This window comes from Seongchinamella sediminis (assembly GCF_003457605.1).
Classification (GTDB): Bacteria; Pseudomonadota; Gammaproteobacteria; order Pseudomonadales; family Halieaceae; genus Halioglobus; species Halioglobus sediminis.
In genome coordinates this window covers 1-57,671 of the sequence record NZ_QRAN01000012.1, presented here as the reverse complement: position 1 = coordinate 57,671, position 57,671 = coordinate 1, and the positions used below count along the sequence as shown (strand labels likewise).

Annotated in this window: 52 protein-coding genes (1 of these 52 running past the window's edge); 27 read left to right on the top strand and 25 right to left on the bottom strand. The window is 61.3% G+C overall.

What is annotated here, in order from left to right; genetic code table 11:
• The 5 genes from DWB85_RS12105 to rpoE all read right to left on the bottom strand — a co-directional run.
• On the bottom strand, nucleotides 1–111 hold the 5' portion of the coding sequence (locus DWB85_RS12105) for a DegQ family serine endoprotease (protein WP_117954954.1). Its footprint begins 1,299 nt before the window's first position; the window shows 111 of its 1,410 coding nt (coding positions 1–111); the start codon lies at nucleotides 109–111; the stop codon falls past the left edge of the window.
• 61 nt (nucleotides 112–172) lie between these two features.
• A complete protein-coding gene (locus DWB85_RS12100) occupies nucleotides 173–649 on the bottom strand; it encodes a SoxR reducing system RseC family protein (protein ID WP_117954952.1) in 477 nt (158 codons plus the stop codon).
• Between the two features lies 1 nt (nucleotide 650).
• Complete coding sequence (locus tag DWB85_RS12095; RefSeq protein ID WP_117954950.1) at nucleotides 651–1,652, bottom strand: MucB/RseB C-terminal domain-containing protein; 1,002 nt, start codon at nucleotides 1,650–1,652, stop codon at nucleotides 651–653.
• 5 nt (nucleotides 1,653–1,657) lie between these two features.
• Nucleotides 1,658–2,254, bottom strand: coding sequence for a sigma-E factor negative regulatory protein (locus tag DWB85_RS12090; RefSeq protein WP_117954948.1), 597 nt, complete (start codon nucleotides 2,252–2,254; stop codon nucleotides 1,658–1,660).
• Nucleotides 2,255–2,330: 76 nt separating this feature from the next.
• A complete protein-coding gene (gene rpoE, locus DWB85_RS12085; protein ID WP_117954946.1) occupies nucleotides 2,331–2,909 on the bottom strand; it encodes an RNA polymerase sigma factor RpoE in 579 nt (192 codons plus the stop codon).
• A 264-nt stretch (nucleotides 2,910–3,173) separates the two neighbouring features.
• On the opposite strand from rpoE, the gene nadB reads away from it, so the two are divergent.
• The gene (nadB, locus tag DWB85_RS12080; protein WP_117954944.1) at nucleotides 3,174–4,769 is read left to right on the top strand and encodes an L-aspartate oxidase; all 1,596 of its coding nucleotides are present in this window, start codon (nucleotides 3,174–3,176) and stop codon (nucleotides 4,767–4,769) included.
• Here the strand turns inward: nadB and DWB85_RS19410 are convergent.
• Together DWB85_RS19410 and DWB85_RS12070 are read right to left on the bottom strand one after the other, a co-directional pair.
• Nucleotides 4,746–5,168, bottom strand: coding sequence for a protein YgfX (locus tag DWB85_RS19410; RefSeq protein ID WP_133300611.1), 423 nt, complete (start codon nucleotides 5,166–5,168; stop codon nucleotides 4,746–4,748). The genes nadB and DWB85_RS19410 overlap by 24 nt on opposite strands.
• On the bottom strand, nucleotides 5,119–5,412 hold the full coding sequence (locus DWB85_RS12070; protein WP_420820271.1) for an FAD assembly factor SdhE: 294 nt from the start codon (nucleotides 5,410–5,412) through the stop codon (nucleotides 5,119–5,121). The genes DWB85_RS19410 and DWB85_RS12070 overlap by 50 nt, the downstream gene beginning before the upstream one ends.
• 106 nt (nucleotides 5,413–5,518) lie before the next feature.
• Between DWB85_RS12070 and ygfZ the strand changes: the two genes are divergently transcribed.
• Nucleotides 5,519–6,454, top strand: coding sequence for a CAF17-like 4Fe-4S cluster assembly/insertion protein YgfZ (ygfZ, locus tag DWB85_RS12065; RefSeq protein ID WP_162846106.1), 936 nt, complete (start codon nucleotides 5,519–5,521; stop codon nucleotides 6,452–6,454).
• Here the strand turns inward: ygfZ and DWB85_RS12060 are convergent.
• The gene (locus DWB85_RS12060; RefSeq protein ID WP_117954937.1) at nucleotides 6,451–8,184 is read right to left on the bottom strand and encodes an isocitrate/isopropylmalate family dehydrogenase; all 1,734 of its coding nucleotides are present in this window, start codon (nucleotides 8,182–8,184) and stop codon (nucleotides 6,451–6,453) included. The two genes, ygfZ and DWB85_RS12060, sit on opposite strands and share 4 nt — an antisense overlap.
• 119 nt (nucleotides 8,185–8,303) lie before the next feature.
• Between DWB85_RS12060 and DWB85_RS12055 the strand changes: the two genes are divergently transcribed.
• Nucleotides 8,304–9,533 carry an MFS transporter gene (locus tag DWB85_RS12055; protein ID WP_117954935.1) on the top strand — a complete coding sequence of 410 codons (1,230 nt, stop codon included), beginning with the start codon at nucleotides 8,304–8,306 and terminating at the stop codon, nucleotides 9,531–9,533.
• A 1-nt stretch (nucleotide 9,534) separates the two neighbouring features.
• On the opposite strand, the gene DWB85_RS12050 is transcribed toward DWB85_RS12055, so the two are convergent.
• Complete coding sequence (locus tag DWB85_RS12050) at nucleotides 9,535–10,089, bottom strand: NAD/FAD-utilizing enzyme (RefSeq protein ID WP_117954933.1); 555 nt, start codon at nucleotides 10,087–10,089, stop codon at nucleotides 9,535–9,537.
• Between the two features lie 153 nt (nucleotides 10,090–10,242).
• Nucleotides 10,243–10,932 (bottom strand): response regulator, encoded by a 690-nt coding sequence (locus DWB85_RS12045; protein ID WP_117954931.1) that lies wholly within the window; start codon nucleotides 10,930–10,932, stop codon nucleotides 10,243–10,245.
• 195 nt (nucleotides 10,933–11,127) lie between these two features.
• Here DWB85_RS12045 and DWB85_RS12040 point away from each other — a divergent pair, with 195 nt between their 5' ends.
• Nucleotides 11,128–11,457 (top strand): hypothetical protein, encoded by a 330-nt coding sequence (locus tag DWB85_RS12040; RefSeq protein WP_117954929.1) that lies wholly within the window; start codon nucleotides 11,128–11,130, stop codon nucleotides 11,455–11,457.
• A 145-nt stretch (nucleotides 11,458–11,602) separates the two neighbouring features.
• Nucleotides 11,603–12,172, top strand: a complete 570-nt coding sequence (locus DWB85_RS12035; RefSeq protein WP_117955102.1) for a phosphoribosyltransferase — start codon at nucleotides 11,603–11,605, stop codon at nucleotides 12,170–12,172.
• A 6-nt stretch (nucleotides 12,173–12,178) separates the two neighbouring features.
• Here the strand turns inward: DWB85_RS12035 and ung are convergent, their stop codons facing one another.
• The 5 genes from ung to npdG (DWB85_RS12010) are packed head-to-tail and all read right to left on the bottom strand — an operon-like array spanning nucleotide 12,179 to nucleotide 18,460.
• Nucleotides 12,179–12,871 (bottom strand): uracil-DNA glycosylase, encoded by a 693-nt coding sequence (gene ung, locus DWB85_RS12030; protein ID WP_205422728.1) that lies wholly within the window; start codon nucleotides 12,869–12,871, stop codon nucleotides 12,179–12,181.
• Entirely contained in the window at nucleotides 12,864–16,037 is a 3,174-nt protein-coding gene (gene cofH, locus DWB85_RS12025; protein ID WP_239017312.1) for a 5-amino-6-(D-ribitylamino)uracil--L-tyrosine 4-hydroxyphenyl transferase CofH, read from the bottom strand. The genes ung and cofH overlap by 8 nt, the downstream gene beginning before the upstream one ends.
• Complete coding sequence (gene cofD / locus DWB85_RS12020) at nucleotides 16,034–16,996, bottom strand: 2-phospho-L-lactate transferase (RefSeq protein WP_117954927.1); 963 nt, start codon at nucleotides 16,994–16,996, stop codon at nucleotides 16,034–16,036. Before cofD ends, cofH begins: the two co-directional genes overlap by 4 nt.
• A complete protein-coding gene (gene cofE, locus DWB85_RS12015) occupies nucleotides 16,996–17,769 on the bottom strand; it encodes a coenzyme F420-0:L-glutamate ligase (protein WP_117954925.1) in 774 nt (257 codons plus the stop codon). Before cofE ends, cofD begins: the two co-directional genes overlap by 1 nt.
• A gap of 10 nt (nucleotides 17,770–17,779) precedes the next feature.
• The gene (gene npdG / locus DWB85_RS12010; protein ID WP_117954922.1) at nucleotides 17,780–18,460 is read right to left on the bottom strand and encodes an NADPH-dependent F420 reductase; all 681 of its coding nucleotides are present in this window, start codon (nucleotides 18,458–18,460) and stop codon (nucleotides 17,780–17,782) included.
• Between the two features lie 207 nt (nucleotides 18,461–18,667).
• Between npdG (DWB85_RS12010) and DWB85_RS12005 the strand changes: the two genes are divergently transcribed.
• The 16 genes from DWB85_RS12005 to DWB85_RS11930 all read left to right on the top strand — a co-directional run bounded on the left by DWB85_RS12005 (nucleotide 18,668) and on the right by DWB85_RS11930 (nucleotide 38,608).
• Nucleotides 18,668–19,468, top strand: coding sequence for an SDR family oxidoreductase (locus DWB85_RS12005; RefSeq protein ID WP_239017311.1), 801 nt, complete (start codon nucleotides 18,668–18,670; stop codon nucleotides 19,466–19,468).
• A gap of 64 nt (nucleotides 19,469–19,532) precedes the next feature.
• Nucleotides 19,533–21,776 (top strand): lipopolysaccharide kinase InaA family protein, encoded by a 2,244-nt coding sequence (locus DWB85_RS12000; RefSeq protein WP_117954918.1) that lies wholly within the window; start codon nucleotides 19,533–19,535, stop codon nucleotides 21,774–21,776.
• Nucleotides 21,777–21,854: 78 nt separating this feature from the next.
• Nucleotides 21,855–25,796, top strand: a complete 3,942-nt coding sequence (locus tag DWB85_RS11995; protein WP_117954915.1) for a DUF1631 family protein — start codon at nucleotides 21,855–21,857, stop codon at nucleotides 25,794–25,796.
• Nucleotides 25,797–25,801: 5 nt separating this feature from the next.
• Entirely contained in the window at nucleotides 25,802–26,968 is a 1,167-nt protein-coding gene (locus tag DWB85_RS11990; protein ID WP_117954913.1) for a helix-turn-helix transcriptional regulator, read from the top strand.
• A gap of 90 nt (nucleotides 26,969–27,058) precedes the next feature.
• Nucleotides 27,059–28,501, top strand: coding sequence for an oxygen-independent coproporphyrinogen III oxidase (gene hemN, locus DWB85_RS11985; RefSeq protein ID WP_117954911.1), 1,443 nt, complete (start codon nucleotides 27,059–27,061; stop codon nucleotides 28,499–28,501).
• Nucleotides 28,502–28,579: 78 nt separating this feature from the next.
• Nucleotides 28,580–29,335: a fumarate/nitrate reduction transcriptional regulator Fnr gene (fnr, locus tag DWB85_RS11980; RefSeq protein WP_117954909.1), complete on the top strand. Its 756-nt coding sequence runs from the start codon at nucleotides 28,580–28,582 to the stop codon at nucleotides 29,333–29,335.
• 139 nt (nucleotides 29,336–29,474) lie between these two features.
• On the top strand, nucleotides 29,475–30,074 hold the full coding sequence (locus tag DWB85_RS11975; protein WP_117954907.1) for a Yip1 family protein: 600 nt from the start codon (nucleotides 29,475–29,477) through the stop codon (nucleotides 30,072–30,074).
• A 55-nt stretch (nucleotides 30,075–30,129) separates the two neighbouring features.
• Nucleotides 30,130–31,569, top strand: coding sequence for a cytochrome-c oxidase, cbb3-type subunit I (gene ccoN / locus DWB85_RS11970; RefSeq protein WP_117954905.1), 1,440 nt, complete (start codon nucleotides 30,130–30,132; stop codon nucleotides 31,567–31,569).
• A 14-nt stretch (nucleotides 31,570–31,583) separates the two neighbouring features.
• Entirely contained in the window at nucleotides 31,584–32,192 is a 609-nt protein-coding gene (gene ccoO / locus DWB85_RS11965) for a cytochrome-c oxidase, cbb3-type subunit II (RefSeq protein ID WP_117954903.1), read from the top strand.
• A 9-nt stretch (nucleotides 32,193–32,201) separates the two neighbouring features.
• The gene (locus tag DWB85_RS11960) at nucleotides 32,202–32,381 is read left to right on the top strand and encodes a cbb3-type cytochrome oxidase subunit 3 (protein WP_117954901.1); all 180 of its coding nucleotides are present in this window, start codon (nucleotides 32,202–32,204) and stop codon (nucleotides 32,379–32,381) included.
• Nucleotides 32,374–33,249 carry a cytochrome-c oxidase, cbb3-type subunit III gene (gene ccoP, locus DWB85_RS11955; RefSeq protein ID WP_117954899.1) on the top strand — a complete coding sequence of 292 codons (876 nt, stop codon included), beginning with the start codon at nucleotides 32,374–32,376 and terminating at the stop codon, nucleotides 33,247–33,249. The genes DWB85_RS11960 and ccoP overlap by 8 nt, the downstream gene beginning before the upstream one ends.
• Before the next feature lie 88 nt (nucleotides 33,250–33,337).
• Nucleotides 33,338–34,753, top strand: a complete 1,416-nt coding sequence (gene ccoG / locus DWB85_RS11950) for a cytochrome c oxidase accessory protein CcoG (protein WP_117954897.1) — start codon at nucleotides 33,338–33,340, stop codon at nucleotides 34,751–34,753.
• A gap of 8 nt (nucleotides 34,754–34,761) precedes the next feature.
• Entirely contained in the window at nucleotides 34,762–35,259 is a 498-nt protein-coding gene (locus tag DWB85_RS11945; RefSeq protein WP_117954895.1) for a FixH family protein, read from the top strand.
• The gene (locus tag DWB85_RS11940) at nucleotides 35,240–37,699 is read left to right on the top strand and encodes a heavy metal translocating P-type ATPase (RefSeq protein ID WP_239017310.1); all 2,460 of its coding nucleotides are present in this window, start codon (nucleotides 35,240–35,242) and stop codon (nucleotides 37,697–37,699) included. The genes DWB85_RS11945 and DWB85_RS11940 overlap by 20 nt, the downstream gene beginning before the upstream one ends.
• Nucleotides 37,699–37,884, top strand: coding sequence for a cbb3-type cytochrome oxidase assembly protein CcoS (ccoS, locus tag DWB85_RS11935; protein WP_117954893.1), 186 nt, complete (start codon nucleotides 37,699–37,701; stop codon nucleotides 37,882–37,884). Before DWB85_RS11940 ends, ccoS begins: the two co-directional genes overlap by 1 nt.
• Nucleotides 37,877–38,608: a sulfite exporter TauE/SafE family protein gene (locus DWB85_RS11930; RefSeq protein WP_117954891.1), complete on the top strand. Its 732-nt coding sequence runs from the start codon at nucleotides 37,877–37,879 to the stop codon at nucleotides 38,606–38,608. Before ccoS ends, DWB85_RS11930 begins: the two co-directional genes overlap by 8 nt.
• Before the next feature lie 275 nt (nucleotides 38,609–38,883).
• On the opposite strand, the gene DWB85_RS11925 is transcribed toward DWB85_RS11930, so the two are convergent.
• The 10 genes from DWB85_RS11925 to DWB85_RS11875 all read right to left on the bottom strand — a co-directional run bounded on the left by DWB85_RS11925 (nucleotide 38,884) and on the right by DWB85_RS11875 (nucleotide 49,009).
• Entirely contained in the window at nucleotides 38,884–40,092 is a 1,209-nt protein-coding gene (locus DWB85_RS11925) for an NAD(P)/FAD-dependent oxidoreductase (RefSeq protein WP_117954889.1), read from the bottom strand.
• Nucleotides 40,092–40,640 (bottom strand): RrF2 family transcriptional regulator, encoded by a 549-nt coding sequence (locus DWB85_RS11920; RefSeq protein WP_117954887.1) that lies wholly within the window; start codon nucleotides 40,638–40,640, stop codon nucleotides 40,092–40,094. Before DWB85_RS11920 ends, DWB85_RS11925 begins: the two co-directional genes overlap by 1 nt.
• 295 nt (nucleotides 40,641–40,935) lie before the next feature.
• Nucleotides 40,936–41,544 (bottom strand): TetR/AcrR family transcriptional regulator, encoded by a 609-nt coding sequence (locus tag DWB85_RS11915; protein WP_117954885.1) that lies wholly within the window; start codon nucleotides 41,542–41,544, stop codon nucleotides 40,936–40,938.
• A gap of 587 nt (nucleotides 41,545–42,131) precedes the next feature.
• A complete protein-coding gene (locus DWB85_RS11905; RefSeq protein WP_117954881.1) occupies nucleotides 42,132–42,971 on the bottom strand; it encodes a MaoC/PaaZ C-terminal domain-containing protein in 840 nt (279 codons plus the stop codon).
• A 30-nt stretch (nucleotides 42,972–43,001) separates the two neighbouring features.
• A complete protein-coding gene (locus DWB85_RS11900; protein WP_162846105.1) occupies nucleotides 43,002–43,739 on the bottom strand; it encodes an enoyl-CoA hydratase/isomerase family protein in 738 nt (245 codons plus the stop codon).
• Between the two features lie 11 nt (nucleotides 43,740–43,750).
• Nucleotides 43,751–45,154, bottom strand: a complete 1,404-nt coding sequence (locus tag DWB85_RS11895; protein ID WP_205422724.1) for an amidase — start codon at nucleotides 45,152–45,154, stop codon at nucleotides 43,751–43,753.
• A complete protein-coding gene (locus tag DWB85_RS11890) occupies nucleotides 45,147–45,908 on the bottom strand; it encodes an SDR family NAD(P)-dependent oxidoreductase (RefSeq protein WP_117954877.1) in 762 nt (253 codons plus the stop codon). Before DWB85_RS11890 ends, DWB85_RS11895 begins: the two co-directional genes overlap by 8 nt.
• Before the next feature lie 58 nt (nucleotides 45,909–45,966).
• Nucleotides 45,967–46,755, bottom strand: a complete 789-nt coding sequence (locus DWB85_RS11885) for an alpha/beta fold hydrolase (protein ID WP_117954875.1) — start codon at nucleotides 46,753–46,755, stop codon at nucleotides 45,967–45,969.
• 18 nt (nucleotides 46,756–46,773) lie between these two features.
• Nucleotides 46,774–48,417 (bottom strand): AMP-binding protein, encoded by a 1,644-nt coding sequence (locus DWB85_RS11880; RefSeq protein ID WP_117954873.1) that lies wholly within the window; start codon nucleotides 48,415–48,417, stop codon nucleotides 46,774–46,776.
• A gap of 142 nt (nucleotides 48,418–48,559) precedes the next feature.
• On the bottom strand, nucleotides 48,560–49,009 hold the full coding sequence (locus DWB85_RS11875) for an acyl-CoA thioesterase (RefSeq protein ID WP_117954871.1): 450 nt from the start codon (nucleotides 49,007–49,009) through the stop codon (nucleotides 48,560–48,562).
• Nucleotides 49,010–49,200: 191 nt separating this feature from the next.
• Here DWB85_RS11875 and DWB85_RS11870 point away from each other — a divergent pair, with 191 nt between their 5' ends.
• From DWB85_RS11870 to cofG, 6 genes are all read left to right on the top strand, one after another.
• The gene (locus tag DWB85_RS11870) at nucleotides 49,201–50,202 is read left to right on the top strand and encodes an LLM class flavin-dependent oxidoreductase (protein ID WP_117954869.1); all 1,002 of its coding nucleotides are present in this window, start codon (nucleotides 49,201–49,203) and stop codon (nucleotides 50,200–50,202) included.
• A gap of 170 nt (nucleotides 50,203–50,372) precedes the next feature.
• Nucleotides 50,373–52,580 (top strand): TonB-dependent receptor, encoded by a 2,208-nt coding sequence (locus DWB85_RS11865; protein WP_117954867.1) that lies wholly within the window; start codon nucleotides 50,373–50,375, stop codon nucleotides 52,578–52,580.
• Between the two features lie 356 nt (nucleotides 52,581–52,936).
• The gene (locus DWB85_RS11860) at nucleotides 52,937–54,376 is read left to right on the top strand and encodes a sodium:solute symporter family protein (protein ID WP_117954865.1); all 1,440 of its coding nucleotides are present in this window, start codon (nucleotides 52,937–52,939) and stop codon (nucleotides 54,374–54,376) included.
• Nucleotides 54,377–54,502: 126 nt separating this feature from the next.
• Nucleotides 54,503–55,177: an NADPH-dependent F420 reductase gene (gene npdG / locus DWB85_RS11855; RefSeq protein ID WP_117954864.1), complete on the top strand. Its 675-nt coding sequence runs from the start codon at nucleotides 54,503–54,505 to the stop codon at nucleotides 55,175–55,177.
• A gap of 8 nt (nucleotides 55,178–55,185) precedes the next feature.
• Nucleotides 55,186–55,923 (top strand): 2-phospho-L-lactate guanylyltransferase, encoded by a 738-nt coding sequence (gene cofC / locus DWB85_RS11850; protein WP_117954862.1) that lies wholly within the window; start codon nucleotides 55,186–55,188, stop codon nucleotides 55,921–55,923.
• Between the two features lie 41 nt (nucleotides 55,924–55,964).
• A complete protein-coding gene (gene cofG, locus DWB85_RS11845; protein WP_239017316.1) occupies nucleotides 55,965–57,644 on the top strand; it encodes a 7,8-didemethyl-8-hydroxy-5-deazariboflavin synthase CofG in 1,680 nt (559 codons plus the stop codon).
• The last annotated feature ends 27 nt before the right edge of the window (nucleotides 57,645–57,671 follow it).

Genomic DNA, 57,671 nt, shown 5'->3' with positions numbered 1-57,671 from the left:
CTGCTTGACGATGTCACGGAACTCGGGCAGCTGCGCCGCGCTCGCGGCGCGGCCGGCCAGCAACAGCGCGGCCAGCAGGAGGAAGGAGGCAAGTCGGGTCATTACAGTCATTCGCTTGGTCCACTTAAGATCAGGTTTCAGGTTGACAAAGGATTGCCGCCGGGGGCGACATTCATCCGGGCCCTACCGGGATCTGGCGGCGGTGCAGCACCTCCACCAGGGTTGGCTGCAGGCTGCGGTCGTCGCGGTGGCGATGGGCATGCAGGCGCACCAGGGCAAAACCGAGAAAAAAACCGCCTGTCGCGCCCAGTGCCGCTGCCAGGTCACCACTATCCGGGAACAGCGCACTGCCGCCGGCAGCGCCCCCCAGCATCACCAGCAGGGGCAGGATATAGACCAACAGCGAGCCTCGCAATATGACCGCTTCCGGGATGGAAATGCGGACCTGGTCATCGACCTGGCAATCCGCCGCGGCGAGTTTACCCGGCAGAGCGCGAATCAGGGAGCGGCGGCCATCGCCAATCCGGTTCATCAGGCCGTGGCCGCAGCCTTTCTGGGCCGCACAGCTGCCGCAGGTGGACTGGCGAATGGTTTCGACCCACACCCCGTCGGACTCCACTGCCACCACGCGACCGGTCTCGGTTACCATTTCAGCGCGCCCACTTGACCGAGTCGGCCACCATTCTGGCGGTGTTGACCGGGACCTCACCCACCACCGTCACCAGCACGGGATTGTCGGCCAGCGACATGCCGCGGCTGTAGGAGGTCGTGCTGCCTTCGTTGACCACGCCTTCCCCGGGACGGATCTCACGATCCAGCTCCTCGAGAAAAACGGAGAACACCGCCAGGCCATCGGTAAAGGTCTTGCGACCGGCCGTCTGTGGCTGGGAATCGGTGGCAGTAAAGCCGCGGGGCAACCAGTTCACCGCCCAACCCTGCTGCAGGACCCTGGTGCCGGGCCCGATGGCCGGCTTGTGCTCTGCCATGGGGGGTTGGCCCAGCGACAGCATCTGGGGCAGGGGATGGCTGGCCTCATGCACCAGGTTGACCTCGGCGCCCTCGGGGTTGCGCCCCCGGTAGGAGAGATCGGCGAACTGGAACTTCTCCAGCACCTTGTTGCCGCGGCCAATGGTTTCGGTCTTCAGCAGCAGCCCGGTGCGCTTGTCGAGCTCGAGCACGTAACCGTAACGATACATATCGGCGGGAGACACCACGATCCGCACCGCCTTGCGCCCGGCAACACGCTCACCGTCGCTGACGGTAAAACGGTAATGGGCGGCAACGCCGCAATTCCCTGCCCGGATCTCCTCGCTCACCCGCAACAGCTTGTGACCCGGGTGCAGACATTCCAGGGGATGTTCGGAGCGGACGACCTTCGCGCCCTGCCCGGTGAGCTGGATCAGGCTTTCCGATGCGCTGCCGTCCTCAACCGAGTGCGACACCTGCATTACCTGCATGTCGTCGCCTCCACGCTGGAAGGTCACCACCCCGTGGTAGCTGACCTCGTGGACGCTGCGTGCCATTTTATCCAGCCACCTGATGGCCTCGTCGTCTGCCCCGGGGCAGCCCGCGGCAAACCCCGGCGAGCCGTTGAGCAGCGCCAGCGCCAGCACGCCAAGGCCGATTTTGTTTCTATACCGCAGTGACCGCACCGGCGTTACTCGCGAATTTCCGGCACGCGGGCGAAGGGAATCAAGCCGTGGGGGGAATTGAGCGCCGCGTGTTCGGCATGCTCCTGCATATACATTTCCATGCGCTGGCGAGCGAGTTCCTTGTAGGCGGTGCGCGCTGCGGGCTGCAATACCGGCACCGCCTCGGTGCCATAACTGGCCCGCACCGTGGTCGCGCCGAGGCTGTTGACCAAACCTACCGGCGACGCGCCGGAAGCGACAGTGCCGGCGCCGTAGGGGTCATTGCCGCTGACCTGGGCCAGTTGCTGGCCGCCGATAACCACCGTGGCCGCCACCGAGGCGGCCACGGCGAAACTTGCCAGCGGCCGGAACAGACGCCGGCGCAACGGTTCCTGCTGTTCCGCTGGCGAGTTATCGATGACCTCTCTTACCCGGGAAGAAATATCCAGCTGCAGGTGGCTGACATCGTGGCCGGCGATCGCGGAACGCGCCGCGTTGTAGCGAACCCAGGTCGCCCGCAGTTCGCTGTCATCGCCAACCTGTTTCAACAGGCGCTGCAACTCCAGTTCGTTGGCCTCGTCGTCCATCAGCGCGGACAATGATTCCCGCAGTTGTTCACTCATCAGTTTTTCCTCCGCACCAGGTGCGATTCCCTGTTATGCGCGGGCATTGGCCTGCCCCGCAACTGGTTGCCCGGCCCTAGCCGTCAACCTGTTCTCTTACCTTGCTGTCGATAGCCTCTCGCGCCCGGAATATGCGTGAGCGCACGGTACCGACCGGACAATCCATGATGTCGGCAATGTCCTCGTAACTGAGACCATCAAACTCCCGTAAAGTTACCGCAGTTCGCAAATCGTCCGGCAAATCGCTGATGGCGGTCTCCACCACCTGCTTCAACTCGGCGCCGAACAGGGCGTTCTCCGGGGTCTCGATGTCCCGCAGGGCGGCACCGCCCTCGTAATACTCTGCGTCCTCCACTTCCACGTCCGAGCCGGGGGGCCGGCGGGAACGGGAAACCAGATGGTTCTTGGCAGTGTTGACCGCGATCCGGTACAGCCAGGTATAGAACTGGCTGTCGCCGCGAAATTTCGGCAGCGCCCGGTAGGCCTTGACGAAGGCCTCCTGGGCGACGTCCTGCACCTCGTCGGCGTCGTGCACATAACGCCCGATCAGGCTGAAGATCTTGTGCTGGTACTTCAGCACCAGCAGATCAAACGCCCTTGAATCGCCCTTTTGCACTCTGGCAACGAGCTGCTGGTCCGACTCGGCAGCCGTCACGCCCCTAACCCCTCCGTGGCCAGGCGCTGACTGCCCTGACGCTGATTTCTGTTGTGCCCAGATAGACCGCACAACTGCCCGGTAGTTCACTCCCCGGGAGGTCGCCGTGCAAAAATGCGAAAAATTGCCTGATAGCCAATCCCACCGGCGGATTTCCTTATATTGGCGGAGGTCGTATATACTCGCCCCGAGGTGGTGCCTGAGCGCTAAGTTGTTGCGGCACATAATATAATTCACTCCCAGGCGCGGCAAGCGAACAACCAGGTGCCCAGAACTTACCAACACGACGTACTCGTTATCGGCAGCGGTGCCGCCGGGCTCAGCCTGGCCCTGCACCTGCCGGCGGATTGCCGGGTTGCCCTGCTGTCCAAGGCTGACCTCAACCAGGGATCCACCTACTGGGCCCAGGGCGGCATGGCGGCGGTGCTCCACGACCGCGATACCGTTGCCGCCCACGTGGAGGACACCCTGAGCGCAGGAGCCGGGCTGTGCCAGCGGGAAGCCGTGGAATTCACCGTCAGCAACAGCCGCCGCTGCGTCGAGTGGCTGGTGTCCCAGGGCGTGGACTTTGACCTGCGTGAGGACCAGTCGGAAAACCGCGAGTTTCATCTCACCATGGAGGGCGGCCACAGTCACCGGCGCATCATCCACTCCGCCGACCGCACCGGGCGTGCGATCTCTGAAGTACTGACGGAAAAAGCCCAGGCCGCGGCCAACATCGAAATCTTCACCCACCGGGTCGCCGTCGACCTGATACATGCCGACGGGCGCTGCCAGGGCGCCTACATTCTCGACCAGAAGCGTGAGCATGTGGACCTGTTCCAGGCCCGCGCGGTGGTACTCGCCACCGGCGGCGCCAGCAAGGCCTACCTGTATACCAGTAACCCGGACGGCGCCAGCGGCGACGGTATCGCCATGGCATGGCGCGCCGGTTGCCGGGTGGCGAACCTGGAGTTCAACCAGTTCCACCCCACCTGCCTGTACCACCCCAAGGCCAAGTCATTCCTGGTCACCGAGGCGGTACGCGGCGAGGGCGGCAAACTGCTGTTGCCCGACGGCACTCGCTTTATGCACGGTTTCGACCCGCGCGGCGAGCTGGCGCCACGGGATGTTGTCGCCCGGGCGATAGACCACGAAATGAAGCGTCTCGGCGCCGACTGCCTGTACCTGGACATCTCCCACCAGCCCAGGGATTTCCTCGAGAGTCATTTCCCAACGGTGATGCAACGCTGCCGGGAGCTGGGGATGGACATGGCGGCGGAACCCATTCCCGTGGTCCCGGCGGCGCACTATACCTGCGGCGGCATCATCGTCGACACTGCCGGCCGCACCGACCTGCCCGGCCTGTACGCCATTGGCGAGACCTCCTGCACCGGCCTGCACGGCGCCAACCGCATGGCCTCGAACTCGCTGCTGGAGTGCCTCGTGTACGCGGAATCCGCAGCGGCTGACATCGCCGCCAAACTGGCCAGCCTGCCCCTGCCGTCAGCGGTACGCCCCTGGGACGAGAGTCAGGTGACCGACTCCGACGAGGACGTGGTGATCTCCCACAACTGGGACGAACTGCGCCGTTTCATGTGGGACTACGTCGGTATCGTGCGCACTAACAAGCGGCTGGAGCGGGCCCTGCACCGGGTCACCCTGCTGCAGTCGGAGATCGCCGAATACTACGGCAACTACAAGGTCAGCAACGACCTGCTGGAGCTGCGCAACCTGGCCATGGTGGCGGAGTTGATGATTCGCTGCGCCATGGAGCGCAAGGAGAGCCGCGGGCTGCACTACACCCTGGACTACCCGCAGCAGCTTGCCGCGGCCAGGGACACGGTCCTGACCCCCTCAAACCCCGCCCTGCAGCCGTAAGCGGACCCGCAAGCGGCGTAATTCCTGGCGGCTGGCGCTGTCGCCAAACAACAGCAATATGCCGCTACCGCCCGCCCGGGACCGCCAGCCGAGGCAGGTCAGCCAGGGCAGGCAATGCCCCCGCACCACCTCGATCGGGCGCTCGACACCGCCCTGGCGCAGGGACCACTGCCCCATGTTCCAGACCAGCACCGCCCCCGTCATGGGCTGGCGGCGATACCGGTAGCAGGACAGCGGCAACAGCGGCAGGACCAGCCAGCAAGCGGGGTAGCCCCCGGTGGCCAGTGCCTGCGCCGCCAGGCCCAGCAGCAGGTGCCAGCCCCACTGGCAGTAGCGATAGCGGGGCGAATCAGCGATCCTCAGCTGGAGCGAGGGCGAAGTCGAGTATCTTGCGGACAATGACAGCCAACTCCCCGTCCGCTGGCTGCTCGCGGCGCAGGAACCAGGCGAACAGGTCCTGGTCCTCGCACAGCATCAATTCCTGGAACCGCGCCCGGTCAGCCTCGTCCAGGTCGCGGTAGCAGGCCTGCACAAAGGGTTCCAGCACCAGGTCAAGTTCCAGCATGCCGCGACGGGCAGCCCAGCGCATGCGATTGAGTTCTTCGTCCGATACCATGCCAGCCTCGTCTTCAGGGATAAACATCAGGGGCCGGCATTATAACGTCATAAGCAGCCAGCGGGTGGATAGCTGACAGCGCCGGCCCCAGGCCCTATCATTAGCCACCCCCACATCGTCCAAGGAGTTTGTGTTGAGCGCCTGTTACGCCCCCCTGCAAGCGGAAGCAATTCTGCACATCACCGGCCCGGATAGTCTGACCTTTCTCCAGGGACAGACCACCTGCGACACCCGCAAGATCAGCTCCACACAGGCCCTGCCCGGCGCCTACTGCAATGTCCAGGGGCGCATGGTCTGCGATTTCCTGCTGCTGCAGCTGGCGCAAGAACACTACGCCCTGCGGCTGAAAGCCGACACCCTGGATAACGCCGCTGCCACCTTCGGCAAATACATTGTTTTTTCCAAAGCCGAGCTCGCCGGCGGCAGCGGTGACTGGCAGCTGTACGGCTGCTGGGGCGAAGCGGTCGCCGACGCGCTGCGCTCGCTGGGCATGAGCACGCCGACGGCGCGCTATGGAGCAGCCACTGGCGACGGCCATGTGCTGGTGCAAATGGATGACGCGGGCTGCCAGTTCGAGCTGTACATTGACGGCGCCGCCACCCCGGAACTGGCGGGCGCCCTGGAAGCAGCGCTGGAACGCTGCCCGGAAACACAGTGGCAGGCGCTGCAGATGCGCGCCGGTATCGGCCGGGTGGAAGGCCCCAATGTGGCGGAAATGCTGCCGCAAATGCTCAACTATGACGTCACCGGCCACGTCAGCTTCAGCAAGGGCTGCTATACCGGCCAGGAGATCGTCGCCCGCCTGCACTACCGCGGCAAGGCCAAGCGCCGCATGTACCTGGGCGAACTGCCCGGCGGTGCCGCAAGCCAGGCCGGAGACAGCCTGTTCAGCCCCGGTTCCGGGCAGGGGGCGGGCACGGTGATCAACGCGGCACAGCTGGATGACCGCACCGTCTGCCTGGTAACAGCAACGGAACAGGGCGCAGCCGGGGGGCTGCGGCTGGCGAGCCCCGACGGACCGGCGATCGAGTTACAGCCGCTGCCCTATACGGTGGACGAGGCCGGCTAGAGATTGGCCTCCACCGCGTCGAGGAAGCCATACATGTCAACGATCTGCTCCGCGTCGGGCCGGGTGGTCTTGCCCTTGAGGTCGCCGGTGATAATTCCCTGGCCGACGGTGTCGATCAGGGCCCGCTTGAGCCGTCCGGCGTAATCGGACAGGGGCTCATTGCCTTCCCGGCGGGCCATTTCTTCCAGCGCGTTGGCAACCGCAAAGATCAGCGCGGAGGAATTGAAGTTCGCCTCCTTGCCGTCGGTTTCCAGGTAGCGCAGGTACAGGTCGTGGGCGGTGCCGTGGGGCGCTTCGTAGAGCATGGTGCCATCTTTACTTTCAATCACTGAGCTGGCGGTCGCCAGGCTGCCGCCGAGGGCGGCGGAGATGTCGGAGAAAATATCGCCGTCCAGGTTCTGCGCCGGGTACAGGCCCCAGCGCGGGGGATCGCTGATCATTTTCGACAGCTGTCGTGAGGGACGCATGATCATGAACGAGGGCGGTGGCGTATCCAGGGCCGCCAGCTCCTTGCGGATTTCCAGGATAATAGAGCTGTACACCTCGTCGTAGGGCACAAACTCGCGCTTGAGGCCGAAGTACACCTCTTTCTTGTTGAGTGAGGCGTCGCGGAACACCTGCTTGACCCAGTCCTTGATCGCCTCGCGGTCGTTGGACATGAACAGGATGGGGTCGCTGGCCTTGACCTCCCGCGCGTGTTTCTCTTCACCGTCCATGATGACCTTGATGATGCCGTCTTCCGGCGCCGGGGTGTTGTAGCTGCCGTACTGGTCACCGCCGCCGGCGCTCATCCTCGATATCGAGACGTGGGCCTTGCGCTCGGGCAGGCCATAGCGCTTGAGCTGCTGGACCAGCTTGAACAGCTTGTTGCCGCTGACATTGTCCGGCACGCCCCAGAGGGCCCGCTGCGGCGGGTTGGAAACAATGCGTGCGGCCTGGGCGTCGATCAGTTCGTAGTGGTAGCCGAGGCCGGCGGCAGCGACCTTGTCCTTGTAGTCGCGCTCGTAAATCTCCTCGATGGCGGCGCGCATGACGCCGTCGTAACCCGGCACCACGGTGTCCTTGAGTCCCAGGTAGATATCGCGCTTTTCGTCCAGCGCCCGCTGGAAGAACCGATGGGCCCAGGCCTTGACCTCATCCAGGCAATTGGTCGCCAGCATCCAGGGGTCGCCCTTTTTCAGGGTCCGGCGGTGCAGTTCCACCGGGTCGCCACTGCTGCCGACGAACATGACCTTGGCCACGCCCGTGGCGTTGGACAGCTCGCTGAAGCTGAAATCCAGGCCGCCGCTGTCCATGGTGTCGACCTCGATATCGCGGTCCACCCAGTCCGGGCGCACGCTCTTGAGGTTGTGAAACTCGATGTCCTCACGGGTGATGTTGCCGCCTATACCCTTGCGAATGGCGCCGTTGGGTGACTTGGTGGCGAGCTTGTCGAGCTCGGCCTCGACAATGTCCGGGTACTTCGCCAGCAACTCGTCCAGCTGCGACCGGTTAACGGTCATGCCGGCATTCTTGATGCCGATGCCGTATTCCTTGAGGGCCTCGATCGCCTCCAGCACCACCTGGCCATTCGTGGTCAAGCGTTTCTCTGCCGACAGGTCGACCTCTACCAGGTCCACCTCCAGCCGCGAGGTGACAAATTGCTCCAGTATCCGCTGGAAGGCGATCTGCGCCATTTCATCACCGTGCAGAATGACCAGCGGCTTGCCGACTTTTATCTTCTCACCCACTTAAGAACTCCCAGTTAGCCCAAAACGCGCGCACCATATACCCAAACGGCGGATTATCCTAGTCGATTTTAGTCGAAGCACGGCTACACGCCATCTCACCGGGCTGCGATAATACCCCGATGCGATCTTTCCTCCCCCTCATTCGCGAAGAATGGCGCCTGCTGCTGTTTGGTTTCGCCATGACCTTTGGCTCCAGCCTGGGCCAGACCTACTTCATCGGCCTGTTCAGCGCCGGGATCCGGGCTGACCTGGGCCTCAGTCATGGCGATTTTGGCGGACTGTACTCCGCCGCCACGCTCGCCAGCGCAGTACTGCTGCTGTGGAGCGGTTCGCTGATCGACCGCATGCCGCTGCGTCACTTTGCCTATCTGGTCACCGCCGGACTCGCACTGGCCTGCGCCCTGGCGGCCATCAGCAATGGGCCGCTGCTGCTGTTCTGCGCCCTGCTGGCCCTGCGCCATATGGGCCAGGGCCTGATGAGCATGGCCGGGGGAACGACCGTGGTACGTTACCTGGATCACCACAAGGGCAAGGCCAACGCCCTGGGGGGCATGGGTTACTCCGTGTCCGAAGCCCTGCTGCCCTCGCTGGTGATCGCCTCCATCGCCCTGGTTGGCTGGCGCCAGTCCTGGCTGCTGTGGGGCGCTGGCCTGATCCTGCTGCTGCCGCTGCTGACCCGCTGGCTGCTGGCCGGTCACGAGCAGCGCCACCAGCACTACCTCGACGGACTGGCCAGCCAGGCCACCGACCCGGCAGCCAGTGCCCGCCGGCAGTGGACCCGTGACGAGGTGGTACGGGACCCCTACTTTTACCTGTTCCTGCCGGTATTGCTGGCCCAGCCCCTGCTGTTTACCGGCTTCATGTTCCATCAGGTACACCTGGTGGTGGAAAAAGGCTGGTCGCTGGCGGCCTGGGGCGGGCTGTTCCTGTTCTACGCGCTGGTGAACACCGGCTGCAAACTGCTCGCCGGGCTGCTGGTGGACCGCTTCGGCGCCATCCGCCTGGCGCCGCTGATCTGCCTGCCCATGGGCGCGGGCCTGCTGGCCCTGGCGGCCGGCGACGCATTCTCCATTGCGGTGATTTACATGGGCCTGCTGGCGGTCTCGGTGGGCATCTACTCGACCCTGTCATCACCGTTCTTTTCGGAGATGTACGGCACCCTGCACCTGGGCGCCATCAAGTCGCTGACTACCGCCGCCATGGTGTTCGCGACCGCCATCGCCCCGGTCGTGATGGGCTGGCTGATCGATGCCGGTGTGAGCATGGGCGCGATGGCCCTGGGCGGGACCGCCTACACGCTGGTCGCCAGCGCCCTGGCCTGGGTGGCCCGGGCCCGCTGCGGGCGCTGACTCAGGGCGCCAGTTGCAGGAACCGGTGCCACTTGTCGCGGAAGCGAATAACCGGGGTCGGTGTCGCACTGCCGCTGCCGGCGTCTTCCATGCCCGGGTACCTGGCCACGATACGCTGCAGTACGGGCACCTGTTCGCGGTCACAATCGACGAACAGGACATGCCTGCCCGCCGCCAGGTCCTGGCGAAAGCGGCGAAAATCGGCGTTCTGCTGGCTGATACCGATCAGACCACCCTCCCAGGTGGCAAAGCCCAGTGTCACCAGCGCCAGGAATACCGTCGGCGCCCAGCCCAGACTGGCGGCGAGGCCCGTCACCCAGCCCAGCAACAACACCACCGCGGCCAGCCCCAGGCCAACAGCCGCACCGCGTTCGGTGCCTCGCACCACATCCTTTTTCAGTACCGCCTCGACCGGGTTGAGCTGGAGCCGCTCGAGAGCGGCCTCATCCTCGCTCAACACGTGGAACTGCGGCGCTGTCAGGCCGGCGGATAGCAGATCCAGCTCGGCGTGCTTGAGCTCATCGAGGTTATCATTGATGAAATAATGGCGTTTCATGCGGCTGCCTCCCTGGTAGACCGCTGGGCAGGCGGACGGGAACACCCGCTGGCCAACGCAGCGAAGAAGCCAGTCATACCGGGTGTGCAGCAGGCACGACTGGCCCGGTACAGGACTGAGTATAGCAGCGGCTCGGGCGACTGCCAGTTGCGCTCAGCGCGGCACCCAGCGGTAGCCGCGGCCGCGTTCGGTACGAATACACTGGAAGTCCGGATCCAGGCGAGCAAATGCCTGGCGGATGGCCTTGACGTGGGCGGCGATGGTGTTCGGCTCCACCACAATACTGGCAGCTTTCATTAATTCTCGATGGCTGCGGACCTCGCCGGGATGTCGGCACAGTTCCCGCAGGATCCAGAAATGGGTGAGGGGCAGGTCAACCCGGCTGCCCTGCCAGACCACGGTGGAGTAGGTGTCGTCCAGCACCAGCTCACCACTGTCAGCGCTGCCTGGCTGCACGCCGGCATCGCGCACCGCCTCCAGGCGCCTGATCAGGGTTTCTATGCGGATCACAATATACTCCAGTGACGCATCCTTGCTGATGTAGTCATCGGCGCCGAGGCGCAGGCCGGAGATCCGGTCGATCTCCCCGTGCCGGCGGGTCAGGAAAATAATTGGCACTTCACTGGATATCCGCCGCAGTTCAGCACAGACCTGGTAGCCCGCATCGCGATCGCCTTCGTGGGCCACATCCAGCAGTGCCAGGTCGGGCAGGGAGCGGCGGAAACCGGCGATGGCCTCATCCTTGCTGGCATAAGCCACCACATCGAAACCCTCGCGGCGGAGGCTCTCGGCGTAAGACTGGCGGGTCTGGTCCTCGTCTTCAACGTAGGCAATGGTTGTCATCACGGCTCCCCGGTGGGCAGTTCACTGCCACTGGCCCCATGGTATTACAGAGCGCTACCGGCTGGCAGCCCGCGTTTTCATAGTTCTTCATAAAAGCCCACACCCGCTCATAGACAGCGCACTAGAATCGGTAGTCGAGGACAGGGGCTCACTGCCCCGACCGGTTAAGGACAACAACTTACAGGGAACACAACAATGATTAGTAGCAAGACACTGGCAATTGGCACCAGCCTCACCCTGCTCGCGGTGGGCAGTTCTTTCGGCTTCGCGGCGGATCACAACCAGGCTTACATCGAGGCCTGCCGCCAGGAAATACAGCAATACTACGGCGAGGACAGATCGCTGGCAGTTGTCAACAAACGCCGGGTGGCAGAAGGTACCAGGGTTACCCTGGCGGCGCGCAGCGACAAGGACAACGCCCAGTTCATCAACTGCTGGATTGCCAACGAAGAGCGGACACAGCCGCTGGACCTGGGCAACGACAAGGTGGCGGCAAGCATCTCCCCGGTACCTGTGATTCGCTGAGCAGCGACATTCCAGCCACTCCATGCCCGGGCGCTGGTAACCGCGCCCGGCGGGCTGCACTCCCTCCCGTCGCATCGGCAGTGCCCGCGGTGGCCACGGTGTAATACAATCGTCACCTTTGCACCTTAACGGGCCGGACATGAGCATTCAGAAAACCTATATCGACGCCAACCAGCTGCTACTGGATTCCTACGAGCTGGGGCTGATGGTCCTCGAAAGCGGCTTCAGGCCCGATTACATTGTCGGTGTCTGGCGCGGTGGCGCCCCGGTGGGTATCGCCATCCAGGAACTGCTCAAGTATGGCGGCCTCGACACCGATCACATCGCCATCCGCACCTCACACTACACCGGCATCGAACAAACCAGTGATTCGGTGATCGTGCACGGACTGCATTACCTGATCGAGCACGTCAACGCGGAGGATAACGTACTGATCGTGGATGACGTGTTCGACTCGGGGCGCAGCATCCAGCAGGTCATTCTGGACCTGGAGAAAAAGTGCCGGCGCAACACCCCGGTATTCAGGATTGCCACGCCGTATTTCAAGCCCGCCAACAACAAGACCTCGCTGGCGCCGGACTTCTACCTGCACGAATCGGATGAGTGGCTGGTGTTCCCCCATGAGCTGGAGGGACTGTCAGCCCGCGAGGTGCTGGAAGAAAAACCCGGCCTGGGCAGAATCCGCCAGCGGCTGGTGGCGTTGCACCAGGGCTGAGCCGTTTCAGGCCAGCGCCGGCAGGGACCAGTCGATAGGCGCCTGCCCCCGGTCCTGCAAATACTCATTGGCCGCCCGGAAATGACCACAGCCAAAAAAACCGCGGTGGGCGCTGAGCGGTGAGGGGTGCGGCGCTGTCAGTACGCAGTGGCGCTGGCGGTCGATAATGGCGCCCTTGCGCTGGGCGTAGCTGCCCCACAGCATGAATACCACGCCCTCACGCCGGGTATTGATGATCTCGATCACCCGGTCGGTAAAGCTCTCCCAGCCCTTGCCCTGGTGAGACGCCGCCCGGGCGCTTTCCACCGATAACACGCTGTTGAGCAGCAGCACCCCCTGGTCTGCCCAGTGGGTGAGGTAGCCGTGGTCCGGTATCGGCAGCCCCAGCTCGGCATTGATTTCCTTGTAAATGTTCTGCAGCGAGGGCGGCACCCTGGTACCGGGGCGGACGGAAAAGCAAAGGCCATGGGCCTGGCCCTCGCCGTGGTAGGGGTCCTGGCCGAGGATAACCACTTTCACCGCGTCCAGCGGAGTGTGGTCGAAAGCGCTGAACATCTCGTCACCGGCGGGGAAGATGCGTTTACCCGCGGCCTTTTCCCCCTGCAGGAACGCCCGTAGCTGCTGCATGTAGGGCTGCTCGAATTCGGCTGCCAGCGGCTCCAGCCAACTCGGTTCGAGCTTGACAGTACGCTCAGTCACAGGCCGCCGGCAGGAATACCTGCTCGCAGCCGACCGAGACCGTGGCAATGAGCTTGCTGCGTTCCGCCTTCCCCGCAGCGGCGTTCTCGGCGGCCGCCAGGGGTGCGGCGTTGAACGCCGCCAGCCGCCGGGAACCGCAGACATCGCCATACAGGGTGTTGCGCATGCGCGCGGTCCGGCCGGCGGCGCTCACCTGCGCTTCCATTCTGGCAGGCGCCCACTCCTGGCCATGGCCAGAGCCCGCGGCCCGGGTAATGCTCTCGTTCATCAGGGTGCCGCCGAGGTCGTTACAACCCGCTGCCAGGGAGGCGGCCACGCCCTGCTCTCCCATCTTGACCCAGGAAGCCTGGATATTGTCGATAAAGCCGTAAAACACCAGCCGGGCGACGGCGTACATCAGCAGCGCCTCGCGAAAGGTGGGGCCACGGCGGGCCTTTCCCTTGAGGTACATGGGGGCTTCCATGTGCACGAAGGGCAGGGGCACAAACTCGGTAAAGCCGCCCGTCCGCTGCTGCAGCTCCCGCAGGGCCAGCAGGTGATGCGCCCAGTGCGCCGGCGTCTCGATGTGGCCATACATAATCGTGGCGGTGGTGCGCAGACCGATTCCATGCGCGGTCTCCATCACCTGCAGCCACTCCCGGCTGTTCAGCTTGTCGGGGCACAGCGTGGCCCGAACCTCGTCGTGGAGCACTTCGGCCGCGGTTCCCGGCAGCGTGTTGAGGCCGGCACGCTGCAGGCGCAACAGGAAGTTCTCCACACTCACCCCCAGCGTCTGGGCACCCTGCCAGACTTCCAGCGGAGAGAAGGCATGAATGTGCATGTCGGGGGTCGCCGAGCGCACCGTGGCCAGGATGTCCAGGTAGGTCTGGCCGGTATAGTCCGGGTGGATGCCTCCCTGCATACAGACTTCGGTGGCGCCCCGCTCCCAGGCCTCGACGCAGCGGCGGGCAATCTCCTCGCCACTGATGTCGTAGGGCCTGCCGCGCAGGTTCTCACTGGCCTTGCCCTTGGAAAACGCACAGAACTGGCACTTGAAATAACAGACGTTGGTGTAATTGATATTGCGATTGACCACGTAGCTGACGGCGTCTCCCGCCACCGCCTGGCGCAACTCGTCCGCGGCCTGCACCAGGTAGGCGAAATCGGCCCCCCGGCTCTCAAATAGCCGGGTCACTTGCGCCGGTTCCAGCGCGGCCTGTTGCCGGCAGAGGTCGACGATCCGCCGCAGTTCGGGATCAACCCGGTGGCTGTCCGGCGCCCTGGCCATCAGCGCCGCTTCCACCGCCGGCACCGGGCGCTCTTCTCCCGGCACCCAGTCGTCCCGGCGCGCGTAGCCCATACTGTCGCTGTGATTGAGTACCGCCGGCTGCAGCGCCGGATCCAGCCATTGCTCCGCCCGGCGGACATAGGCCGGGTAAATCGTCAGTCGCTGGTCGAGAAACTTGCCGGCGGCCCCGGTTTCCCGGGCCAGCTTGTCCAGGTGCGGCCAGGGGGCTTCCGGATTGACATGGTCAGGCGTCAGCGGCGATACCCCGCCCCAGTCATTAATCCCCGCGGCTACCAGTTGCGGCAGCACCCCGGGGCTCAGGTTGGGTGGCGCCTGGATACTCATCTGCGGCCCAAATACCAGCCGGGCGACGGCGATGGTCCACAGCAGCTCCGGCAAATCCGGCTCGGGGGCGTTGGCCATCAGCGTGCCCGGCTTGGCGCGGAAGTTCTGGACGATCACCTCCTGCAGGTGGCCATGGCGCAAATGCAACTCGCGCAGTGCCAGCAGAGACTCGATGCGTTCGCGACGGGTTTCACCGATACCGATGAGAATACCCGAGGTAAACGGCACCCGGGCCTGCCCCGCCCGCTCGATGGTAGCCAGCCGCACCGCCGGGGCCTTGTCAGGGGAGCCGTAGTGGGGCATGCCCTTCTCACAGAGCCGCGGCGAGGCGGATTCCAGCATGATGCCCATGGAGGCGCTGACCGGCCGCAGCGCGGCGATTTCTTCGCTGCTCATGCAACCCGCGTTGATATGCGGTAACAGGCCGGTTTCCGCCAGTACCCTGGCGGCCACATCGCGCACGTATTCCAGCGTCGTGGCATAGCCCATTCCCGCAAGGGCCTTGCGCGCGGTGCCGTAGCGCAGTTCGGGCTTTTCACCGAGCGTAAACAGGGCTTCCTGGCAGCCCAGGGCGGCGCCCTGGCGACACAGTTCCAGCACCTCTTCCACGGGCATAAAGGGCTGGTCGATTTTTTTCGGGGTCTGGGCAAAGGTACAGTAATGACAGACATCCCGGCACAGCTGGGTCAGGGGGATGAACACCTTGCGCGAGTAGGTCAGTACATTGCCATGACCGCGATCGCGCTGGGCCCCGGCAAGCTCCGCCAGGGCAGCAGTATCAGTAAAAGCCGCCAGTGACAGGGCTTCCGCCTCGCTGGGCAGCTCACCCGCCAGCAGCTTTGTCTGCAGTGCCTGCCAGCTGTCGCCAGACGGCCTGGCCAGTGTTTGTGCCAACCCGGAACGGCGCAGGCAGGCGGCGGTATGCCGGCCCATGCCGGCGCTGGCCAGCAGGCACTGGAGGTCGTCCATATCATCGACATCAAGCGCGATACCAGGCTCTTGTACCACCTGCACAGTCTGCCCCAAGTCCTCGGCCCAGCGCTGGTGGGCAGCCCGGCTGTTGGGCCCAAAGCTGAACCGGGGGCAGGCGTCGGCGGCAAACACCAGCAGGTTGCTGCCCTGCAGTTCCCGGTCGGAGCCTATCACCAGGCCGCCACCTGTCGATTGCAGGTCCAGCGCCCGGTCCAGTTCCGCCGCCTGCAGGGCGGGGACGTCCCCATGCACCACCAGCAGGCGCTCGGCGCCGGTGGCAATTAAGCGCTCCGTTGCCGCGGCAACCACCGCATTCAGGCCCCGCAGCGGCTGCCCGGGCGGGGCCAGCTCGCTCTCGGCGATAAATAACGCGCCGCATTCCGCCGCGATGCGCCGGGCATCCGGATCATCGGATACCAGGGTGATAGCGTCGATGGCCGGGTGTTCCACCAGCACCGCGAGCACGTCCCGGGCCATGGCCTCAACCAGGTCCGAGCGCTGCGCCGAGGTCATTACGGCGGCCAGCCGGCTCTTGGCCCGGTCCAGCGACTTCAGGGGAATCAGGGCATGGGTACCGCTCACCGGGCCTCCAGAGCCAGGCAATGCCGGGCCAGTTCGATTTTTTGATCCAGGGTTTTCATCAGGGTGGGCGCCACCCGCGCTTGCAATCCCAGTTGGTCAATGTCGCCCGCCAGTGTAGCGTCACTTTCGTCGATCAGGAAATAGTCCACCAGCCCGGGGTAGTGACTGGCGTAGTGCCGGGCAACGCCGGTCGCCGTTACCGGGACCTGCAACTCGGCCATCATTTTCGCCGCCGGCCCCTTGATCGCCTGCCCGGCGACAATCGGCGACACCAGGATGACCGGTGCGTCGCAGTCGCGCAGGGCCGACCACAGGCCCGGCAGTTGCAGTATCGGGTCGATGCTGACGAAGGGGTTGGAGGGACACACCAGCACATGGCTGAACCGGTTTTCCGCGAGCATGGCCACCAACGCCGGGTTCGGCGCTGCCTCGGCAATGCCCTCGAAGCTGAATCCGCTCACCTGCGGTTCACACTGGCGGCGCACAAAGTAGTGCTGGAACGGCAAATCCCCCTCATCGCTGTGTACGGTGGTGCGCACGGGCTGGCTGGACATGGGATGAATGCCGCTGGCAATACCCAGGCGCTGGGCCAGCTCCGCCGTCACCCGGGCCAGGTCGTCCCCCGCTGCCAGCCGCGCGGTGCGAAACAGGTGGGTGGCGAGGTCCCGGTCACCGAGCCGGAACCAGGTGCTGCCGCCCAGTTCTTCCAGGGCCGCCATGGCATTCCAGGATTCCCCTTCCAGGCCCCAGCCCTGGGCCTGGTTGGAGCGCCCGGCAAGCGTGTAAAGCAGGGTGTCGATGTCGGGGCTGATGTGCAGACCCAGGTGCTCGAAATCGTCGCCGGTGTTCACCAGCACCTGCAGCGCGCCGGCGGGCAGCAGGCAGTCCAGTCCCAGGCAGAGCTTGGCGCCCCCCACCCCACCGGTGAGCGCGAGCACCCTTGTGTCCGCGGCCAGCATCAGCGGAACATATCCAGACTGCTGTCACGCAACAGGCTGCGGGAACCGGTCTCGGCGGGCTTCAGCCGCGCCCCCCTCACCAGCACCACCGGACAGGCTTCTGCTGCCTGCCCCATCACCAGTGACGCCGCCGCGGCCAGTTCATCGGCCACCGCGGGTTCGGTGACCTCCAGCACGTTGCCGAACATATCTTTGTCGCCTATCTGGTTGAACAGCGGCTCGAAACCCGCGGTGCCAATGGCGATACCGACGGTGCCGTTGCGCCAGGCGCGACCCGCGCTGTCATTGATAATGACCTGGGGGGCAATCCCGGTCAGCCGTTCCAGTTCCCGGCGCAGGCGCTGCGCCGAGGCGTCCGGGTCTTTCGGCAACAGCAGCACCCGGGGCTTGTCCGGGTCGATCTCGATGTTGGACTTATCAATACCAGCATTGGCGTGCACGTAGCCGTTGCGGTGCTCGACGATAATCACCCCCGGGCGCACCCGCAGAACCTCGCGACTCTCGCGCAGGATAAGCTCCGCCTGCCGCGGGTCCTTGTCGGCCCTGGCGGCGAGCTCCAGGGCCTCGGCGGAGGGTGCGACGTCCGCCAGGCTGACGTAGCGATCCTCAGACTTGGAGACTATCTTCTGGGCCAGCACCAGCACATCGCCGGGCTGGAGGGTAAGGGCATTGGCCGCAAGTGAGCCGGCAATCAGGCGCACCAGGTCGTCCCCGGGTTCAACCCGGGGAAAACCGTCCAGTGCGATGAGTTCGATGCGGGCCGCAGCGGCCAAGGGATGCCTGCTACGCGTCGAGCCCGGTAATGCGAATACCGGCGTGGCAGTTGTATTGCTTGTTGATGACGATCAACACCGAGGTCAGGGCCTCGGCGGCAGCGGCGTTGTTGATCATGCCGGCGTGGAAACCGCGCATGCCCGCGGCCTCAACCAGCTTGATCACCTCTTCCCGGGCCGCTTTCTTGTTGCCGCATACCAGCACATCACAATCCAGGCCGCTGCCCTCCTGCAGGTGGGCGGCCGCGACGTTCTGGAACGCGGATACCACGGCCACTTCCTCGCCCAGCAAATCCTGGGCGATCTGCCCGGCGCTGCCGCCTTCCGGCAGCTGCACCCTGGCAACCTTGGGCGGGACCAGCGGCACGGTAACGTCGATCAGTATTTTGCCCGTCAGCGCAGATTTTACCTGCTCCAGGGTACTCGCCTGGTGGCTGAAGGGAACGGTAATGGCAACGATGTCAGCGGCTTCCGCCGCCGCCAGGTTCTCCATTGCCTGGACGCTGATTTCGGCCACGCCGCGTTCGGCCATCACCTCGCGCAGGTCCGCCACCGCAGCCTCCGCCTTTTCCTGGGTGCGGGAACCGATAATCACCTGGTAGCCGACCTGCGCCCAGCGCCGGGCCAGTCCGGTGCCGAGGTCGCCGGTGCCACCCAGTATGGCCAGTACGGGTAATGTCTCTGTTGTCATAATGTGTGTCCTGATGGGGGTTTACGATGAAGGAGTACAGCAATTACTACCATCTCCGCCTAGTGTGTTCTACGCAGCGATGGCGCAGGCCGCTCAGTTCCCAGCCCCCTTTTGTTCAGATAGGATTGGCGGCGCCGCTGGCATCTTATGGAAATCACCTTTCGATCACAAGTATCCGCTAAAGAGGGTACTGGGGAGTAAAACTATATGGACAGCACGGGTAATCCCACATCCGCTGAAGCAATGGACTTTCACGGCAAAGTGGTGCTGGTCACCGGCGGTGGCAAGGGAATCGGCCGCGGTATCAGCGAGAGCTTCCTGGCCGCCGGCGCCGAGGTATTGATTTGCGGGCGCTCACAACCGGATTCCCTGCCGGCGGCCGGCGGCAGGCAGGCGCTGTTCACCCCCTGTGACGTGCGCGACTTCGAGCAGGTGGAGGCCTGCGTCGAATTCGCTGTACAGCAGTTCGGCCGCCTCGATGTGCTGGTCAACAACGCCGGTGGCGCCCCCCACGCCGACGCCGCCACTGCCTCGCCACGTTTTTCCGAGTCGATTATCCGGCTCAACCTGATTGCCCCGCTCAACTTCTGCCAGGTCGCCAACCGGGTGATGCAGCAGCAGGACAGTGGCGGCTGTATTATCAATATTGCCAGCGTCAGTACCATTCGCCCCTCCCCCGGCACCGCCGCCTATGGCGCCGCCAAGGCGGGACTGGTCAACCTGGGCACCTCGCTGGCGGTGGAATGGGCGCCAAAGGTCCGGGTCAACGCGGTCATTGTCGGCCTCACCCGCACCGAGCAGGCGCATCTGCACTACGGTGACGAAGAGGGCATCGCCGCTGTTGGGTCCACCATCCCCTTGGGGCGCATGGCGGTGCCCGAGGATATCGGCAACGCCTGCCTGTTCCTGGCCTCGCCGCTGGCTTCCTACGTCAGTGGCACCAGCTTTGCGGTGCACGGCGGCGGCGAAAAACCGGCGTTCCTGGACGCTGCCAACGCCGGAGACTGACCCCTCTGGCGCCGGTCCCTGTTATACTCGCCGCCTACTTCCCCGGCGCACTGGACCCGCTGACGTGAACAAACTGCTGCACCCCCTCTACGGTTACCCCGCTGCCGCCCGGGAATTCATCAGCGCCACCGTCCAGTGCATCCGCCTGCTGGGCACAGACCATCGGCCCGATGCCAACCTGGAGATAGACCGGGACTTCTTCGCGGTGAACGTGGCGCCGGGGGATGATCCCGCCAGCGACGACTACATCCTCGAGCGGCTTGCCGAACTGGGCATTCACCAGGTGCGCATGGACTTCAGCTACGGCAGTGCACAGGGCCCCGCCGCGCGCCTCCTGCAGCGTTTGCTGGCGGCAGAAGTGGAGGTGCTGCTGGACCTGTTGCCGCCCCTCGCCCAGGCACAGATTCTCGCCGATGATGTCGACGCGCAGCAGCAGTGGCAGCGCTTTGTCGATGCCACCCTGCGCGACTACGCGGGCAAGGTGGCGCTGTTCGAAATAGGCAACACCCCCAATCGGGGCAAGTGGTCCGGCTTCTCCTCCCGGGGCTTTCTGCTGGCCAACTACCTGGCGCACCAGGTAGCGAAGAACTACAGCGTGCGCCTGGTGGGCCCCAATGTTTCTGACTTTGAACCACTGTACAACGCCACCTACCTGGGTCTGTTACGCCGGTTAGGCGCGTCGCCGGAGGTGCACAGCGACAATCTCTTCGTCGAGAGGGTGCTGGAGCCGGAAGCCTACGACCACCGGGTGCTGGGCTGGCTCGCGCGCGGCCCGCTACAACTCAATCTGGTGAAAAAGGCGCGCATACTGCAGGCGCTGGGCCGCAATGCGGGCGCCCCGGAGCTGCTCTGCACCTACACCTGCTGGACCATCAAACGGCTGCAACGGCGCTCGGCCTGGCCGGAACAGAAGCGGGTTGACTACCTGGTGCGCTACCTGGCCCTGGCCGCCGCCAGCGGAGCCCTGCGGCGGGTTTACTGGGGGCCGCTGATCTGCTCCCGCGATGGCCTGATCGACGATGGGGCCAACGACTACCCGCTGGTCGACCAGGTGAGTTTTTACCAGCGTATCCGCGGTGACGCCGCAAATTTTGCGCCGACACCGGCTTTCAGCGCCCTGGCTACTACCGTGTCACGGCTTGCTGGGGCCCGCTGCCTCAGTGCCGAGCACGACCCGGAGGGCGTCAGCGTGTTCCACTACCGGGGCCCCCGGGACCAGCATTTTCTGCTGGCATGGACCCGCGACGGCCAGTCCTGGCCCCTGCAGGCCCTGCTCCCGGCAGAGCTTCTTACCAGCGCCCGCTTCAGCGACGCCAGTGGCCAGCCCATGGATAAGCCGGTGGTGATCAACGAGCATCCACTGTATATCGACCTGGAAGAGCCTCCGTCGCAACCTGTTTGCAAAAACTTGCAGACGGAGGGCATTCGCGACTTTATCCACCTGTCCAGCCACCGGTGGCAGTCGGCGGGCTACCGCGACGCCGACTGGATCGGGGCCCGGATGTTGCGCGCCGACCACCGTCAGCAGGATCTCGACCTGGCGGACCGCCTGCATCCGGATGCACTGGCCGACCTGCCGGAAACCAGGGTGCTGCGGGACGCCCGCAATCGCCTCTGGAACGTGGCCGACCCGCGGGAGCTGTGCCAGCAGGTCACGGTGAAGCTGAACCGGGTCAAGGGAATCAAGCGCATTACCTATCGTTTTTATCCCAGCAAAGGCAGGCGGCACTGGAACAACGCCTGCGAGATGCTGCGCAAGGGCGTGGCCACGCCACTGCCGCTGGCATTTTACGAGGCCCACCAGTCGCCCGGGGTGCGTGATTCGTGGTATCTCTGCGAGTTTATCCCCGAGGCCTTTTCCGCCCGCGATGTCTACGCCGCCCTCAACCGGGGCGAGCAGCAGTACGGGGGTCTGGACAAGGCCGCCTGGTTTGACCTGCTCAGCGGCTTTGTCTGTCATATGCACAACAAGCAGGTTATCCACCGGGACCTGTCGTCCGGCAACCTGCTGCTGCAACAGCGCGATGACGGCAGCGTGGCACCCATGGCCATCGACATCGGCCGCGCGCGGATCTGGTCCGGGGCCGGCTCCCGGGTAAGGACCCGGCACCGCCTGCTGGACCTGATCCGCATTGCCTACAAGCTGAACTGGCAGGACCGGCAGCTGTTTATCGACTACTATGAGGCTCACCTGGGAAAAGCCCTCTCACCCCTGTGGCGGGTTGCTTTCTGGTACTACGACAGCAAGCAGACCCTGAAGAAAGCCATGAAGGGCAAGCGACGGCGCAAGCCGGCCCCCGCCCGCTAACCCATCCGGGACTGTTTGAGGGCTCACCCTTAGCGGTTATACTGCCGGCCTCCCCTTCCATTTCGTTCCAGGAGTGCAATGTCCAACCCCCAACCAGAGCTTTCGGGCCACCAGGCGACCCTGGAGCTGGACAGCGGGGCCAGACTGTCGGGCCAACTCAGTGCGGGCACCGAGGGCAAGCTGCAACTGGCGAAAGTGAAGCTGCTGGCGGGTACCGCCGCCGGCGGCAAGGTCAGCCTGCGAACCGGCATGCAGGCCTCCCTCGCTATGCCCGGAGCGGAGCGGCAGGCGCCGGTGACAGTGCGCATCGACAGCGTCGCCGGCGGCATCCTAAGCATGTCCCCGGTGGCGCCGGATAGCGAGGCCGCCAGACTCTGCCGACAGCGGCTGACCGGCGGCAGGCAGCGACCCGCCGCCAGTTCCCTGACCGGCTCCAGCGCCGACAATTCCCGCATCCTCGAACATTTCCACCGGGACGCGGTGGACCAGCTGGGACGCCTGTTGCCCGAGTGGCTGAATGAAATGCAGGAGGATATTCAAACGCTCTCCAGCCGCATAAAGTCCGACGAGCACGGCCGCAACCGGATATACGATGCCGCTGTCCTGCTGCGCCGGCGCCGGGAGGACATCTGCACCGCGCTGCTGGACAGCATAGAAGACTATTTCCAGCGCCTGGTTCCCGGCGAAGGCGAGGACGAGTACTGGCAACAGGATATCGATGACCCGGATGAACTGGGCCTGGTCGACCTGGATGAGTTCGAGGGTCACCTGGCCCTGGACCGCATGGTCGGCCTGGCGGAGGAACTGCACCTGGTGGCGCTGGAGTGTCTGGTGATCCGGGTGGCAGACCTCATCGACGAGGACCCGTTTGCGGTGCGCCTGCCCATCCACGCCCGCCAGCTGTGCCGGGCCTTCCAGCAGGCGACAGAGTCGGTGGGTGTATCCGCCGAGGCGGCACCGGTGGTGTTCGAGTATTTCTCGCAACACGTCATCCGCCACCTGGACACTTACTACCAGCCCCTCAACGAATACCTGGTGGCCAACGATGTCCGCCCCGACCTGGAACAACAGATCAAGTCCAAGGGCAGTATGCTCAGGCGCAAGGGGCGGCCGCGGCCAGTTCGCAGCAAACCCGCTGAATCCGCTGCCGCGGACAGGGCCCGGGACGAACAAACCCTGAGCGAGGCCGCCGCTGCGCTCAGGGAGGGGCCCGGGGCGCCGTCGGGTCCACAGTCGCCCACGGCGCCGGGGCCGGTAGCCGCGCCGGTGAACCTCTACCAGTCGGTGGTCGATGCGCTCAACTTCCGCCGCCAGGTTGAAGGCTTGGCCGACGGTGCCGACATCGAGGCCGGCACGCCGGTAAGTGGCACCTGGGATGGCGCCACGGTACCCAGCTCACAAATTGACCAGCAGGCACTGGCCGACGCCCATACGATTGCCCAGGCCCTGCGCGCCCTGCAGCACGACAATGCCGTGCGCGCGGCGGTACACGAGGCGAACTCGCTGCGCGAGTACCTGGCCGAGCACCGGGAACAGCTGGGCAGCCTGCGGGAAACCAGCGGCCTGACCGCAGACAGCCTCAACCAGCTCGACCTGGTGGACAACCTGTTCGGGACCATCAAGTCCCAGGTGGATGTTACCGACGAGCTCAAGCCGGCGCTGGCCAATCTGCAGATTCCGCTGGCTCGCCTGGCGCTGCTGGATTCCCGCTTCTTCCTCGACAAGGAGCACGCCGCCCGCACCGTGGTCGACAAGCTGTCCAGCCTGGCCACCAGCGCCAACTTCCCCAACCGGGCGCTGGAAGATCGCATCAACAAAGTGGTCGACGACATTGTCGAGCATTACGAAAGCGACAGCGCTGTCTTCGACCGCGCCCTGCAGCAGATTGAAAAGCTTTCCGAACAGCAGGAGCGCGCCCTGTCCCGCAATATCGAGCGGGTGGTGCGCATCCAGGAAGGCCAGGAAAAACTGCAGCAGGCCCGGCGGGCCGTCGCCGCGGTAGTCAACGAGCGTATCCGCCCGCCTGCAGCTCCCCGCGTGCTCCTGGACCTGGTGGAATCGGGCTGGCGGGACCTGATGGTCCTGACCCACGTCAAGGAAGGCCCCGATAGCAGCAGCTGGGCAGACCACATCAGGACCCTGGACCAGTTGGCCAGCTGGCTCAACGACAAGCAGGCTGACAACCTCGATGATGACATGGTTATGCAGCTCGGCCTGGAGGCGGAATCGCTGATCGATATGGTCGAACAGCAGATCACCACCGCCCTGCCGACCAACGTCACTCACCAGGGGGTGCTGGCGGAAATACGCGATATTCTCGCCGGCAACCTGGCGGTGGACTCCACCATTATCAGCGCCGACCAGGCCGACCCGGCCGCTGCCGCCGAGCACCTGCGCGCCCGGGTTGAGGACCTGCCGCGGCTGCGGCGCTGGGTGCGCCGGGTAGAACAGCTGGAAACAGACAGCTGGCTCACCTACCGGGACAGGCAGGGACAGAAAAGGCGGATGCAACTGGCCTGGATCAGCCCGCAGAAGGACCGCTATATATTCGTCAACGAGCGCGGGCAGAAAATCGCCGACCTCAACGCGGTGCAACTGGCACGCAAACTGAGCACGGGAGTACAGCCACCCGCCCCGGCAGACAAGCTCTCAGTGGTCGACAAAAGCATGTACCAGACGCTGGAGCATGTGCAGAAAACCCTCAGTTTCTCCCGCAACCATGACAGCCTCACCAGGCTGATCAACCGGGAAACCTTTCTCGACCAGATGGGCCGGGCCCTCCGCCACGCCCAGCTGAAGAATTCCCAACACGCCGTGCTGTACATCGACATCGACCAGTTCAGCCTGGTCAACGATATTTATGATGAAGTCAGCGGCGACGCTGTGTTGCTGGAATTCAGTCGCCTGCTGGCGCAGCTGCACGGCAGGAAATCGTCCTCGTCGCGCATCGAGGCAGACCAGTTTGCGGTGCTGGTACTGGACCGCAGCCTGGACCAGGCGGTGCAGCTGGCGGAGAAGGTACGCCAGGACATCGAGGCCGGCAGCATCGAGATCGAGGGCGAAAATGTATCGTTTACGGTCTCTATCGGCGTTGCCCCGATCGTCGAGTACAGCCCCTCGGTAGACCAGGTGCTGGAGTCCGCGCGCACCTCCATGGAAATTGCCAAGCAGCAGGGCCGCAACCGGGTCCAGCGCTACGAGGAAGACCAGGCCCTGGCCAGCAGCTTCAACCGCGACAAGACTCGCACCCGCCAGGACCTGGAACAGGCGCTGGCGACAGACCGCTTCGTGTTGCGGGCACAGCCGATCATCCAGGTTGCCGTCGACGGCAACCAGCCCACCGGGCGCCACTACGAACTGCTGCTGGGCCTGTCCGGCGATGACGGTGAACTGACCTCGCCCGAGGAATTTATCCAGAGCGCCGAACGCTACGGTTTCATGAACCTGGTGGACCGCTGGGTGGTCAGGGAAGCCTTCAGCTGGGTCAGCAAGCTCATGGACGAGGAGAAAGAAGTACCCAACCTCGCCATCAACCTGTCCGGCAGCAGCGTGACCGACGATGACTTCATGGACTACCTGCTGGAGCAGATCTCCGAGTTCGGGGTCGGCACCAGCCATATCTGCTTTGAAATCACCGAGACCGGCACCATTTCCAACCTGGTGAAGGCGGCGGATTTTGTCCGCGCCTTCCGCAATATCGGCTGCAAATTTTCCATCGACGATTTCGGCACCGGCCTGGCCAGCCACAACTACCTGCGGGAACTGCCGGTGGACTACGTCAAGATCGACGGCACCTTCGTCACCGGTATCCACAAGAACCGGGCGGACTTCGCCATGGCCCGCTCCATTAATGACCTCGCCCACTTCCTCGGCCAGGAAACCATTGCCGAATCGGTGGAAAACGACCAGATTATCGACAAGCTGCAGGAGATCGGCGTCGATTACCTGCAGGGCTGGGGAGTGGGCATGCCCAAACTGCTGACGGAAGTCACCGAAGACCTGTCGAACCTGGCCCGGTAGACACGATGGCGCCCCCCTTCCCCCATCCCCGTTACGATGAACTGCTGGGCCTGATCTACCAGGGCCCGCTGGAGGATCGCCCCTGGCAAAGTGCGCTGCCACTGCTGCGCGTCCTGTTCGATGCCCAGGTGGCCTCCCTGGTCCTGCGCCCCCCCTCTGCCGAGGACAGGGGCGCAATTCTCAACTGCGTGCGCCCGGAACCCGGCCACATCGGCGACGATCTCGCTGACCCGGAGGCCTGGCAGGCGGCCTCCTACCGGGAGGAATTCTTTTCCCTGGATCCCTTCGTCAACCTGCCACCGGACAAGGTGGTCAGCCTGGAGGACGTGCTCTCGGATGAGGAACTGGTCGCTTCCGAATACTACCGGCAGTACCTCGAGCCGGTGGGCCTGTTCCGCATTCTCGGGGTGGATACCGTGGAACCGGGAGGCATGGTGGCGCGGCTGCGTTTCTCCCGACGTAAAAGCGAGGCCAGTTTCAGCAGCGAAGAGCGGCAGCTGCTGGCAATGATTACCCCGCACCTGCGACGGGCGATACAAATCCATGCCGCCCTCAACCGCGCGACCTCGGAGCGCGACGTTTATGCCGGCGCCGTCGCCCAGCTGGCGATGGCCAGCATTATCCTCGATGGCCAGGCCAGGGTACTGAGTGCCAACCCTGTCGCCCAGGCGCTGCTGGATGAGGGCGATGGACTGTCGTTGCGCGGCGAGCGGCTGCACATCGACGGGCGGGATAGCCACCAGGAGCTGCAGCAGGCGGTAGCGGGCGTTGTTCGCACCCAGCACCGCGGGGAGCCCTCGGTGGTCAAGGCGCTGCGCGTGCCGCGTTCGGCCGGCCGTTCGGACCTGGGGCTGGTGGTGAGACCGGTTCCGGCATCGGAGTGGAGCGAGGGCCAGTCCAGTCCCAGTGCCGCCATCTTCATCTCCGATCCGGACCTGCATGAATCCGCCTCCCGGCAGGCGCTTGCCGAGCTGTTTGAGCTGACCCCGGCTGAGGCCAACCTGGCCATCCTGCTGGCGCGCGGCCTGAGCCTGGCGGAAGCCTCCACGGCACAGAACATTTCCCAGCACACCGCCCGGGCCCAGCTGAAGTCGATTTTCGCCAAGACCGGCGTTTCCCGGCAGGCGGAACTGGTTCGCCTGATTATCAAGAGCGTGGCGGCACTGGGCTGAGCCCGGATCAAGCGGGCTTGACGCAGATCAACATCGGACCCGGTGGTCACTGCTATTGTGCAGCCCATAAACCTCCGGAGCTGTATCCCGATGAACATCATTCACAGAGAACTCGCCCACAGAGAACTAGCCGCCATACCCGCCCAGCACCAGGCCGACATGGAACTGGCCAGGCGTTACGCCTGCCAGGGCCCGCGCTACACGTCCTACCCCACGGCGCCCCAGTTCCGCCGGGATTTTCCGCTGGACGAGTACCTCGCCTGGCAGGCGAGTGATGGCGAGCACCGTCGCGCTCCGCTGTCACTGTACGTGCACCTGCCCTTCTGCCAGGACATCTGCTATTACTGCGCCTGCAACAAAATCGTGACCCGCAAGAAGAACGTGGCGCAGGAGTACCTGGGGCGGCTGCAGCGGGAAATCACCCTGCAATCGGAGCTGGTCGGGCACCAGCGGCCCATCACCCAGATGCACTGGGGCGGCGGCACACCGACCTACCTGGACCACGCCCAGATCACCGAGCTGATGCACCTGCTGGCCAGCAATTTCCACTTGCTGGACAAGGGTTACCGGGAATACTCGATTGAAATTGACCCGCGCACCGTCGACGCGTCGACCATTGCCCTGCTCAAGGGCGTGGGCTTCAACCGCCTGAGCCTGGGTATCCAGGATTTCGATCCGCTGGTACAGCAGTCGGTCAACCGGGTGCAGCCCTACCGCCAGGTTGCCTCACTGGTGGAGTCCATTCGCGCTCACGGTTTCCGCTCCCTCAGCTTCGACCTGATATACGGCCTGCCCCACCAGGACCGCCACACCATGGCCGAGACCCTGCACAAGGTGATCGAACTGCGGCCTGACCGCATCGCCTGTTACAACTACGCCCACCTGCCGGAGCGTTTTTCCAGCCAGCGGGCCATCGACAGGCTGACCCTGCCGGAGCCCGATGAAAAGCTGCTGCTGCACGAAATCATCAGCCACACACTGCAGGCTGCCGGCTATGTGCATATCGGTATGGATCACTACGTGCTGCCAGAGGATGAGCTGGCCCTGGCCCAGAACGAAGGCCGGCTGCAGCGCAATTTCCAGGGCTACTCCCTGCACATGGCGGACGACCTGCTGGGCCTGGGCATGTCGGCCATCAGCCAGCTGGGCGACTATTACCTGCAAAATGAACGCGAACTGGACGGCTACTACCGCATGCTGGATGGCGGACAATTCCCGATCACCCGCGGCTGCCAGGTCAATGCCGACGACAAGCTGCGCCGGCATATCATCATGACGCTGATTTCCGAGTTGCAGCTGGACATCGACGACTGTAATCGCCAGTTTGGCATCGACTTCAATCAGCTGTTCGCTGGGGAACTGGCGCAGCTTGCGCCCATGGCCGAGGACGGCCTGCTGGAACTGTCGCCGGGAGCGATTGCGGTCACCCGCCGCGGCCGCCCCTTCCTGCGCAATATCTGTATGCCGTTTGACGCCTACCTGGGCGCCCACCGCGGCGACGAACCAGCGCCGAAATTTTCCGCAACCGTCTGAGTATAGCCAAAAAATTCGATTACAGAACAGCGCGGATTTCGACTATAATCTTCCCTCAGGTCATTGCAGGGGAAGCATGTGACAATCCACCTTTCACAGTCCGAGAGCCAGGCGCAAAAGCCGTGCACTCACGATTACCAGGCCAACTGCGGCAACTGTCGGCTCAGCGGCATCTGTCTGCCCCTGGCCCTGGAAAGTGATGACGTCCAGCAGCTGGACGATATCATCCAGCGCAGCAAGCCGCTGCAGAAAAACCAGCACCTGTACCGAGAGGGAGACGATTTCCAGTCGGTATACGCGGTGCGCTCGGGCACTCTGAAAGCCTACAAGACCACGGACGACGGCCGCGAGCAGGTTACCGGCTTCTACTTCCCCGGGGAAATTCTCGGCATGGATGGTATAAGCAACAACACCCACGCCTCCTCCGCCAAGGCGCTCGAAACCGCGGCCATCTGCGAGATTCCATTCACCTCGCTGGAGAAGCTCAGCGCCCTCATGCCCAACCTGCAGCGCCACTTCTTCCAGCTGATGAGCCACGAAATTACCGAGGACCAGCAGCTGATCACCCTGCTGAGCAAAAATTCGGCGGACGAACGGGTTGCGGCCCTGATGCTGAGCATCTCCAACCGCAATGCCCGGCGCAAGCTCAGCCCCACCCATTTCCGCCTGCCCATGTCCCGGGTAGACATCGGCAACTACCTCGGACTCACGGTAGAAACCGTATCCCGGGTATTCAGCCGCATGCAAAAGCTGGAATTCCTGCGGGTAGACAACAAGGAAATCGAAATTCTGGATCTCCAGGGCCTGCGGAAAATGGCCAACCTGGGCAGCTGATCCGGGCCCACCCGGGGCGATGCCCCGGGCGCCAGTCAATGAAATCTGCAGCCTTGATGCACATCAAGGCCAAGCGGCTTGAAGTAACTAGAATGCGAGCACACAACAACCAGAGCAATATTGGGGAGACCGTAACCTAATGATTCAGCACACCTTCGGCTTGCTAGTGAAGCCCAGTTCCCAGTGGAAGACTATCAGCGAGCTATCGGAGAGTTCGTTCCGGACCCTGTTGCTGTACCCCTGGATCCTGTCGATCATCCCCGCAGTAGCCTGGTACTACGGCACCACCACCGTTGGCTGGACCGTCGGCGACGGCGAATCGATAAGGCTGACCCAGGACAGTGCAATGACCATTTGCATCCTGTTCTACATCACCCAGGTGGTCTGCCTGGCGGCCATCGGCTACTTCATTCACTGGATGTCCGATACCTACGGTGCCGAGTCAACGATCGCCAAGGGCATTATTATCGCCTCACTGGCCGCTACCCCCATGTTCCTGTTCGGCGCCGTCGGCTTTTACCCGATTCTCTGGCTGGATCTGCTGATCGGCATCGTCGCGGTGTCCTGGTCGGTTTACCTGATGTACCTGGGGATACCCATCATCATGGATATTCCGGAAGAGCGCGGTTTCCTTTTTTCCAGCGCTGTCATGGGCGTGGCGCTGGTCATTCTGATCTGCCTGATGGTGGGCGCGGTCATACTCTGGGACTTCGGTGCGGCTCCGGCCTTCACCGACTGATAAGCGTCCAACGCACAGAGAACGAGTTTTTTTTGAATCTTAATGGAACCTAACCATGAGCGAGCTTAATTCCGCACTGGAACATCCCACCTACAACTACAAGGTGGTGCGCCAGTTTGCAGTAATGACAGTGGTCTGGGGAATCGTCGGCATGCTGGTTGGCGTGCTGATCGCCGCCCAGTTGGCCTGGCCTGCCCTCAACATGGGCGTCGAGTGGCTGCATTTCGGCCGTTTGCGGCCGCTGCACACCAACGCGGTGATTTTCGCCTTCGGCGGATGCGCCCTGTTTGCCACCTCCTACTATATTGTGCAGCGCACGACGCAGGCGCGACTGATCTCCGACAAACTGGCCGCCTTCACCTTCTGGGGCTGGCAGGCGGTTATCGTCAGCGCCGCTATCACCCTGCCACTGGGATTAACCAGCAGCAAGGAGTACGCCGAGCTGGAGTGGCCCATTGATATTCTCATCACCGTGGTCTGGGTGGTTTACGCAATCGTGTTCTTCGGCACTATTGCCAAGCGCAAGGTACACCACATCTACGTGGCCAACTGGTTCCTGGGTGCGTTCATTATCGCGGTGGCGGTACTGCACCTGCTCAACAGTGCCGCCATCCCGGTGACGGCGTTCAAGTCCTACTCGGTTTACGCCGGCACCGTGGACGCGATGGTCCAGTGGTGGTACGGACACAACGCGGTGGGCTTCTTCCTGACCGCCGGCTTCCTCGGCATGATGTACTACTTCGTGCCGAAACAGGCCGAACGCCCGGTTTACTCCTACCGCCTGTCCATCGTGCACTTCTGGGCGCTGGTGGCGGTGTACATCTGGGCCGGCCCGCACCACCTGCACTACACTGCACTCCCCGACTGGGCCCAGAGCCTGGGCATGGTCATGTCGCTCATCCTGCTGGCCCCTTCCTGGGGTGGCATGATCAACGGCATGATGACCCTGTCCGGTGCCTGGCACAAACTGCGTACCGACCCTATCCTGCGCTTCCTGGTAGTGAGCCTGTCCTTCTACGGCATGTCCACATTTGAAGGCCCGATGATGTCCATCAAGACAGTAAACGCCCTGTCTCACTACACCGACTGGACTATCGGTCACGTGCACTCCGGTGCCCTGGGCTGGGTGGCGATGATTTCCATCGGTTCCCTGTATCACCTGTTCCCGATCCTGTTCGGCAAGGAACGCATGTACAGCACCAGCCTGATCAACACCCATTTCTGGATGTCCACCATCGGCACCGTGCTGTACATCGCTTCCATGTGGGTCAACGGCATCATGCAGGGCCTGATGTGGCGCGCCTACAACCAGGACGGCACCCTGACCTACAGCTTTGTCGAGTCCGTGGCAGCCAGCTATCCGGGCTACGTGGTCCGGGTACTCGGTGGCGCCATCTTCTTCTCCGGCATGCTGGTAATGGCCTACAACGTGTACATGACTGCCCGCAAAGATGTTGAAGCACAGCCGGCACCCGCCGCGGCCAGCGCGGCCTGAGGAGCGACAAGACTATGAAACATGAAGCAGTAGAAACAAATGTCGGCCTGATGATCATCGGCATCATCATCGCCATCAGCTTTGGTACCCTGGTGGAGCTGGTTCCGCTGATGTTCATCAAGGAAACCAACGAACCCATCGCCGGCCTCAAACCCCTGCCTGCGCTGGAGCTGGAGGGTCGTGACATCTACATCCGCGAGGGTTGCAACACCTGTCATTCGCAAATGATTCGGCCCCTGCGTGCTGAAACCGAGCGCTACGGCCACTATTCGGTAGCGGGTGAGCACGTTTACGAGCATCCTTTCCTGTGGGGTTCGAAACGCACCGGGCCCGACCTCGCCAGGGTCGGCAAGCGCTACTCTGACGACTGGCACCGGGCGCACCTGTACAACCCCCGCGACGTGGTCCCCGAATCCAACATGCCCGCCTTCCCCTGGCTGTTCGAGAAGGAGCTCTCCGGGGAAAGCACCGGCAGGAAGATGAGTTCCCTGCGCGCCGTCGGCGTACCCTACACCGACGAGGATATCGCCGGCGCGAAGGCCGCCGTTGAAGGCAAGAAAGAAATCGACGCCCTGGTTGCGTACCTGCAACAGCTGGGCACCCTGCTGCAATCGAGGCGCTAGGACCAGACCATGGATATCAATGACCTGAGGGGCCTGAGCACCGTGTTTTTGATGATTACATTCATCGGCATGTGTTTCTGGGCCTATGACAAAAAACGCAAAAAACCTTTTGATGACGCCGCCAACTTGCCGTTCGCAGATGAAGAGCTGAATCAACGCACCATGCAGGAGGAAATCAAGAATGGCTAGTTTCTGGAGTTTGTGGGTTATCGTACTCACATCGCTGACCATTATCCTCATCACCTGGGTACTGTTCGCCAATCGCTCCCGTGAAAACCCGGAAGGCAAGACCACCGGGCATGTCTACGACGGCATCGAGGAATACGACAACCCCATGCCCGCCTGGTGGTTTGGCATGTTCGTGCTGACCATCGTGTTCAGCGTCGGCTACCTGATCATTTACCCCGGCATGGGTAACTTCAAGGGCTTGCTGGGCTGGACATCAATCGAACAGCACGAGCGGGAGGTGGCAAGGGCGGACGAAAAGTACCGCGACATGCGCGACCGCTACCTGGCCATGCCGGTAGAGGAAATCGCCCAGGACCCGGCGGTGCGCAAAATGGGCATGCGTATGTTCAGTAACAACTGTGCCCAGTGCCACGGTTCCGATGCCAAGGGCGCTTACGGCTTCCCCAACCTGACCGACGATGACTGGATTTACGGCGGCACCCCGGAAGCGATCAAGGCGACGCTGGTTAACGGCCGTCAGGCCGCCATGCCTGCCTGGGGTTCGATTCTTGGCGACCAGGGTATTGCCGAAACCACCGCCTATGTAATGTCGCTGAGCGGCCGCGACGTGGACGAGAGTCTCGCGGCTGCCGGTGAGAAGCATTTCCAGACCTACTGTGCCGCCTGCCACCTGGCTGACGGTACCGGCAACCAGGCCCTGGGGGCGCCCAACCTGACCAACGGCATCTGGCTTTACGGCGGCAGCGCGGAGCAGATCGCGCATACCCTGCGGGCTGGCCGCAACGGCGCCATGCCCGCCTTCCAGAACACCCTGAGCGAGGACAAGATACACATCCTCACGGCCTTTGTGTATGGCCTGAGCAAGTAAGTAAGGCGTTTTACTCCCTTCGCAAGCGCTACCGGGGAGTCCTCACCAGGGCTCCCCTCCTCCCACCCAGCCCGAGCGTGCCAGCACCATGTCGAGAACTGATGAAGACCTGATTGACCTGCAGGAAGTTGCCCCCGCTGAAGTCGGCGAAGTCGACCTTTACCAGCGACGGGAACGTATTTACACCCGCAAGGTCGAGGGTTTTTTCCAGAAAGTGCGCCTCTATACCGGCTGGCCGCTGTTGCTGGGCTACTTTCTCCTGCCCTGGATCAACTGGGATGGACAGCAGTCGGTGTTGTTTGACCTGCCCGCACGCAAGTTCCACATTCTCGGCCTGACCTTCTGGCCGCAGGACTTCCCGATGCTGGCCTTCCTGCTGATCATCGCCGCCTACTCCTTGTTCGCGGTAACGACCTTCGCCGGACGCGTCTGGTGCGGCTACACTTGCCCGCAAACCGTGTGGACCACCATGTTCATGTGGGTGGAGCAGAAGACCGAGGGCAGCCGCAACCAGCGCATCAAGCTCGACAAGGCGCCGATGTCACTGCAGAAGTTCGGCAGAAAGTTCATGAAACACGCCGGCTGGCTGTTCATTGCCTTCATGACCGGTCTGACCTTCGTCGGTTACTTTTACGGTATCCGGGAACTGGTGGTGGATTTCGCCGGACTCGCGGTGGCGGGCTGGGCCCTGTTCTGGACCTTTTTCTTCACCGCGGCAACCTACATCAATGCCGCCTACATGCGCGAGCAGGTGTGCAAGTACATGTGCCCCTACGCCCGCTTCCAGTCGGTCATGTTCGACCAGGACACGCTGATTGTTTCCTATGACCAGGCGCGCGGCGAGCCCCGCGGCAGCCGCAAGAAAAGCGCGGATTACAAGGCAGCAGGACTGGGAGACTGTATCGACTGCGAACTCTGCGTCCAGGTATGCCCTACCGGCATTGATATCCGCAACGGCCTGCAATACGAGTGTATCAGCTGTGCCCTTTGCATCGACGCCTGTAACTCGGTCATGGACAAGATGGACTATCCCCGAGGACTTATACGCTACACCAGCGAACACGAACTCGCCGGCGGCACCACTCACTGGATACGCCCGCGGATCATCGGCTATGTGGTGGTGCTGGCAATCATGGTCGGGGTGTTCTCGTATAATATGTTCTCGCGTATCCCGCTGGAGCTGACCATCATCCGTGACCGCAACCAGCTGTACATGACCACGGACACGGGCGCAATAGACAACATATATACCCTGCAACTGGTGAACATGGATCCCGAAGGGCATGTGTTCAACATCAGCGTTTCCGGACTGCCGCAGGCCGAGATTATCGGCGAAACCGAGCATCGCCTGAATGGCGGCGAGGTACGCTCCATCAGCCTGCGCCTGCGGGCCATGCCGGATTCACTGGACAAGCCCAGTACGGAGTTTGAATTCCACGCCGGAGCCAGTGACAATGAAGCCTTACAAATTTCCCACGAATCCCGATTCGTGAAACCGCTGTAGGACAATCGATGAACAAGCGCCTGCCCCGGGAAGACAGCGAACCCTGGTATCGCCAGTTCTGGCCCTGGTTCCTGATTCTGCTGCCGGCCTCGGTCGTGGTGGCCGGCATCACCATGGTGGTAATCGCCAATCGCGGCGCCGATGACCTGGTGATTGACGAGTATTACAAGGATGGCCTGGCTATTAACCGCAAACTGGAGAAGAAGGAACGCGCCGAAGCCCTGGGCATAGGAGCGAGCCTGCAGGTATCCGGTACGGAAATCCTGGTAAGGACCACCGGGCCGGTAGCATCCCCGCAGTTGCAGCTGTTGCTGTCACACCCGCTGGAGTCTGACCGCGACTTCCAGATCACGGTAGTACAGAGCGTGCCAGGGGAATATCGTGGCCGCTTGCAGGCCAGCATCGCACCGCGCTGGCACTGGGCTCTGCTTAACGAGGCAGGACAGGCCTGGCGCCTGGACGGCTCCATCACCGCAGCCGACCTCCGTGACGCGAGCGGTGGCTGAGCCGGCGGCGGCCCCCGATGCACTGAGCGAACCCTGTTACCATTGCGGGGAACCAGTGCCCGAGGGCCTGCAACTGTACACCGAGATCGGGGGCCAGCAGCGCAGCATGTGCTGCCCGGGCTGCCAGGCCGTGGCGGCGATGATCGCCGGCAGCGGCCTGGACAGTTTCTACCAGCAGCGCACGGCCTACAGCGAACGCCCCAGCGCCAACGCTGAGCCGGACAGCAGCCAGTACCTCATTTACGACCAGCCGGAACTCGCCGCGACATTCTGCGAGAACAACGATGACGGCAGTGTCAGCGCCCGCCTTCTGCTCGGTGGCATCACCTGCGCGGCCTGTACCTGGCTAATAGAACAAACCCTGGCACCGGTACCGGGCGTGGTGACAGCGGCGGTCAACCTGCAGCAGTCCCGACTGGACATTCGTTTTGATCCGCAACAGCTGCCATTGAGCGAAATTTTCGCCCGTGTGGAGGCTCTCGGGTACCGGCCACAGCCCTTCCAGCTCAGCGCCCGCCGGGAGCAGCTGCGGGCGGAGTACCGGGCTGACCTGCGCCGGCTCGGCGTGGCGGGCTTCGGCATGATGCAGGTCGGTATGTTTGCGGTAGCGCTGCACGCCGGTGATATCCAGGGCATACAGGAGCAATACCAGGGCCTGTTGCGCGCGGTCAGCCTGCTGGTGTCCGGATTTATCGTCTACTACAGTGCCGGCACGTTTTTCCGCACCGCCTGGCGCCACCTGAAACAGGGCGCGCTGGTCATGGACCTGCCCGTGGCCCTGGCCATCGGCCTCGCCTGGCTGGCCAGCGCCTACGCCACCTTTACGGGCAGCGGCCAGGTGTATTTCGACTCGGTGGTGATGTTCACCTTCTTCCTGTTGCTGGGCCGTTTCCTCGAGGCCCGGGTGCGCCAGCGTCACGCCAGCAACTGGTTTGATGCCCAGAGCAGTTTGCCGGACGCGATTCGCGTTCGCCGCGGCGAGCAGTGGCTTACGGTGCCGCGCTCGCAGGTTGAGCGGGGCGAAATCATGCTGGTGCAGGCGGGGCAGACCATTGCCGCTGACGCTACCGTCATCGCCGGTAACAGCGCCGTGCGGGAAGACACCTTCAACGGCGAGCACCTGCCGCGCACGGTGGCGACCGGGGACATCATTTACGCCGGCACTCTCAACGTGGAGGCTGCCCTGGAAGCGGAAGTCCTGGGCAGCTATGCCGAAAGCCGGCTGGCGGCGCTGCAGCGCTCAGTGGAAGTCGCCGAAACAGAGAAGCCGCAGCTGGCAAAAATGGCTGACCGCATCGCTTCCTGGTTTGTTGCCGGTGTGTTGCTCGTCACTTCGGCCACCGCTATCGCCTGGTGGCAGATCGCTCCGGAACAAACCCTGTGGGTGGCACTGTCGGTGCTGGTAATATCCTGCCCCTGCGCCCTGGCACTGGCCACGCCGGCCGCCCTGACCTCGGCGGCCAGTGCCCTGCGGACCTCGGGGGTGATCGTCCGCGGTGAAAATGCCCTGGAGGCGCTGTCCCGCACCACTCACCTGCTGTTTGACAAGACCGGCACCCTCACCGAGGGACGCCTGGCCGTACGCCGGGTGGAACTGCTGGGTGAGCTTGACGAGCAACAGGCGCTGCAGCTGGCTGCCGGCCTGCAGCACTGGTCCAATCACCCGGTCAGCAAGGCTTTCGCCCACATAGAGAGCACTGAAGGCTTTCACGACGTCAGCTACAAGCTGGGCGCCGGGCTGCAGGGCAGCGTGAACGGACAGCTATACCGCATTGGTAGCGAGGCCTACTGCCGCGAACTCTGCCCCGGCCTTCCACCACCGCCCGATGACCCGCTGTACTGGATTGCCCTGTGCAACCCGGCACAGGCGCTGGCCTGGATAGGCCTGGACGACCAGCTGCGGCAGGAATCGCCAGCCGTTGTGCAGGCCGCGCGCGCGGGGGGGCTGACCCTGGGCCTGCTCACCGGTGACAGCTCGCCCCAGGGTAAATTGCTGGCCGCCGGGCTGGGTATAGACGATGTGCGCACGGGCATGGAACCGCAACAGAAAATGCAGCGGGTGCAGGAGTTACAGGCCGCGGGCGCGGTCGTCAGCATGGTCGGCGACGGCCTCAACGACGCCCCGGTACTGAGCGTGGCAGACAGTTCCTTCGCGGTAGCGGGGGCGACCGACCTGGCCCGCACCCAGGCCGACTTCGTTATTGTCGATGACGACCTTGCCCGGGTGACCGAGACCTGGAACAAGGCCCGCGCCTGCCGCCGCATCATCCTGCAGAACTTTGCCTGGGCGCTGGGCTACAATCTCAGCGCGATTCCACTGGCGGCCACCGGTAACGTGCCGCCCTGGGCGGCGGCGATCGGAATGTCGCTCAGTTCACTGCTGGTAGTGGCAAACTCGCTGCGCCTGAACCGGCGACGGGCACAGGAGATACAGTACTGATGGACAGTTTGTACCTGTTAATTCCGGTCGCGCTGGTGCTGGTGGCGCTGGGAATCAAGTTGCTGCTGTGGGCCATAGACGATGGCCAGTACGACGACCTGGACAAGGAAGCCTGGCGCATCATCGCCGATAAAGAAGCGGGCCAGGGCAAGGACCCCCCCCCGGAGAACACCGGGGATGAATGAACTCGGTTACCTCAGCGCCCTGGCCCTGGGCCTGGTCGGCAGCGGTCACTGCCTGGGGATGTGCGGGGGCATTGCCGCCGCCCTGAACCTGGGCGGCGCGCGCTCCCTGCCGGTAACCATCGCCTATCACAGCGGCCGGGTGCTGAGCTATACCCTGCTCGGAGCGCTACTGGGCGTGATTGCGGGCAGCATTGACCTGGTTGCCTGGACCATCGGTCTGCGTTACCTCGCGGGCCTGTTGCTTATCGCCATGGGCTTGTATGTGGCGGACTGGTGGCGGGGCATGCTGGTGCTGGAGCAGGCCGGGGCCCGTTTGTGGCAGCCGGTACAGCGCTTTTCATCCAGGCTGCTGCCGATACGCACGCCCCTGCAGGGACTGGCGCTGGGCCTGTGCTGGGGCCTGATGCCCTGCGGCCTGATTTACTCCGCCCTGGCCTGGTCCGCCACTGCCCAGAGTCCCCTGTACTCGGCCTCGCTGATGTTCTGTTTTGGCCTCGGCACCCTGCCGGCGATGATGGCGGTCAGCCTTGGCGCCAGCCGGGTCCAGGCATTTTTACGCCGTCGCGGCCTCAAGCTTTTTATCACCCTCATGCTGATTGCCTCGGGCATCTGGACCCTGTACCTGGTAGCCGCCCACGGCGATCATCTCCGCCACCAGGCACCGGGGGTCGAGCAGGGTCAAATGGACCATTCCACGATGGATCATTCAAAAATGGGACACTGAAAATAAAAAAGGCCCACCCCGGAGGGCAGGCCAGACGCCTTCAGGCCGTAGGTGAGCCGGCTCGGGGATTAGTTCAGAGTGTCTAGGCAATACCGATATTGTAGACCCAGAGAGCAATCTCCAAGTCAATCCTGACTCCGGGTTTGTCGGCCTCGCGCAGGGTGACGCTAGCGGTCGGTAGTGCTGATCTCGATATAACAGGTGCCCACAAGAACGTTGACATAATGCGCAGATAGCACTCTTAACAATCCGGGGCACGGCTCGGGACGCCCCCTCTACCGCCCCCGCTCGTTGATACGCATTGCGGCGAACACCTCTTCCCGTGTGCCGCGCGGCGGATAGATCAGCTGGGTGTTGATCATCGTCTTGATCTTCTTGGCCTCGTGCCCGGTAGCCTGGACCTCCCGCCTCCAGCCGGCAGTGAACACCGCGCCGTAATCGCCGAGGTCAAGGCAGGTGACGTAGTCCGCCTGGCGGTAGATCTGTGGCGGAAGGCCAAGCATAGCCCGGGCGGCGTTGAAGCCGGCGTACTTGCCCATGGTGCGAGCGTGCTGGCAGGACATCAGCGCGATCTGTTCCGCGCCACCGTCAGCCGACCCGTCGTCGGCGAGCGCATGTGCGACATCGCCGGTGGCATAGACAGCGTCTACGCCCTTCACCCGCTGATAGTCGTCGACGCACAGGCGGCCTTGTGAGTCTCTTTCGCCGGGTATCTGCGCGGTCAGGGCATTAGCCCGGAGACCGACCGTCGTGACCACCGTCTTCGCGGCAATACGCTCGCCGTCGTCCAGCGTCGCCCCGTCCGCATCGACTGAGGCTACCGAACGACCGAGCCGCATTTCCACACCCGCCCGCAGCAGCGCGTCCGCTATGATGGGTCGGGGGTTTACACCTAACCCAGGGCCGACTTCGGCTGCCCGTTCAACGAGCACAATACGGGACCGCCCGACCGCATCCGCCCCGCCGTGGGCCGCTATGCGCCGCGGCATCTCCGTCGCAAGCTCGATTCCTGTCATGCCGCCGCCGACAATCACGTAGCTGTCCCGTCCGGGTTCTTCGGGCCCCGAAACCGTCGCAGAGAGATGTTCATCGAGCGCGACAGCGGCCTCGAGCGTGTCGATGTTGAAGGCGTGTCCGGCGAAACCGGGCACCGCCAGCAGCGGCATTTCGCTGCCGGTCGCGAGGATGAGCGTGTCATAAAACAGCGCTTCACCTGTGGCGAGGGTCACCGTCTTCGCTGTGGTGTCGATCTTCTCCGCTGCACTTTCAACGAACACGACACCCGCCGGGTCCAGCGTTGGCCGCAATGCCGGGCGCAGCGTCCCGGGGTCGCACTCATAGAGGCGCGGGCGAATCGTGATGCCGTCTACCGGATTAACGAGCGTGATACAAAGGTCGCCGCCCGCCTTGTCGTTCTCGTCGGCCGCCACGACCGCCGCGGACAGCCCTGCGAAGCCGCCACCTATGATCAGAACATCTCTCATTATCGCTTCCCCCTCTTCGCATACTTCGATCTGGATCCGCGGCGGCGTTCGGCGAGGCGCGCCTCAAACCACTCGCGGCCGGCAGCGGACTGTGATTTGGGTAACTTGCTCTCCACCTGTTGTGCGAGGCTTGCCAGCGTATGGCCGCGGAACGTCTCGAACATGCGCTCCTGTGCCTCCAGCATGACAGCGTGAATTGAGCACACTCCATTTGTCGCCCAGTCCGGTGGGTTGCCGGAGTAGAGGATACAGTTGCGGCGAATCTGCTTGCACTGAAACAGCGGCTTATCACCCTCGACCGCGAGAATGACGTCCATTACGGACACCTCACTAGCGGCCTTGGCCAGTCGGTAACCCCCTTGGATACCCTCCGCACTCGCGACAATGCCAGCCTTCTGGAGTTGGCTGAACAGCTTGGCGACCAGGGACGGAGAAACTCCCTGGAACTCGGCAAGATCCTTCGCCGAGACAGGCGCGTGCATATCGGGGCCCGCGAGAAAGAGCAGGCAATGAAGGCCGTATTCGACGTTGCTGCCATAGAGACTCATTGGGGTACGATCATAGAATTAATCTCCTACTTATATTATCTACGATATATTTAGTCGTAGTTTAAGTCAAGCGCAATTCCCGCAAGCAAGATTCGTCCTCTTACGCTTGTTATGCCGAGGTCTTCCTGGCTATAAAAAACCCGGACTGGTGTCGTTACCAGGCCCGAAAATGCGCTGCCCACTACGTCGTTGGAAGCGGGATTGGCGGCAAACCAACAGGTCGCACACGATCAGAAAGCATGCGCGCAACAGCTATACCATCGCAGCTCAGGGAGCTCCCCGTAAGCGGTCTACTTCAAGTAAAGATGGCGCGGTACCAGATAATGGTCACAGTTCTTGCCGCGATATCAACGGGAATGGGATTGGAATTGAGTTCCTCCTGGGCGTACCAGCAGTAGGCCGACTGTTCAACCAGCGAAGCCATCGAGTCAACCAGCACCCTCACTTCCACGCCATCGACATGGGTAATTCCATGTGACTCTTTGATCGCATGGGTGAAGCGCTCGATGTGGCGCTCTCTCATCCGCCACCAGATTTCGCGGTCGCGCTTATCCACAGTGACCGCCTCAAACAGGGTACGCATGATATCCCTGTTAGCGTAATAACATTCCAGATAACCCCTGTTGGCTTCGAGCAGAGCCTCAAAAGGCTCTGTCGCAAAATCGTAGGCGCTCCCGCCACTGGCCTGATAGAGCATCTCGTGGACATCGGCTATAAGGTGCGCAAACAGGTCTTCCTTGTTCTTGAAGTAACGGTAGAGCGAGCCCATGGACAGTCCCGCCTCGACAGCGACGTCACCCATGCGCATGGACACGTAGCCATCCCTGGCAAACACTGCCCGGGATGCCTCCAGAATTCGCTCCCGAGTCTTAACCCCCTTCGGCGTAACCGGTTCTGCCCCCATAGTGTGATTCCTCTTAATCTGCTCCTGCTACGGTCCAACGGCCCCTGTCCGCGCCACTTAAGTGAAAGTGACTACGCCTTTACATGATTCTGGCATCGCTATTGTAGCACTGCTTGCCGGTCTTTGTTGTCGCCCGACCCGGTCACCGGGTCTGAACCGCACAGGGCTAACTACGCAGGAATAGCCTGCACCGTGGCTCCAGCCCGGGTTAATTCGAGGGCCATGACGACTGACCGACTAGAGTCTGCTTTGCTGCTTTGGCGCGCTACTAGAACCCGTATCTGGTGTCCAGTCGCTTGCAGATTTCCCGTAACATGCTATGGGCGCCATCGACATCGGCTAAGCAACCCTTATCTAAAGCAGACTCCACCGCCCTTAAAGCAAGCCCCCACTCGTGTTTTTCAAGAAGCATCTCAGCCAGATGCAAATAGGTATCGCCGGTTTGTGAATTGCACGCCACTCTTTCTACAATGTCTCTCATACCAGCACCATTGAAGGTTGCAGACCCGGTCTGCTTACTGTTCCGTGCCCAGACAGTGGCGCCAGTTCGCATCCTGATAACGCCGACTGCGTCGTCAATTCGCGTCTTATTGCCCAAACACCGCACGACCGTCCTTCAGGACCACCGTGTCACCCACCTTTGCCACGAATCTCAACTGCCTCGATGGCATTTCTCCGGCGTAGATTTCGATTCTGTCACCCGGCATTACCGGTGCCGCCAGTTTGGCCTCGAGTTCGCGCAAGGTCGCCGGATGCGCACCCACCGCCGCGGCAATTTCCCTCGCGGCAATGCCCAGAGTGCACAGGCCATGTAGTATCGGGCGCTCAAACCCATTCGCGCGAGCCACTTCGATATCGATGTGTACCGGATGTCTGTCACCGGTGAGACGGTACAGTGTCGCCTGATCCTCTCCGGTTGCGACCTCCGAATGCCAGTCGTATTCCGGCGCTTCAGCTGCGGCAGCGGCGGAAGGGCCCCGCTCTCCTCCCCAGCCGCCCATACCGGGCAGAAATATCGCATAGGTTGCCGTAAAGAACTCCGAGGAAACCTCAATCTCTACCACCGCTGCCTTTCCCTTGTCCCAGACATTCACCACGCGTCCCGTTGACTGAATGGTCCCATTGGCGGGCATAGCTTTATGTATTTCCAATCGCTGTGAGGCGTGTAGTGAACGGGTTCTGTCATAGGCACCCAGGTCGCCCGCGGCTTCGACAGCCCACAGCCCCAGTGCACAGGCATAGGTTGGCAACACACGCAAATCGCGCTCATAGATGAGATCAAGTTGATCGGTTCTCGCACCGACAGCTATCGCGTACAAAATTGCGTCACGGTCCGTGTAGACGAGTTCGTTTGTGCCCAGCTCATAGCCGGCGAGGTTTTCAAGTTTCATGGATGTTTGCGCTTGTTCGTCTGATTGTTGCGACATGAATTTGTGCCTCCTGAGTGTGCGTATAGATCACCGCTTCTTGGCGCTCTCGACTGCAGCGCGACGTTCCGGTGATTCGAGAATATTCCGGCGTTTTTCGTTCCAGCTCTCAGGGTCGTAGCTCCCGTCCTGCAGGGCATTGAGCAAGCCCTTCGAGGCCGCCACGGCAAGCGGAACGTTGCCCGCACCGGCCCGGGCGATGGCGACAGCGGCCTCCCGGCTGCCGCCGTTAGCGATTGGGTAAGACAGCAGGCCCACGCGAGCGGCCTCCTCGGCCAAAAACCTCTCCCCGAGAACCAGCAGTCTGAACAGAATATCGGGGGCTACTGATCTGGCAACTCGGGCTACCGCGGCGGGATTGTAAAGCAGACCGAGACGCGCGGCGGGAATCTGTATAAAAGCGCCGGCAGAAGCCACCCGCACATCGCAGGCCAGGCAAAAATCCACCGCGGCACCGACACAGGGGCCGTCGATAGCGGCGATCACGGGCACGGGCGTATCATTGATGGCCTGTACCGCCGCTGCTACCGCGTCGTCCACCGCCAGATCGTCCAGAGTACCATTCAAATCGGACAGGTCGGCGCCGGCACTGAAACACCCCCCCTCGCCGCAAATAATAACCGCGACCGTTTGTACCGTGACTTCCTCGTATAAAGCTTTACAAAATGCCTCCAGCAGCGCTATGGAGAGGGCATTCTTGCGCTCAGGCCGGTTCAGTACCAGAGTGAGCAGCTTGTCATCGCGTTCGATTCGAATCAGATCCGACATAGTGAAAGCTCTCAGCCCTCCACCGTTGCAGTCATGGCCCATTTATCAACAAGGGGGGTTCGATCAATGGCGAGTGCCTCCTCCAGGTCTTCGGCCAGGTTCAACAGTAGCTCCTCGCTCATCTGCGCCCCCACCAGTTGCAGCCCAACCGGCAGTGAATCTGCAAAGCCACATGGCACCGTCGCCGCCGGATTGCCTGCCACATTAAATGGCGCTGTGCCGGGAAACGGGCCCCACAACCAGTGAACGTCCTGACCATCTATTTTGCTGGGACGCTCCTTAATCGGGAACGCCGTCACTGCCGTAGTCGGAAGCACTACGATATCGAATTCCTCGAACAGGCGCTGAATGCGCGCGCGATAGACGGCGTGCTCCCTGTGCCCCTGTTCGACCTGCTCCGCGGATAGCGAACGAGCCATTTCCAGGGAGCGGCGCTCGTAGCCGGTTAGTCGGTCCGCTGATGTTTCCAGCAGGTGGTCCCTCTCCCTGAACTCATTATGAAGCACCAGAGGCGCAAACGCGGCTTCCCAGCCAGTCAAATCGAGCGGATGTTCCGCTACACAGTGGCCCATTTCCACCAATAGCTTGACCGCTGCTTCTGTTACCTCTACCACGCCGGGATCGTGGGGGCACCCAGAAGGTCGCGCACACCAGGCGACACGCAGTCCCTTGGTCACCTTCTGCCGCCGGTAAGTGGTATCAGCGAGTACGCCACACATGACTCTTGCATCGGACACGCGCCAGGCAAAGGGTCCGGGTGAGATAAAATCACTCATCGCGCTCAAACCGTTTTCATCCTGGCAAAGTCCATAGGTCGGCTTGATACCGAACAACCCGGTAAAGGATGCCGGAATCCGTATTGATCCGCCACCGTCAGCACCCACTGCCAGGGTAGACAAGCCTGCCGCAACGGAAGCAGCCGCACCGCCGCTGGATCCCCCCGTTGTTCGCGTCACGTCCCAGGGATTATGACTGTCGTCAAAAAACCTGTTTTCCGCCGTGGCTGATTGGGCGAATTCGGAGGTATTCGTCCTGCCGGTGAACACCGATCCAGCAGCGCGCAGGCGCCTCACAACACCCGAGTCGCTCTCGGCAATGTTGTCCCGAAATGCCAGCGAGCCATAGGTGGCGACGTGGCCTTCTATATGGAAAGTATCCTTGATCGATACAGGAACCCCGCAAAGGGGGCCCGGCTCTCCGCTGCGCCAGGCGCGTTCCGCGGCGAGCGCCTGCGCCCTCGCCAGGTCATCCAGTCGGCCCAGATACGCATTCAGCTGTGGATTGAATCGGTCGATGCGCTGGAGCGCCTCTTCCAGCACCTCGACAGGGGACAATTCTCCGCTTTGATAGGCGGCCTGCAGTTTCGCAACCGACCAGTACAGAGGAGAGTCCGCATGACTACCCATACTAGCCATTTGGACAGACCCCCCCGCTCACACCATAAACTTCCCCGGTGACATACCCTGCCTTGTCACTGACCAGGAAAGAGACGATGTCTGCAATATCCTGGGGCTGACCCACCCGCCCTACCAGTGATTTGTTTTCAATATAGCCTTCGAAGAATTCATCCGGATAGATCTTGCGCAGAAACTCGTTATAGATCAAGCCTGGCGCAACCGCATTGACACGAATACCATGTCGGCCATTCTCGGCGGCCGCTACCCGCGTCAGTGCATGTATGCCCGACTTGGCGGCGGAGTAGGCGGCACCATGATCCGTGTTGGTTTCCCAGGCTGCTATGGACGAAATGTTGATAACAACACCGCCGGCGCCCGCATCGATCATGCGTGGCAGTGCATGGCGCATACAGTTAAATGTGCCGTTGAGGTCGACATCTATACAGCGCAACCATGTCTCACGGGCCATTTCCGCGACCGGTTCAATCTTGCTCCAGCCCGCATTGTTAACCAGGACATCCAGGCGACCACGCTGTTCAACAACGGTCTTCATCACCTCTTCTACCCGGTCAAAATCGGTGACGTCCAGCCCAAGGGAGAGGAAGTCACGCTTAAACTCCTCCGACAGTTTCCCTGCAAACTCACCGGCTCGTCTCTCGTGAGCATCCGTGATCACCACGTCCATGCCATCGGCAGCCAGTTGATGGGCGACTGCCGCACCAATTCCCATACCCGCAGCCGCAGTTACAACCGCTACTTTCCTGTCACTCATGATTCACTCCTTCCTCACTATAAACGCTGATCCTGGCCACAGACTTTGTGGCTTTCTGTCATTTTTCGCTCTGCGTCAGAGCGGCTCTTAAAGTACTGGCATAGGCGGCGGGCTGATCGATACTCACAAGATGCCCGGCATTCCTCACTTCCCTGTAGTTGCCGTGTTTCAGTCCGTCCAGAATGATGTCAGCTGCCTTGCGGGGACAAAACACGTCCCCATCCGCACCGATGACCTCCACCGGGCAACTTATCTCGGACAGCCGCGGCGTCAGCGGGTTGCTGTGAACACCGATCATCGCCCGCGCGGCATTGATGTACCCGCCGCCGTTGCCGACCGCATCGATACGACGGCGCGTCACTTGATCGACATCGACATCCCCACTAACTATCTGGGCCTTCGTGTCATCCCGAAGAGCCGCGTTGAATGCTTTGACATCGTCCTGGATAAGCTCAATACGATCACCGAAAAACCCGGCGGCCGTGCTACCCACTACCGTGGATGTGCCAACCACCACCGCTTGCTTCACCAGATCGGGCCGCTCCAGCGCCGCCCACAGTACGATCGTGCCGCCCAAGGAATAACCAACGCACCTGGCCGGACCGGTGACCGTTTCCATAAAGGCGATAAGGTCTTCTCCCAGTTGCTCGAGCGTGCCATCGGCGTCGCCGAGGCTGGTCTCCCCGTGTCCGCGAAAGTCATAGGCGTAGGTGTGGAAGTCCTGCAATCGCTGTTGTACGTCGCCAAAACTGTTGCGGTCTTCAGCGAGGCCGTGAATGAGCACTACAGGCTCGCCTTCACCGCTCTCGGTGTAAGTGACATCGATGTCTCTGATACGTTTTTGCATGGTGCTCACTCTTTTCCCTCAGTTGGCCAAATATTCCGGATCATTCTCTAGAATGATGGTCTTGAGATCCGCTTTACGAATTTTCCCACCCGCGGTGCGGGGCATTTTGCGCACACAGTGCACAATCTCGGGGCAGTATCGTTTTGCCAGCCCCTGGCCCAGGGCGAATTCCCGGAGGTCCTCCACTCCCGGCGTCTCACCGCGGGGCAATATGACGGCGCAAATGCGCTCTCCGAGTCGCTCATCGGGCAACCCGATGACGGCCACACTCTCCACACCCGGATGCTTTGACAGCACGTCCTCCACCGGGATGGGGGATATATTGACGCCACCACGGATAATCAGGTCCTTGAGTCGACCGGTAATCTGCAGGTAACCTTCCTCGTCGATCCGCGCGAGATCTTCTGTGCGAAAGAATCTCTCGGGGGTCATCAGGGAGTTATAGAGTTCCTCCTGCCCCAGGTAGCCAAAGAAAACCCCAGGGCCGCGCATGGCCAACTCGCCCTCTTCCCCTGCCGCAAGAACATTGCCCTGGTCATCCAGAATGCACATTTCCAGTCCCGGCAGGCCGATACCGGCGGTAGCGATAAGCTTTTCCCGCGGACTGTCGGGAACACAGGTCACTACGCCGCCTTCCGTCATGCCCCAGAGGTTAGTGACGAATGTATTGGGAAACTTCTGCCAGGCCTGCTCCAACAGAATTGGCGGTACGGGTGCGCCGCCACAGACGAAGGAACGCAGCGAGGCCAGTTTAGGGGACTCTCCCTGCCAGGATTGCTCGATCAGATCGCGCAGGAATGGGGTGGCCGCAGCGGTGAAGGCGCAATGGTACTCCTCGATCATCTGCAGCGCGGCGGCCGGATCCCAGCGGTCCTGCAGCACAAGGGGGGCGCCGGTGAAGAGTGCCAGACGTGCGCCATGGTAGGCGCCGACGCTGTGCCCCAGTGGCGATGCCATAAAGATCGGCTGATCAGGACCGAGGGAAAAGCGATCGGTAAAGGCCTGGTTCAGTGCTCCCAGAGTATCCGTCGAGTGCATAACCGCCTTGGGGCGTCCGGTTGTGCTGGACGTGAACATCACCAGATCAAGCCCCGGTGTCTGCGCTGCCTCTGCTGCTGCCGCGTTGTGATCAGCCTTCCAGCAATAGTCGCCCTCCGTGGTCACGGTCAACAGGTCTGGCGTGTGCGAACACCGGGCGAGTGCGCCGTCTACCGTTCCTGCCAGATCCTGACTGCCATGCCGGTCACCGGTAATCAGCAGGGGACTTTGGATAAGCTCCAGTGCGTACGCTAGAGTTCCTGCGTCCGTGGTGACGGGAATCGGTGCTGGTACCGCCCTGGTGCGCAGTACCGCCAGGAACAGGATCTGCCATTCAGCCCAATTCGGCATAAACATCAGGATCCGGTCGCCGGGGGTGACACCGCGCCCTGCCAGCACAGCCGCCAGTTCTCCCGACTGCCGCCACAGCTGCTCATGCGTCAAGCTGCGACCCCGATTATCGACCACCGCCAGATCGCCGGGGCACTTGTTCACATGCCGTTCATAACGAACTTCAAGGCGCTCACCTTGCCACCAGCCCATTGCACGATACCAGTCGTGACGAGCACTTTCTGCGTCGAGACTCCCTGTCTTGCCAGTCTCGCCTGAGCGATCTTTTCCCATCCCGAATCCGCCTCGCCTGAACCTATCAATGCACGCTTAATGGTCGCAACTATTCCACAGCCACAAGCAAAAGTCTACTATGATGTCATTTTTTTGTGATATTGATGTCATTTTATTGATGATTCACTTCACGCCACCTTTTTCAGACTGAAATATCAACCGTTTTCTCGACACTTAGCAATTTCCTGACAGCCTCGGGCACTGGCAGCGCGACTATCGCGCTCCCGCCCTCCTTACCGGAGTGAGCCCATACCCTGACCTCGGCTCCCCGGGCGACGAGATCGCATGCACTCCCGCTGCTGAATTCGTGGGTGACAACAAACGAACTAGTGCCGAACTTTTCCACCCTGGAAACCAGAGTCACAATGTCACCAAGGCGCAACGGGCGCTTGAATTCCATATTACTGGCCACCAGGGGACAGCCCAGGAAATCGCTGCTATCCCGGGTTCTGGCAACAAAATCGAATCCCGCCGCCTGCAACAGCCCATGGGTACCGCCATCCATCCAGATATAATAATTCGGATTGAAGATAATGCCGGCCGGGTCGCAGTGGGACCACTCAACACGCAACCTTTGGATTACAGTAAACATCGTCTCTTATCGGCGCGGTCTTGCGCCCCTCCAGCTGACCAAAATGCAGTGAACGAGATCCAGCCTACACTTTTATGACATTGATGTCATTTAATTGTGACATCAGTGTTGTTTTATCTCTGGAAGTATGAAATAGTCATCTCACCAACGCTTACTTTCAACAAGCAGCCTGACCTGCAGAGGAACATAAAATGAAAATCGGAATGTCACTTGGCATAAGCCCGCGCGAACCCATCCTGCACGCCGTCGAAGTAGTGAAAAATGCTGAAGCCCTGGGATTCGATGCCGCCTATATCACAGATGTCCAACTCTCAATGAAGGATTGCTTTGCCGCCATGACCCTGTGCGCGGTCAACACCTCAAAAATCAAGATTGGCACAGGTGTCACCAACCCCATCACACGGCACCCTTCCACCCTGGCCTGTCAATTTTCCGGTCTCAAAGAATTAAGTAATGGGCGCGGCATCCTGGGCATCGGCACGGGCTGGACGGGGGTATTTCCGATTGGACTCAAACCCTCTACCATCAAATACCTCGAGGAGTCGATCATTAACATCAAAGCTCTCTGCGACGGTAAAGAGGTTGCTGGCGGGGAAGGCGGCGAACCCTATAACATGACCATCGCGAACGGTAGATTCCCCATATTTGTTGCTGCCAACCAACCGCGAATTCTGAAAATGTGCGGTCGCGTCGCTGATGGCGTGATTCTCATGGGGGGGGCAGATGAAGAGTTCACCAAGTGGCAGATGGACCTGGTCAAAGAAGGCGCGGAGGAAGTGGGCCGCGATACCAGCGAGATCGAGTTCCACCTCTGGGCCACCATCGGAATCAATGATGACATTGCACAAAGCCGAGATGATGTGAGCCACTGGGCCGCTTCCCAGGCAGAGACCTTTTCCAAGTGGAAAACCCTGCCGGATTTCCTGCTCCGCTTCAAGGACGACTTTGATCGCGCCGGTGCAGCCTACGACCGAAGCCATCACCTGTCTTCCAATGCGGCACACAAAAGCGTCGTATCCGATGAATTCATCGACTATGTCGCGCTCACCGGCAATGGCGACCAGTGCCTGGACCAGATCAAGCGCCTAGGGGCCCTGGGCCTGGATGGCGTCACCCTGGCATTCCGCGCGGGTTCCGGCGGCAGGCAGGCACGCATGGAAGAAATTTCCGAGAAAATCATCAAACGGCTTTAATAGCGGTAAGCAGAATATGCATTTTTCGGAAACTTTATCTGATAGTGATATCATTTTTATGCAGGCAGTTTTTCCAATCAATTGCAGTATGTGACATAACATCGCTCCCGAGTGGCTATTCCCGACGGAGCACTAAAACACAGCACGCACTCCCCGGAGGGGTAAACAATATGATTACTCTCAACACCAGAACCAAAGTCATCTGCAGCACTGTCTCAATGGTCGTTGCGTACACAGCCGCCCCGGGCACATGGGCTGCAAGCAATCTCCTTGAAGAGGTGGTTGTGACGGCCCAGAAACGGGAGCAGTCCCTGCAGGACGTCAGCGTGGCCGTCACGGCGGTGAGCGGTAACCGAATATCGGACGGCCTGTTCAACAACATTGAAGACTTGCAAGCCCTGGTTCCCAGTGTTTCCGTCGGCAGCGACTTCGCCCAGGCGAAGTTATTCGTCCGTGGTATTGGCCTCAGCAGTTCGTTTGCCGGCGTTGATCCGTCTGTGGCACTGCACGTCGACGGAGCGATCGTCTCCCAGTCCTATGCCCAGCTGGGGTCTTTTTTCGATCTGGAGCGCATTGAGATTCTGCGTGGTCCGCAGGGCACTCTCTACGGCCGCAATGCCACCGGGGGGTCGTTCAACCTGATCACCAAAAAGCCGACCAATGAGGTGGAAGGTTATGGACGGTTCACTGTGGGCGATTATGACCTGTTCCTGCTGGAAGGCGCTCTGAGCGGGCCAATTAGCGATAACACCGCCGGTCGCATCGCAGTGCGATCAGAGAGTCGCTCCGGCTATGGCGAAAATGAGGTGAGCGGCGACGATATAGACGATGCAAATAAGCAGGCCATGCGAGGGCACCTGCGATGGGACATCAACGATCACGCCGATCTCCTGCTGAGTGGCGAATGGGCCAAGGAGAACGACTCGGCCCTGGCACTGAAATTCATCCGCGAATCGTTTCCTGACAATCCCGAACTAGCCCCTCCCGGTGTGGGCGGATTTGCCAAAGATAAACGCGACGTGGCATCGGAAGCCAGCTACCGAAATGATCGGGAGACCTGGTCCGTCACGGGCACACTGAACTGGCGGCTCAATGAGCAATTCACATTGAAGTCCATCACCAACTACCGTGATCTGGACCTGTTGATCAAGCAGGATCTGGATATTTCTTCGAACATCAATGATGACGTACAGAACAACGTGGTAGAAAGTGAACACTTCAGCGAGGAACTGCAGATAATCTACGATAGCGATCGCTTGCACGGTTTATTCGCCCTGTTCTACTTTCAGGAAGACCTGTATAACGCCAACAACATCGGCTTCGACAACGAATTCATCAATACCGGCGGTTTTCCACTCTTTCCCAACACACAGGCCGTACTTTTCACCGGCGATATTGATATTGAAGCGGCGGCCGCCTTCGCTAATTTTTCCTATGAACTTACCGATACTGTCACCCTCAAGCTGGGTGGTCGATACAGTTATGAAAGCCGGGATGCAAAGACTTCAAATAAACTGGATTTCAGCCATTTCGGACCCGCTGCAACCAATCGCACCCTTTACTTCGAGGATGACAAGGACTTTACCGACTTTTCACCGACTCTCGGTGTGGAATGGCGTCCGACAATAGACACCATGTTCTATGGCACCTATTCCCAGGCATTCAAGAGCGGCACCATCCAGGGTGGACAGTTGACACCTATTCTGGACCCGGAGGAAATCGAAAACTTTGAACTGGGCGTAAAAGGAACCTTCCTTGACGGCAATTTGAGAACGAATATCTCTGCCTTCTATTATGAAATTGAGGACCTGCAACTGGATCGAACTTTTGCCAACGAGGAGGGTGGCTTCTCGTCCGTGTTTGAGAACGCCGCAGAAACCGAGGGCAAGGGCATCGAGGTCGAGGCGGCCTGGCGCGCTGCAGACAACTTCACCTTGAGCGGATACGTCGGCTACATGGATATCGAATTTGTAGATTATGAAGCCGCCAACAACCTGAGCCCCGTCGCTGAAACGGAAGATCTGGCAGGCAATCGCCCCAGGCAGGCACCCGAATGGAGCTGGAATATCAGAGGTGATTATGACTTCCCGTTAGATAATGGTGGCTTGATTACTGTCGGAGCCGAGGCTTCCTACAAAGACGAGCAGTTCTATACTGAGTTCAATGACGAGATAACCAGCGAGGGCGAATATACGCTGGTGAATGCAAACGTCAGGTACAGCTCTCCGGAAGACAACTTCTTTGTTAACGTCTGGGGCAAGAACCTGACAGACGAAGAGGTTTACTCAGGCATTTTCATCATTGCCACAGGTCGCACAATTGGCGGCTCACTCCTGCCGCCACGCACCTACGGCGTAACCATCGGCTACGATTTCTGAGTCGGTGAGTTCACGGCCCCCACCTCAGCGTTGCTGTAGCGGGGGCAGCTTGAAAAAAGGTCGAAAGAAAATTACGCGTGCAAAGCAGAAGTGCTGAGCGGATTCAAACGAGGTGTCAATCGAACCATGGCAAAGCAAAAAGACCTTAGCTGGAAATTGTGTTGTGCGACCTTTGTAGTTCTATCTGTTCTCACTTTTACGCCTCTGGTGATACCCCCAGGGCAAACAGAACCGACGTTTGCCTCGCTGCCCTACACGCTGTGGACCAGCATACTGGTCGGTTTCGCTCTGCTCCTGCTCACATTTATCGGCACCCGGGTCCATTGTGGTGAAGACACAGAGCATGGAGAACAGGAATGACAACCTGGCTGATAATTCTGGGCGGCATCTACATTGGGCTTCTGGTCTATGCGACGATAGATGCCCGGCGCCGCATCAACACCTCCGATGACTACGTCATGGCCGGGTCCGATATCGGCCTGTTTTTCGGCTTCCTGACCTTCGCCGCCACCCTGTTCAGCACCTTTACCCTGCTGGGGATGCCCGACTTCTTCCGCACCCACGGTATTGGCTCCTGGATATTTCTTGCTGTGGCGGACGCCGGCATGGCATTCGTCATCGTATGGTTCGCCTTTCATTTGCGCCGCAAGGCCTTCGAAAAAGGATTCAATGGGGTGGCCGGCTTACTGCGAGACTGCTACCGCAATCGCTGGGCGGGCTATCTCTACCTGGGAGGGATATTCGTGTTCCTGGTGCCCTATGTCGCAGTGCAGGTCCGGGGCATCGGTATTTTTCTTAATGCGGTTTTCCCCGATACCCTGCCAGTCTGGGGTTGGGCGTCTTCCATTGTCGTCGCGATGTTAATCTACAGTGAGCTCGGTGGCCTGAAAGCAATTATTTACAGTGACGCATTGCAGGGGTCGGTCCTGTTTACCGTGACCGGAATTATCGCCTATGGTTGCGTAGAAAATTTCGGCGGTGTTAGCGCCATGTTCGAGCAAGTGAAAGCGGAGAACGCCGCCCTGTTGTCGGTGCCCGGGCCGAAAGGCTTGTTCACGACCCAATTCCTGCTGGCTTCTTTTCTGGTCATCCTGATGGTGCCCATTACCCAGCCACAGCTCACCACCCGCCTGGTCATTCTGCGCGATATGCGAACCGCACACCGTATGGCAGTGGCCGTGGGCCTGTTTGCACTACTGCTGATTCTGATGATCATTCCCATCGGCCTGTATGGCGCGATCAACTATGCTGACGCATCGGTTATTGACTTCCTGGCAAACACCATCATCTTCGACCAGGCTCCTGTTGTCGCCGCGGCGGTAGCGATCGGTCTGATCGCCGCAGCCATGTCGACGGCGGATTCGCAAATATTCGCCCTTGGCACCGAACTCCGTTCTCTCCTGTCAGGGGACGAAAAGAAAGTCATGAAGACAACGAAATTGGCAATCATCTGTTTTGCAATGGCAGGCCTGGTGGTCGCGATCATCAGCGGCAACCAGCTGGTGCTGCTGGCCCGGGTGAGTTTTGCCGGTACGGCGATGATGGCTCCTTTTGTGCTGGCCGCAATCCTGAGCAGTCGCCCTCCAGGCCTTGAGATCATTGTCGCAACAGCGGCAGGTCTGCTGCTGTTCCTCGGTTCGGTCACCGGTTTTGTTCCAGAGATGGTGGGCCCATTCCGCCTCGACTTATTGCTTTTACTCTCGCTTAGCACGCTTACAATTCTCTCGTTGGTATATCGAAAGTTTACTCATGCGACGTCAGGCGGCGAGCACGCGAAAGCGCAATCATGGTCGTAAGCTTCCACTTCAGAAGATATTCAATCTGATACCCGGGCCGTTCGGGATCAATTTTTCGGAAAGGTACTGGCCCCGCCTTTATTGAGGAAAGCCGCTGTACCGCGGTATCTGTTAGGAGATATAAAAATGATTGATGTTAAACCCACCATAGCGATTCTGGGAGGAACCGGCGCCCTGGGAACCGGCCTGGCGCGCCGCTGGACCCTGGCCGGATACCCGGTCATTATCGGCTCCCGGACCCAGGAAAAGGCCGAGGCCGCACTGACGGATCTACAGGAGGTCATGACTGAGCGCGGTGCGAATATTACCGAGGTCCGGGCGATGGAAAACCTCGAAGCGGCCAGCGCTGCAGATCTCGTCATCCTCACTGTGCCTTTCGCCCACCACAGCGCAACCCTCGAAGGGCTTAAATCCGCCCTGCAAAACAAGATCCTGATTGATGTGACTGTCCCGTTGATGCCGCCCAAAGTCGGCACCGTACAACTTCCTTCCGCAGGTTCTGCCGGTGCAGCGGCGCAGAATTTGCTGGGCGAAGGGGTGCGGGTGGTATCTGCTTTCCAGAACGTCGCAGCCCACCACCTGCAGGAGGGGCACGGACTGGACTGTGACGTCCTGGTTTCAGGTAACAGCAAAGATGCTCGAGCAGAGGTCATAACACTGGTCGAAGCGGCCGGGATGCGCGGCTTTCACGCGGGCCCGATTGCCAACGCTGCCGCTGCCGAAGCCCTGACCTCAGTCATTATCAACATTAATCGGGCACACAAGTGTCATGCTGGCATCTCGATTACCGGGTTGGGTTAGAGCGCAGGATGTGGGCCGTTCTGCCACTCAAGCAATTCCACATGGCCAAGCAGCGGCTGGCGGGTGTGCTGGCACCCTCACAACGCCGACTGTTATTCGAGGCCATGGTGGAGGATGTGCTGTTAGAACTGACCCGTGTCGAAACGCTCGATGGAATATTGATCGTTTCCGCCGATCCAAAGGCAAGACTACTGGCAAAACGCTATGATGCCACACTGTTAACTGAACCGGCTCACAACAAGAGAGGGCTCAATGGTGCCGTAGACCACGCCATCAGCTATCTACTAAAGCGCGATGCTGCAGAAGCCATGATATTGCACGCAGACCTGCCTCTTGTTCACGCCCGGCACATTGAGAGCCTTGTGCAAGCTCATCGAAGCAGGTCAGGCAGCGGTTGCGTCACGGTCATTTCTGACCGCGCGACACGCGGCAGTAATTGCCTGTTGTGTACACCGCCGGACATCATCCCATTTTCCTACGGCGAGGAAAGCTGTGCAAAGCACATGCGAAATGCCAGCGCGAGGGAAGCCTGTTTGCAATTACTGAAGTGCGAAGCCCTGGAAATGGATATCGACCTGCCTGGCGACCTGCTCGACCTTGCCGCAGCCATGGTCGCCGACCCGCACTACCATAGCCGCAAGACCTATGCTGCGCTTTGTGATCTAGGCATCCTGCACCATCTGCCGACAAGACGCTGCCGGACATTTTTTCAATCAGAACCACTCAACAACGCGTGCGCCAAATGACCTCCAGACTTCCACTGCAAACCGCAGCGCTATTGAACAGCATGACAAGCCAGCACCGGCTCTCCGATGCCGAGGCCCAGCAATTGGCGCATGATAATGACACCAAACGACTTGCCAGCCACGCTGCAGCACTGCGAGACATCGGTCACAAAAACCTGATCGGATACTCAAGAAAAGTGTTTTTGCCCCTTACCCAACTGTGCCGTGATGTCTGCCACTACTGCACCTTCGCCCAGACCCCGAGAAAACTGCAGGCACCTTACCTTAGCCCTGAAGAAGTACTTACAATCGCCAATCAGGGTCGGAGATACGGCTGTAAGGAAGCGCTGCTGACTCTGGGGGAAAAACCGGAGTTACGCTATCGCGTGGCGCGCGAAGCGCTGCAGAAAATGGGATACAACACGACATTGGAATATGTGGAAGCCGTGGCCAGGCTGGTATTTGAAGAGACCGGTCTCCTGCCCCATATCAATGCTGGCTGCATGACCGCTGAAGAGCTCGAATTTCTCCGACCGGTGTCGGCATCAATGGGCATCATGCTGGAGTCCAGTTCTTCACGATTGTGCCAAAAGGGCATGCCGCATTTTGGCTCTCCTGACAAGCTACCGGAAGCTCGCCTGGAAACCATCAGACTGGCGGGCGAAGCCTGTGTTCCGATTACTTCCGGAGTCCTGATAGGCATCGGTGAAACCCGGGAGGAGCGCATCGAATCGCTTCTCGCCCTCCGCGCTCTTCATGAGCAACATGGTCATATACAGGAAATCATCATCCAGAATTTCCGTGCCAAATCGGGCACCTTGATGGCAACGGCCGCAGAACCTGATCTCAATGAACTGCTGTGGACTATCGCAGTCGCCCGCATTTTGTTTGGGGCCGAAATGAATATTCAGGCGCCACCCAATCTCAGTCCGGGTGTCTTGCCACAACTTATAGCCGCTGGCATCAATGACTGGGGCGGCGTTTCCCCGGTGACACCGGATTTTGTCAACCCTGAGGCCCCCTGGCCCCAACTGGAGGGGCTGGAGGTAGAGACACAGCAGGCCGACAAGTACTTGCAGGAGCGTCTCACTGTTTACCCCGCCTTCATACGCAATGGCAGTCGCTGGCTTGCGACCGAGATGCACGGCACCGTGCTGCAGTTGAGTGATAGCGACGGCTTTGCCCGAACGGAGGACTGGCTCACCGGGGGAGATACAGCTCCCCCGGAACCGGACCTGGCGCTGATCCATAATCCGGTTGCAATTGACAAAGTGCAGCCAGCTATCCGTGACCTGGTATCCCGCGCAAGGAACAAAGAGAGCCTGACGGAGGATGAAATAACTAGCCTGTTTCAAGCCCGTGGCCCGGATTTCGCCTACATCTGCCAGTGGGCAGATCGACTGCGGGCACAGGAATCGGGTGAAAAGGTCAGTTATGTGGTCAACCGGAATATAAACTATACCAATATCTGCTACTTCAAATGTCAGTTCTGCGCATTTTCCAAGGGTAAATTGAGTGCAAACCTTCGCGGTCGCCCCTACCAGCTAAACCTGGACGAGGTGGCCCGACGCAGCCAGGAGGCCTGGGAGCGCGGAGCCACCGAAGTTTGTTTACAGGGGGGAATTCACCCTGAATATACAGGCCAGACCACTAGCGTCCGGTTAATTGTTGAACAAATTCAGTTGGTTAGAAACCATGTCATCTTCCAGGATATGTTTGGTATCGAAAAAGTCATTGTTTAAAGGGATTTTTTCGAAGAGGGTGACCGA

Excerpts from the sequence above, each read along its gene's own strand:
- DWB85_RS12100 (WP_117954952.1), bottom strand. The coding sequence starts at position 649 with ATGGTAACCGAGACCGGTCGCGTGGTGGCAGTGGAGTCCGACGGGGTG.
- DWB85_RS12090 (WP_117954948.1), bottom strand. The coding sequence starts at position 2,254 with ATGAGTGAACAACTGCGGGAATCATTGTCCGCGCTGATGGACGACGAG.
- DWB85_RS12070 (WP_420820271.1), bottom strand. The coding sequence starts at position 5,412 with ATGTTTATCCCTGAAGACGAGGCTGGCATGGTATCGGACGAAGAACTC.
- DWB85_RS12055 (WP_117954935.1), top strand. The coding sequence starts at position 8,304 with ATGCGATCTTTCCTCCCCCTCATTCGCGAAGAATGGCGCCTGCTGCTG.
- DWB85_RS12050 (WP_117954933.1), bottom strand. The coding sequence starts at position 10,089 with ATGAAACGCCATTATTTCATCAATGATAACCTCGATGAGCTCAAGCAC.
- DWB85_RS12045 (WP_117954931.1), bottom strand. The coding sequence starts at position 10,932 with ATGACAACCATTGCCTACGTTGAAGACGAGGACCAGACCCGCCAGTCT.
- DWB85_RS12040 (WP_117954929.1), top strand. The coding sequence starts at position 11,128 with ATGATTAGTAGCAAGACACTGGCAATTGGCACCAGCCTCACCCTGCTC.
- cofD (WP_117954927.1), bottom strand. The coding sequence starts at position 16,996 with ATGCTGGCCGCGGACACAAGGGTGCTCGCGCTCACCGGTGGGGTGGGG.
- npdG (WP_117954922.1), bottom strand. The coding sequence starts at position 18,460 with ATGACAACAGAGACATTACCCGTACTGGCCATACTGGGTGGCACCGGC.
- DWB85_RS12005 (WP_239017311.1), top strand. The coding sequence starts at position 18,668 with ATGGACAGCACGGGTAATCCCACATCCGCTGAAGCAATGGACTTTCAC.
- DWB85_RS11995 (WP_117954915.1), top strand. The coding sequence starts at position 21,855 with ATGTCCAACCCCCAACCAGAGCTTTCGGGCCACCAGGCGACCCTGGAG.
- DWB85_RS11990 (WP_117954913.1), top strand. The coding sequence starts at position 25,802 with ATGGCGCCCCCCTTCCCCCATCCCCGTTACGATGAACTGCTGGGCCTG.
- hemN (WP_117954911.1), top strand. The coding sequence starts at position 27,059 with ATGAACATCATTCACAGAGAACTCGCCCACAGAGAACTAGCCGCCATA.
- DWB85_RS11975 (WP_117954907.1), top strand. The coding sequence starts at position 29,475 with ATGATTCAGCACACCTTCGGCTTGCTAGTGAAGCCCAGTTCCCAGTGG.
- ccoN (WP_117954905.1), top strand. The coding sequence starts at position 30,130 with ATGAGCGAGCTTAATTCCGCACTGGAACATCCCACCTACAACTACAAG.
- ccoO (WP_117954903.1), top strand. The coding sequence starts at position 31,584 with ATGAAACATGAAGCAGTAGAAACAAATGTCGGCCTGATGATCATCGGC.
- DWB85_RS11960 (WP_117954901.1), top strand. The coding sequence starts at position 32,202 with ATGGATATCAATGACCTGAGGGGCCTGAGCACCGTGTTTTTGATGATT.
- ccoP (WP_117954899.1), top strand. The coding sequence starts at position 32,374 with ATGGCTAGTTTCTGGAGTTTGTGGGTTATCGTACTCACATCGCTGACC.
- ccoG (WP_117954897.1), top strand. The coding sequence starts at position 33,338 with ATGTCGAGAACTGATGAAGACCTGATTGACCTGCAGGAAGTTGCCCCC.
- DWB85_RS11945 (WP_117954895.1), top strand. The coding sequence starts at position 34,762 with ATGAACAAGCGCCTGCCCCGGGAAGACAGCGAACCCTGGTATCGCCAG.
- ccoS (WP_117954893.1), top strand. The coding sequence starts at position 37,699 with ATGGACAGTTTGTACCTGTTAATTCCGGTCGCGCTGGTGCTGGTGGCG.
- DWB85_RS11930 (WP_117954891.1), top strand. The coding sequence starts at position 37,877 with ATGAATGAACTCGGTTACCTCAGCGCCCTGGCCCTGGGCCTGGTCGGC.
- DWB85_RS11925 (WP_117954889.1), bottom strand. The coding sequence starts at position 40,092 with ATGAGAGATGTTCTGATCATAGGTGGCGGCTTCGCAGGGCTGTCCGCG.
- DWB85_RS11920 (WP_117954887.1), bottom strand. The coding sequence starts at position 40,640 with ATGAGTCTCTATGGCAGCAACGTCGAATACGGCCTTCATTGCCTGCTC.
- DWB85_RS11915 (WP_117954885.1), bottom strand. The coding sequence starts at position 41,544 with ATGGGGGCAGAACCGGTTACGCCGAAGGGGGTTAAGACTCGGGAGCGA.
- DWB85_RS11905 (WP_117954881.1), bottom strand. The coding sequence starts at position 42,971 with ATGTCGCAACAATCAGACGAACAAGCGCAAACATCCATGAAACTTGAA.
- DWB85_RS11900 (WP_162846105.1), bottom strand. The coding sequence starts at position 43,739 with ATGTCGGATCTGATTCGAATCGAACGCGATGACAAGCTGCTCACTCTG.
- DWB85_RS11895 (WP_205422724.1), bottom strand. The coding sequence starts at position 45,154 with ATGGCTAGTATGGGTAGTCATGCGGACTCTCCTCTGTACTGGTCGGTT.
- DWB85_RS11890 (WP_117954877.1), bottom strand. The coding sequence starts at position 45,908 with ATGAGTGACAGGAAAGTAGCGGTTGTAACTGCGGCTGCGGGTATGGGA.
- DWB85_RS11885 (WP_117954875.1), bottom strand. The coding sequence starts at position 46,755 with ATGCAAAAACGTATCAGAGACATCGATGTCACTTACACCGAGAGCGGT.
- DWB85_RS11880 (WP_117954873.1), bottom strand. The coding sequence starts at position 48,417 with ATGGGAAAAGATCGCTCAGGCGAGACTGGCAAGACAGGGAGTCTCGAC.
- DWB85_RS11875 (WP_117954871.1), bottom strand. The coding sequence starts at position 49,009 with ATGTTTACTGTAATCCAAAGGTTGCGTGTTGAGTGGTCCCACTGCGAC.
- DWB85_RS11870 (WP_117954869.1), top strand. The coding sequence starts at position 49,201 with ATGAAAATCGGAATGTCACTTGGCATAAGCCCGCGCGAACCCATCCTG.
- DWB85_RS11865 (WP_117954867.1), top strand. The coding sequence starts at position 50,373 with ATGATTACTCTCAACACCAGAACCAAAGTCATCTGCAGCACTGTCTCA.
- DWB85_RS11860 (WP_117954865.1), top strand. The coding sequence starts at position 52,937 with ATGACAACCTGGCTGATAATTCTGGGCGGCATCTACATTGGGCTTCTG.
- npdG (WP_117954864.1), top strand. The coding sequence starts at position 54,503 with ATGATTGATGTTAAACCCACCATAGCGATTCTGGGAGGAACCGGCGCC.
- cofC (WP_117954862.1), top strand. The coding sequence starts at position 55,186 with ATGTGGGCCGTTCTGCCACTCAAGCAATTCCACATGGCCAAGCAGCGG.
- cofG (WP_239017316.1), top strand. The coding sequence starts at position 55,965 with ATGACAAGCCAGCACCGGCTCTCCGATGCCGAGGCCCAGCAATTGGCG.